Origin of the sequence: Streptomyces sp. NPDC046900 (assembly GCF_040644975.1) — a bacterium.
In the GTDB taxonomy this organism is placed as follows: domain Bacteria; phylum Actinomycetota; class Actinomycetes; order Streptomycetales; family Streptomycetaceae; genus Streptomyces.
In genome coordinates this window covers 1-56,921 of sequence record NZ_JBEYXD010000020.1, presented here as the reverse complement: position 1 = coordinate 56,921, position 56,921 = coordinate 1, and the positions used below count along the sequence as shown (strand labels likewise).

Genomic DNA, 56,921 nt, shown 5'->3' with positions numbered 1-56,921 from the left:
GGCCGCTTCAGCGCCGCCAACGCGCGGCGCGTGCTCCACGAGATAGCCCCGCTGCACCCGCTGTTCGTGGAGGAGCCGGTCCTGCCCGAGCAGGCGCACCTGCTCCCGGGACTGGTCGCCGCCTCGTCGGTGCCGCTCGCCACCGGTGAACGGCTTTACGGGCGGGCCGACTTCCTCCCCGCCCTGACCGCGGGCGTCGCCGTGGCGCAGCCGGACCTGTCGCACGCCGGCGGGATATCGGAGGTCACCCGGATCGCCTCCCTCGCCGAGACCTTCGGGGCCCACCTGGCTCCGCACTGCCCGCTCGGCCCCATCGCGCTGGCCGCCAGCCTCCAAGTCGCCTTCGCCACGCCCAACTTCCTGATCCAGGAGCAGAGCCGGGGCATCCACTACAACAAGGACGCCGACCTGCTGTCCTACCTGATCGACACTGAGCCCTTCCGCTTCGTCGACGGTCAGGCGCACCGCACAGGACTGCCTGGACTCGGCATCACCGTCGATGAGGACGCGGTGCGGGCCGCCGACCGGTCTGGCCACGCCTGGCGCAGTCCGGTCTGGCGGCACGCCGACGGCTCCTTCGCGGAATGGTGAGCGTCGTGCGGTTGCCCGTCCGCGTCGCCACCGACGCCGACCACGGCGGGCGCTGGACGTCGCTGACCGCGGGGGACCGCGAGTGGCTGTGGCACCGCGACGAACCCCGCCGCCGCGTGGTCCGGCCCGGTGACGCCTTCGCCGACGCCGGGGGGCTGGAGGAGTGCGTGCCCACCGTGCGCGGGCTGCCCGACCACGGGGACGCCTGGTCGCGGCCCTGGCGGAGGGCCGGGGAGGAGGACGTCGTGGAGTGCCCCGACTTCCGTCTGACCCGGCGCATCCGCGAGCGGGAGGACGCGGTCGTCGCCGACTACACGCTCGCCGCCGAACCCGGCTACCGCTTCGTGTGGGCCGCACACGCCCTGCTGGACCTCTCCGAGGCCGCCCGGATCGACATCGGCGGACCAGCGGCGACCCGGCTCTACCCGGACGAGGGCGACCGCTGGGCCGGCGGCGTCTGGCCCACCGTCGACGGCATACCGCTGGACCGGCTCGGCCCGGACGACGGCAGCGCTGTGGGAGCGGTCGTCCTCGCCTCCCAGGTGTCCGTACACGACGGCACCGACACCCTGCACCTGTCCGTCGAAGCCGACGGCCAGCCGGTCGCGGTCGCCCTCTGGCGCAACCTCGGCGGCTTCCCCCAAGAGGCGCCGTACCGTTCGATCGGCGTCGAGCCGATGCTCGGCCGCGTCTTCGACCGCGCCGCGGCGGACGACGGGGACACCGCCGTCGTACCGCCGACCGGCGAGGTCGCCTGGCGGCTCACCGTCACCGCGACCCGCCACCCCTCAACCCCCGTCACCAGAAGGGATGCCGGATGAACCTGCTCGCCGCGCTGCGCGACCACCGGCTGCTCGCCATCGTCCGCGGCATTGATCCGGACGCCGCGCTGACCACCGTGCTCACCCTCGCAGAAGAGGGCGTCACCCTGATCGAGGTCTCTCTGTCCGGGCGCGACGCGCTCGATGTGATCGCGCGGGCCCGCGCCGAGCTCGGCCCCGGCGCGACGCTCGGCGCCGGAACCGTGCTCAGTTCCGACGACGCCCGTGCCGCCCAGAAAGCCGGCGCCGCGTTCCTTGTCACGCCGGCGGTCAGCGACGGCATCGCCACCGGGCGGGAGCTCGGACTCCCCGTACTCGCGGGCGTGATGACCCCCACCGACATCCTCCAGGCACGGCGGCTCGGCGCCGACGCCCTCAAGCTCTTCCCGGCAGGCAGCGCCGGGGGCCCCGGCTATCTGAAGGACCTGCGCGCCCCCTTCCCGGACCTGCCCTTCGTACCGGTCGGGGGAGTGGACGCAGCCGCGGCCGCGGACTACCTGCGCGAGGGAGCCACGGCCGTCGGCGTCGGATCGCCCCTGGTCGGCGACGCAGCCGCGGGTGGCGACCTCACCGCCCTGCGCGAGCGCGCCCGCGCCTTCCTGGACGTCGTCCGCACGCAGGGCCGCCCGTGACCACTCCCGCGGTCCTCGGGACCGACCGCCTGGAACTGGGCGAGGGCATCCGCTGGACGGACGGCCGCGCCGTGCTGACCGACATCCTCACCGGGCGGCTGCTCGCCCTGCCCGAGGGGCCCGACGCGCCGCTCACCCCGATCATTCAACTGCCCTGCCCCTTGGGCGCCGTGGCACCGGTGGAGGGGCATTCCGGCCACTGGATCGCCGCGGCGGGCACCGGCATCTGCCGCATCGACCCCGAGGGTCGCGTCGACTGGATCGCCCGCCCCGAGGACGACGCACCCGTGGCGATGCGCATGAACGACGGCGTCGCCGACCCGCAGGGCCGCTTCTGGGTCGGCAGCATGGCGTACGAGACCACCGAGGACGCGGGCTCCCTCTACCGCCTGGACCGCGACGGCCGCGTCACCCGTGTCCTACGGGACATCACGATCCCCAACGGCCCGGCCTTCAGCACCGACGGCACCGTCATGTACCTCGCCGACAGCGCCCGGGGCGTCATCCGCCGCTACCCGGTCGACCCGGTGAGCGGCGACCCGGGCACCCCCGAGCCCTTCGTCACCGTCGAGTCCGGCAGCCCCGACGGCATGACCACCGACGTCGAGGGCGGCCTGTGGACCGCCGTCTGGGGCACCGGGCAGGTCCACCGCTACCACCCCGACGGCAGCCTCGACCGGATCGTCGACCTGCCCGCCGGGCAGCCCGCGGGACTCTGCCTCGGCGGCCCCGACGGCCGTACGCTCCTCGTCACCAGCGCGCACATCGGCCTTTCCGCCCCGGAACCCCTCGACGGTGCCGTTTTCGCGGTCCGGGTGGACGTCCCCGGCGTCCCGGCCGCCCCGTACCGCCCGGCGGCCTTCTCCGGCCCTGCCCCGGCGGACCGCGCCGACACACCCTAGGAATCACACCATGAGCACCCATCGGCCACTGCGTCACGGCCCCGTGGTCTGCGTCGGCGAGACCATGGTCGCCCTCGCCCCCGACCCCCTGGGGCCGCTGGACGGCGCCGACCTGCTGCACGTCGACATCGCGGGCGCCGAGTCGAACGTCGCCCTCTACCTCGCCGACCACGGCATCCCCGCCCGCTGGGTCTCCGCGGTCGGCGACGACCCCTTCGGCCGTCGCGTACGCGCCCGGATCGCCGCGGGCGGCGTCGATGTGAGCGGTGTCCGCATGGACCCGGAACGCCCCACCGGACTGCTGCTCAAGGACCTGGGCGCGCACGGCACCCGTGTCCACTACCACCGCACCGGATCCGCCGCCTCGGCCCTCACCCCCGACGTGCTCGACGACCCGGCGCTGGCGGGCGCCGCGCTCGTCCACCTCAGCGGTATCACCCCTGCCCTGTCGCCCGGTTGCCGCTCCCTCGTCGAACGCGCGCTGCGTCCCGACCGTCCCTGGCCCGTCAGCTTCGACGTCAACCACCGCCCCGCCCTGTGGGCCGGCCGGTCCGCCGCCGACGTGCTGCGTCCGCTCGCGGACCTGGCCGACATCGTCCTCGTCGGACTCGACGAGGCCCAGTCTCTGTGGGGGGACGGCATCACCGACGCCGAAGGAGTGCGTGACCTGCTGTCCGGTCCGCCCATCCTCGTCGTGAAGGACGGGGACCGCGCCGCCACCGCCTTCGTCGGGGACGCTGTCCACAGTGTGCCCGCGCTGAAGGTGCGTGTCGCCGAACCCGTCGGCGCGGGCGACGCCTTCGCCGCAGGATTTCTCAGCGGTCTGCTGAGGCAACTCCCCGTGGACCGCGCCCTGCGCCTCGGCCACCTGACCGCGGCATCGGCCCTGAGGGTCGTCGCCGACCACGGACCGCTGCCGGACCCCGCGCTTGTGGCGGCGCTCCTGGACGCCGACGAGGGCACCTGGCGGGCCGCGGTGATCGACTGATCCCTCCGGAGGGACCGTTCCGCGGCGCGCGCACTCCCGAGGCCAGGAAACCGTGTCTGATCGTCGGCCACTACATCCGACAGCCGCGCTCACGGACTTTTCGTTCGCCAGGGATTTCCGTGTACCGGGGAGCCCTCGGCCTCCGTGTACCGGGAACCCTCTCGTAGCACGACGAGCCAGTCCTCGGCCGGGGTATGCCTTCACCCCCGTCCGGCACTCGTTCAGTTCGCCCGTGCCGGGCGTTGTATCGGCCGCATGCTCATGCTGCTGGGCGGTCGCATGGCCGGCGACCTGTCGTCGGAGTGTGCTCTGGACCTGCGGAGGGGGCGGTGAGACTCTTCACCGCCATGGCGTGTCACACCACCTTGCGCCGCTCTGTCTATGTGGTGTCGAACAACGAACAGAGGACAGCATGCGTGAGATTCTGATCGTCGGTGGTGGCTACGCGGGCTTCTACACTGCATGGCGCCTTGAGAAGAAGCTGCGTGCGGGTGAGGCGAGGGTCACGGTCGTCGATCCGCGTCCCTACATGACCTACCAGCCCTTCCTGCCTGAGGTGACGGCCGGTTCGGTCGAGGCACGTCATGCCGCCGTGTCGCTGCGCCGGCACCTGCGCAGAACCCGGCTGATCGCTGGGAGTGTGACCGAGATCCGCAACGCGGACCGGACGGTCACGGTCCGGCCCGTGAACGGCCCCGACCATCAACTGAGTTACGACACCATCGTGGTGACCGCCGGCGCCGTGACCCGCACTTTCCCCATCGCCGGAATTGTGGAGCAGGCGATAGGCCTGAAGCACGTGGAGGAGGCGGTGGCCATCCGGGACCGGTTGATGACCGCGTTCGACCAGGCCGCTTCACTGCCACCCGGTGCCGAACGACAGAGACTGCTCACCGTCACGTTCGTGGGCGGCGGGTTCTCCGGCGTAGAAGGCTTCGGTGAACTGCTGGCGCTGGCGACCGCGATGCTCAAGTCCTATCCGGAGCTGAGCATGGCCGACCTCTCCTTCCATCTGGTGGAGGCCCGGGGCCGCATCCTGCCCGAGGTGGGCGACAAGCCCGGGGCCTGGGTGGTGCGTCACTTGGAAGGCCGTGGCGGCCACGTCCACCTGAACACACAGCTGGTCTCCGCCGTGGACGGGCATGTGGTGCTCTCCGACGGAACGGAGTTCGACTCGGCGCTCATCGTCTGGGCCGCCGGCAACGCCTCGAACCCCGTCGTTCACAACCACACGGATCTGCCGGTCGACGAGCGTGGCCTGATCGTGGTCCGGGCAGATCTTCGGGTGGGCACCGACAGCGATCCTGTGCCGAACGTGTGGGCGGCGGGAGACGATGCGGCCGTTCCCGACCTGGCTTCCCCTGTGCCGGGGGCGCACACGGTGCCGAACGCGCAGCACGCCGTGCGGCAGGGCAAGCGCCTGGCCAAGAACATCGTGGCAGACCTGCGCGGGGGAAGGGTCCGTGACTACCGCCACAACAGCCTGGGAGTGGTGGCGACCTTGGGCCTGGGGCGAGGCATCTTCCAGTACAAGGGCCTTGTCATCAAGGGATTTCCCGCCTGGCTGATGCACCGGGGCTACCACGTCCTGGCCGTGCCTTCCTGGGAGCGCAAGGTGCGCGTTCTCGCCGTCTGGCTCACCGCCGCCGCGTTCGGCCGGGATCTCGTCTCCCTCGCCTCTGTACAGCACCCGCGCGACGCGTTCGTCGCCAGGGGCAATCCGCCCCGCTCCGGCCAGGACCGCGAGGGTGACCACACCACCGCCTGAGCACGCGAGGGGGCTGTCGCTTCGGCTGACGGGCGGTTCAGGCACGCGTGCCGTCACGCCATGAGCGTGAGCCGCCCGGCCCGATGGCGACCAGCAGCTCGGAGAACACCCTTGCCTCTGTCCGGCGGGGCCGGTGACGTCGCCGGCCCCGCCGGACAGACGCCACACGGCCCGGACCGCCGACGCCCGCCATCTGTTCTTCCACCTGACCGAATCCGGCATCGCCGGGACCGGAGTTTCCGTACCCCCTGGAGCACACCATGGACGCGAGTGAGGAGGCCGCACGCGGCCTGAGCGACATCGAGAACTTCCTGTACAGAGAGGCCCATCTGGAGGCAGCACATCGGCGTGTGGCAGCTTTCACCGCACGGATGCCCGAGCTGACCGAGGAGCAGACGTCGGACATCGAACGCTGGTACGTCGGAGAGCAGGTGTACATGGCCGAGATGGTGACCCAGCACATCGCCAACAGCGTCACTGCGACGGAGACGCGGTACCGCACTCGTCTGACGCGATGGCGTCGGGGAACACTGGCCGCGATGAGCCTGCTCAGCGCGGCCATGATGAGCCTGTGCATCGCTCTCGTCCTGGGCAGGAGCGTTTGACCCGCGAGGTCGCGGGCGGCGCGCCCTCCGAGCACAAGGGCGTGTTCTGACGATTACTGATGGTTACCCGATTGCCCTTCAGGTACGTGTCGGAGGAGCGCCGATGCCGCCGCCGGCAAAGGACTCCCGCACGGCGCTTGTGCGCTAGGAACGCTTGGCGCGGTAGAGGCCTCGGCCGGTCCGCTGGATACGGGATGTACCGACAAGGCGATCGAGGGTGCTGCGGACCGCGTTGATGGTTCCGCTGTCGGAATCACGACCCAGCGCTGCGGCGACATCACGAGCCCGCACGTCAGCGTCGCCGGCTGCGACGAAGTAGTCCATGATCTGCTCGGTGAGCTTGCCGTATTTCTTCTGACCGTCCGTGTCGGTGCCGACGGGAACAGTTCTCTCCTCGTCCTTGCCGCTCTTCGGCTGTACCTGGAGCGCGGACTTCCCGGTGGCGTCCGGCGACCCGAGGGAGGCCACCATTTTCTCCGGGGCGGCGGGCATCGCAGCCTGGCTCCCCTCGGTAAGCCCAGCACCGGTCGTGCCCGTCGAGGTCACTGCGGCAGCCGGGTTGCCCATCACGGCCTGAAGGGCGTGGAGGGCCCGTTGCACCGAGCTGAGATGCGCCACGACCGCGGCCAGTTCCCTCTCCAGCGCCTGCTTCTGGATCTGCAGGCGGGCCAGGTCCTCTTGAAGGCTCTCGGCGGTGATCTCGATGTCGTGTGCCGCGCGGGTTATGGAGACCATGTGTTCCTCTCGTCCTCTACCCGTCCTGCCGCGCCCCGGCTCGCCTGTTGCGCCAGCCGGCCTGGACGCGAGAGTAGCTCCACTCGACATCATATGCAGTGGGCCACGGAGGACGGAGACGCGTCAGAACGGCCCAACGGTCTCACAAGATGTTCACCCTGCCGCGCTGAGGATGGTTCGGTACGCCCTGAGAGATGTCGCACCCACGATTGCCACTGTTCGCGGTTGATGTATCGGGGATGAAAACACATGGTTGTCAGTCGACTGAGGGTTTTGCCTGTCCTGCCGCCGGATGGTCCGCAGGGTCCTCGCTGTCCGCTGCTCCGGCTGGGGTGGCGGAGATGGTGTGCAGCCGCCCCAGCGCGTCGCCGACTGCCTCGATACGCGCGTCGACGGTGTCGATCGCCTCTTGAATCATGCGCAGGCGGGCCTCGAGGAGAGCGGCCTCGGCTGCCAGAGACGCACTGGCCGCGGCAGGGTCGGGGTGCTTGTCAGGTTCTGGTGCCATCATGTGTCTTTCTGCGGCTTCAGCCGGTTTTCGTACAAACCAGTGGGTGTGCGGGGCAGCAGAGCATCGGCAGGCCCGCCCGTACGGTGTCGCAGGCGCCTGCGGCCGGTGCCGCGAACAGGCTCGCGCCACCGCATCAGCACCATCTGCATCGGGGGTGCCCGGACGGGCGCCGGACGGGACACGCAGGTTGTGGTGTACGGACAGTGCGCGGCGACCGCCGGCGCCTGAAAGGACGGATGCCCTGGTGCCGGCCCCGCCGGCCGGGGAAAGCGGGGCCCTCCGTCGCGTGGATGCATAGGTGGTCCCTGGCTTCCGAGGCCATACGTGCTCCCTTCCTCGCTGCGAGGGCTTGCGCGAGTGGCCGCACAAGTCACATCCGCATTGACCGGGTGACTGAGAGAGCTGTGACAGAGGCGCGCTACGGACGTTGCCCGCCTTGCGTGCCGGCCCGTCGCCCCTGAGATCGCCGGCAGCCAGAGCGCCGGGGATCTGCGCCAGGTGGCCGGCCGCTCGTCCCCGGCGGTGGCCCGCCCGGGCTGCTGCGGTCAGCCGCCGCTCGGCACGGGGCCGAGAGCGGCTGTGAAGCGGGAACGCGAATCGCGGAACGCAGCGATCTTGCTCGGGTTGAATACCCACATGACCTTGTGGACGCCCTCCTCCGAGGCGGCCATCGTCAGGATGGTGCTGGGCGCACCATGGTGGTGGAGCATCACGCCGGCGCGGCCGTTGACCTCGACGTATCTGAGATCCGGGGTATCTCAGAATCATGGAGCGGCGGTCGACAGTCCGGCACGGCCCAGAACCGGTTTGCATGCGGCTCCCCGGATTCCGTCGCCGTCGGACAAAGTGACGGCATCCGGGGCAAGAAGGGCTTCCAGTGCGGCCACATTCCCGGTTTGAGCCGCTGAGACGAAGGCATACAGCAGGCGGCGGTGCTCCGTCGTGTCCACGCTCTCCCGCTGCTCGCCCGTCAGATGCTTGCGAGCGCGGCTCACTATCTTGCGCACGTTGACGATGCTGAGATTCAGGATCTCGGCGATCTCGGGGTAGGTGTAATCGAATGCCTCGCGGAGTATGTAGGCGGCGCGCTCAGGGGGGTTCAGCCTCTCCAGCACCAGCAGTAGGGCCAGTTCCAGAGCCTCTGCGCGCTGCGCCTCCACCTCGGGGTCCGAGCTCGTATCGATGGGTTCGGGCAACCATGGCCCGATGTACGTCTCCCGACGCAGACGCGCGGATTGCGCGACGTTGATGGCCAATCGGGTCGTGGCGCTCGAGAGGAAGGCCACCGCGCTCACCACGGCGGAGCGGTCGGTCTTCTGCCATCGAAGCCATACTTCCTGAACGACGTCCTCGGCCTCGACCACGCTGCCGAGTACGCGGTAGGCGATTCCGAAGAGACGCGGCCGGTGCTGCACGAAGACGGAAGCGGCGTCTGCGAGGGTACTTGCCGTGGGGGACGGCTCGAGATGCATGATCCTGCGACCTTCGTCCCCGCGGTCGCGGCCGTCTGAAAGCCGGGTCATGCTGGTACAGCGTTCAAGGGGGTGGCATCGACGAGCGGTCCTCGGACCCGCTCCTCGAGTCCGACGCCCTGCAGGCCAGGAGGGCCTTCAGGGCCAGTTCCGGCATTGCAGGAACTGCGGTCACTACGAGTCACGCCTGCTCCAATTGCATGTGTTCCAGGGGCCGAGATCGGCCCCGTTCATGTGTCAGGACCGGAGCAGAGGGACGTCACTGGCTGCTGTATGGCGGAGGCAGCTTCAATAGCAGTCACACCGTGTTTTCACGGGCTCACGGCTTGACCGTCCGGTCAAGCAAACTTCTGAGCAAAGGTGCCGCATACAGGTAACGACGTCGACATAGCCCCCAGGTCAGGGCCATGTAACCGTTCCCAACAGTGTCATTAGAACACTGGCACACTGTTGACCATCAGGTGGGTCGGCCTACGGCGCCGATGAGACCTGAGGACGCCCCGTAGCGGCCCTGTCATGGCGGCGAGGTGCTGGCCGGCACCGCGTCGGCACGGCTATGCGGAGGTGGGGCCCGGGAGTGAGGGCTGGTTCCAGGAGTGCAGCTTGTCGGGGTTGAGGACGACCCAGACCTGCGTGACTCGATGGTCGGCGATGCCGAGGGTGATGACGGCGGCAACCTGGTGGTTGTAGCGGGCGACGAGGCCGGTTCGGCCGTTGACGGAATGCGTGGACAAGGTGGTGCGCAGGGGGAGCGCCAGCAGCGTCAACATGCTGTCGGCGACCTGCCGGCTGCCCCGTACCGCCCTGCTCACTGCCCTGACCTTGCCGCCGCCGTCGAACCAGGCCGTGACGTCCGGTGACAGCAACCGCACGAGTATTCCGGGGTCCCCGCTCACGCAGGCCTGGCGGAAGGCGCGGGTGAGGATGTCGTGCTCCTTCGGTGTCGTGGGTCGTGAACGCTGTATCCGAAGGTAGTGGCGTGCCCGATCGAGGAGTTCGGCGTACTCCGGTTCTGTGTGTCCCACGATGTCGGCAACCGTGTCGGGACTCATGCCGAAGACGTCATTGAGCACGAACGCCGCCCGTTCGGCCGGCGGCAGGACGTCCAGCGCGTCCAGAACGACCGGGCCGACCTCCTCCTCCTCCGTGGCAGGAGGAAGCTCGGTCCCCTGGGGATCAGGGACCGTTGCCGGCAAGCCATCAGCCCAATCAGGCAGGACAAGCCGGTCCAGACAGAGTTCGCCCGCGGTCTTCGCAAGCCAGGACCTGGGATCTGTGATCCGCTTGCGCACCCCGTTCGGCAACCGATACCAGCGGCGGTAGGTCTCATCGACGACACATTCCGCCTCGCTGGGGCTGCCCAGCATCCAGTAGGCGACATCGATCAGATACCGACGCTCCTCGAGCATCTCCGCGATCGGCGCCACGTCCGTGTGGTCCATACCGCACATTCCCCCTCGCACGACATCACTCGACGGAGCCCCGGGTATCGGCCCGGTCGACGTCCAGGAAGGCTTCAGCGACACCGGCAACCCGGCGGTGTGCCACCCACGAACGCCCGGGTGCCCAGGACGGGGGCCGCAGTAGCCGGCGGCTGAATCCTTGAGCACGACACACCTCATCCATTTTGTCGGCTCAATTCTTTAGACCGAGTACGCACGGAACCTGTGACATGGGGCTCCGCACGCGATCACAAGGACGCGGGCAGCATCCTTACGCCCGGCCCACCGCGCTGCGCAGGTGCGAAGGACTCCGACACTCGACGATGCCCGCAGGGGCCCGCACACGCCCCCTGAGTGTCACACATGTGCCGGTTGTCCGGTCTCACGTGACGGCCCTGTCACCTCTTCGCAGTGATGAGAAAGCCCGTGATCAAGTTCGGCGTCTCCTGCCGACTTTCGAACCCAGAAAGGTCCCCTCGCATGGCGATTGCAGAAGGTGACTACGCGACGTATTGGCGCGAACGGGCGGCTTGCCTGCGCATGGATCCTGACCTTTTCTTCCCCGTGGGAAACAGCGGTCTGATGCTCCAGCAAATCGAGGAAGCAAAAGCCGTCTGCGGCCGCTGCGCTGTCGTAGAGCAGTGCCTCGCCTGCGCCATGGAGTTGGGACAGGTGGACGGCATCTGGGGCGGCACCACGGCGAGCGAACGCCGGGCGATGTATCGGCGAGCTGGCCGCCGAGAAAAGAACACGGTCACCTCAGCGGCGTAACAGACCCCCTTCACCGTCCGGCCGTCCTGAGCACGACACCGCTGCACCGGGCCTGCGCCCGCACACTCAAGGAGGAACCGTGACCGAGAGCGTCCTGGAACACACCCCCGGCAGCGCGAACTCCGCAGCCAGACTCGATGAATCGGGCTGCGCCGCAGTCGTGGACGCAAGGGGACGGATCCACGATCACCGCGCGCACATCCTGCCCATGGCCAGCCCTGACTGTGTATTCGCCAACTCTTCGGGCGCGGTCGTCATACCTGCCCGGAGCCTGCACCGAGTGCTGGAGGTCGCTCTTGAACTCGAAAGTCAAGACTCCCTTTTCATGAAGGAGATCCGGACCGAGGAAGTGCCCCTCTGAGGATCTGCGGAGTCGAACGCATTCCTTGAGGTTGATCTACGAATGGTGGTTGCGGCATGAGCGGCGGGAATCGGGAAAAGGAAGCGCGCCGAGGCGGAAAGGGGGAAATGATCGCCGAATGGGTCGACGGGCGCCTGGGTGGGTACAGTTCAGTCAGAGAAAAGGCACGAAAAGCCTTCCCTGACCACTGGTCGTTCATGCTGGGGGAGATCTGCCTCTACAGCTTCATCGTCATCGTCGTCACGGGCGTGTATCTGTCACTGTACTTCCATCCGTCGATGAATGGAGTGGAGTACAACGGCCGTTATGTGCCACTGCAGGGCCAGGTGGTTTCGGATGCATTCAATTCGACCATGCACATCTCCTTCGATGTGCGTGGCGGGCTGCTGATCCGTCAGGCCCACCACTGGGCAGCGCTGGTCTTCGTCGCAGCGTTGTTCGCCCACATGATGCGTATATTCTTCACCGGAGCCTTCCGTAAGCCCCGTGAGCTCAACTGGGTGTTCGGATTCCTGCTGCTCGTCCTCGGACTGTTCGCAGGACTGACGGGATACGACCTTCCGGATGACCTTCTTTCCGGGACCGGACTGGCGGTCGTGAACGGGACAATCCTCTCCATCCCGATTGTCGGAACCTACTTCTCGATGTTCCTCTTCGGTGGCGAGTTCCCGGGGGGTGATCTGGTGGCACGTTTCAACACGATCCATGTTCTGCTCATCCCTGCCCTCATGGTGGGACTGCTCGCCGCCCATCTGTTCCTGGTCTTCTATCACAAACACACGCAGTATCCAGGCCCGGGACGGACCAACGAGAATATTGTGGGTCTGCCGCTCAAGGTGCACGCCGTGAAATCCGCAGGATTTTTCTTCCTGGTCGCCGGCGGCATCTTCGTCATCGCAGCGATTGCACAGATCAACCCCGTCTGGCTGTACGGCCCCTATCGTGCCGACCAGGTCTCGGCCGGATCGCAGCCCGACTGGTACATGGGCGTAGCGGACGGGCTGCTGCGGGTCATGCCCGGCTGGGAAGTCGACTTCTGGGGCCACACCCTGGCTCTGGACAACCTGATCCCGCTGGTGGTCGGCGTCGGCCTCTTCTTTGTCATGGGCGCATACCCGTTCATCGAGTCCTGGGTGACCGATGACGACCGTGATCAGCACATCCTCGATCGACCACGCAACCGCCCAGTGCGAACGGGGCTTGGTGTCGCTTGGCTCAGTTTCTTTCTCGTGGCCCTGATCGGTGCCGCGAACGACATCATTGCCACTCGCTTCGGTGTCGCGGTCGAATCAGTGTCGTGGGCGGTTCGCATCGGGCTCTTCGTCGTTCCTCCCACTGCTTTTGCCGTGGCCAAGCGCTTTGCTCTCGGTCTCCAGCGCCGAGACCGCGACAAGGTGCTGCACGGCCGCGAAACGGGCATCATCAAGCGGTTGCCGAACGGCGAGTTCATCGAGGTGCACGAACCGCTGAGCCGAGAAAAGCTCCACGTCCTTACCCAGTACGAGCAATACAAACCGATCACATCCGGACCTTCAGATGACGCGAGCGGCCCGGATACGGGATCTGGTCTTGCTCGGCGCCTGCGCGCCAGGCTGAGCCGAGGCTTCTACGGAGAAAACACTCAGATCGCCAAACCGACTGCGGTGGAGTACAAGGAGATCACCAGCAAGCATTGACGCACACCCGTGGTCGCCGCGGTGGCTCCGTGCAGTCTCGGCACGAGCACCGTTGTCCATGCGTACGCACCTTGCGCTCTTCCCGACGGTCCTTCCTGACCTCGCCGAAGCTCGCCTGCGGCGCGCTCCGCGAGCGGGAAATGGTGGCGTCTGCTTTTTCTTGGCATGTGTCACATCTTCAGTCAATACCCTGTCATACAGGTCAAAGCAGGAATCACCTGCCGATCCAAGGAGTGCAGTGATGACCAAGCCCGTGCTCGAACCTGCAGCGCAGGCGTTCGCGGACGCGACGGCCAACCCGCCTTTTCTGTACGAGGTCGGTCCGGAGGGTGCCCGGAAGGTCCTGGACGACCTGCAGGCGGCACCGGTGGAGAAGGCGGAAGTGGAGGAGAAGTGGGTCACGGTGCCTGCCGAGGTGGGAGACGTGCGGATACGCATCGTCAAACCTGTCGGCATCGACGGCCCGCTGCCGGTCGTCCTGTATATGCACGGTGGCGGCTGGGTGATCGGTAACGCCGGCACCCATGACCGTCTCGTGCGGGAGCTGGCCGTCGGAGCGAATGCCGCCGTCGTGTTCGTCGAGTACGACCGTTCTCCGGAGGCCACATACCCGGTAGCCATCGAGCAGGGGTACGCGACTGCTCGGTGGATCACCACGAACGGCGCTGAGGAAGGTCTGGACACCTCCCGCCTGGCTGTTGCCGGCGACTCCGTCGGTGGCAACATGGCCGCTGCGCTGACACTCATGGCCAAGCGGCGCGGTGACGTCACCTTCGTCCACCAGTCGCTGTACTACCCCGTCACGGACGCGGCCCAGGACACCGAGAGCTACCGGGAATTCGCGGACGGGCCCTTCCTCACGGCCAAGGCCATGGCCTGGTTCTGGGACTGCTACACCACCGACCCCGCCCAGCGGGCGGAGATCACCGCCTCGCCGCTGCGGGCGAGCCTGGAGGAGTTGGAGGGGCTGCCGCCCGCGCTCGTCATCGTCGACGGTTACGACGTGCTGCGGGACGAGGGCGAGGCGTACGCCCGTAAGCTGACCCAAGCCGGTGTTCCCACCACGAGCATCCGTATCAACGGCACCCTGCACGACTTCATGATGCTCAACCCCCTCAGGTCCACGCAGGCCTCGACCGTAGCGGTCGAGCAGGCGGTTCACACCCTGCTCACCGTTCTCCGCGACAACTGAGAGTTCGACGCAGCCACCTGAGAAATCAGCCACCGAGGCTGCTCGCGGTCGCCGGCGACGGGGCCCGTGAAACTCATCGGCTCCCGGCAAGCCCTGAGCATCTTCCCGCTTGCCGACTCCGGCCCATCGCCTGGTACATGCGACAGCGTCCGCCGTGTCCGTGCGTCCGGACACGGCGGAGACGGCTGCCTCGAAAGGGCCCTTCATGAACCGTCGATTGCTCTACCGACGTGCCCGCGCTCCGCTCTCCTTGATGGTCACCGTCACGGTCGCCGCCGGTCTTTTCGCCGCCTCGATGCGTCCGGCCGGCGCCGGCAAGCACGCTGTCGCGCAGCAGCGCGAGCCGACCGTTGTACGCGTCCACGGCGCGTTCGCCGACTCCACCGGCTGCAACGGCGTCGTCAAGAAGCTGAAGCGTGACGGCTATCCGGTGCTGGCCGAGGCCGGTCCGCTGCGCGGGCTCAGGATCGACGCTGCTTACCTCAAGGATCTCCTCGCGAGCATCGACGGCCCGATCGTGCTCGCCGTGCATTTCTACGGCGGAGCGGTCATCAGCAACGCCGCCTACGGCGCCGGCAATGTCAAGACGGCCGTCTCCATCGACGCGCTCATCCCGGACAAGGAGGAGAGCGCGCCGATCCTCGCGGACAGGTTCCCGGGAAGCACCCTCGGCGATGCTCTGCGCCCTGTTCCGATCTCCCTGCCGGACGGTTCCAAGGGGACGAGCTTCTAGAGCGACCAGGACACGTTCCACCACCAGTTCGCCGAGGATGTCCCCTACGAGGTCGAGGGACGTCCGCTAGAGAACGGGTCAGGGTGCGACGGCCGATGACATCGCGAACAACCCCCTGAACCTCGATGCGGCCTGGGCCCGGCTCCACCTCGAGCCACTGGGATCCATGGATGCGCCTCGGCCTGCCGCTTCGGAGTCCGACCGAGGGCTGGGTTGCGCAACTGCCGACCGCTCAACCGCCGGTGGACCGGTGCAGCGCGGAGGAGACCATTCTCATCCGTTCGTTGAGGTTCTCGAGCTCTTGGCGAAGCTCATCGGCCCGGGCCTGAAGCGTGGTGGCTTCGGCGGTCAGCGACTCGACTGTGGCCGCGATGTCGAAGTGCCTGTCAGCGGTTTGGGTCATGGTGTGTCCTTCAACGGCAACGATCGTGAGGAACGGGGCTGTGCCCGGTGAGAAGCACTCCCGGTGCACGCGAGAGGTTCATGGCGTCCGCCGGTTCAGGCGGCTTCCGCCTGCCGCACCTGCACCGCGGAGATGTCGAGGGTCAGCTTCACCTTGTCGCTGATCAGGGATCCGCTTGGCGCCAGGGCCGGGTTCCCGTCAAGTCCCCAGTGGGAGCGTTGCAGAGTGGCCCTGGCCTTGAAGCCGACCCGATGGCGACCGCGGGCGTCCTGGTGAGCTCCGCCGAACTCGAGGTCGATGTGAACAGGCAGCTCGAGGCCCTTGATCCGGAGGTGTCCCACCACGCGGACGTGGTCGTCCCCTGCATCGAGGAGTCCGGTGGAGCGGAAGGTCATGAGGGGGAACGTCGCCGCATCGAGGAAGTCCGGTCCGGTGACATGCGCTTCCCCCTCGGGAGACCCTGTGTGGAAGCTGCCGGTCTGGACACTGAGGTGGACCGCGGATCGGGTGGGACGTGATCCGTCGAGCCTGAGGATCCCCTCGAAGGTGGTGAACTTTCCGCGAAGACAGGTGTGTTGGGCGGAGAGACCGACCGTGCTGTGGACCGGGTCGACGAGGTAGACACCGGCCAGGTCGTCATAGGGGCGTGTGCGGAAAAGAGTGGATTTCCCGGGGTTGAACATGATGAGCGGTTCCTCCGTCCGTGGATTTGAGCCAGGCGCGCATTCCGGCACACAGCGGCCGTCAGCCGGATTCAGGAATGCCGGTCGAGCGAAGTGGTGCCGGCCGCACATTCCGAAGCCCGGCCCCGAAGCAGGCGCGCCTGGGTGGCCCCGTCCGTCGGTAGGGGTCACCCAGGCGCACCGCCACTGCGCGGCCCAGTGGGCGAACCGTCTCTCGGCGCTGCGGGGGACGAGCTACTCACTGGTTGTGAACACGTCGGCTGCACCAGAAATGACAGGGCGGCGGCAGTGCTTGTGACAGAGGTTCGCAGGAGTCGGAAAAGCGCGCGAGGTTATTCGGCGAGTTTTCCGTCCGTGGAGACCTCTTCCATGAGAGTGGAAATCTCCTCCGGGATGGGGGCAATACTTTCGTGGGTGATGCCGGTCGCCGGGGACCACACGAGGTTGACGTGCAGTGCGGGGTCCAGGGCGGGGTAGTCGCTGCGGTTGTGGCAGCCGCGGGTCTCGCGGCGCTCCAGTGCTGCTTCGAGGGTGGCGCGCGCTGCCAGGGCGGCGGATTTGAGATCGAAGGCGTGGGCGAGGTCCTGGTAGCCGGCGATGTCGGGGTGGACGCCGACGTCCTGCATCCTCTTCTCGATCGCGGTGAGCTCGGCCAGTCCGGTGCGCAGGCCCTCTTCGTCGCGTACGACTCCGGCGTGCTCGGTCATGGTGTTGCGGATGGCGCGCTGCAGGGCGCGGACGTTTTCCGGTCCGTCGGCGGCGAGAAGGTCGTTGATCTCGGCACGGGCCTGTGCCACCGCCGTGGCCGAGCGCGGCTGGGCGGTCAGCGACTGTGAGTAGGCGGCGGCTGCCTGGCCGGTGATGCGGCCGAAGACGAGCAGTTCGATGAGGCTGTTGCCGCCGAGGCGGTTGGCGCCGTGCAGGCCGCTGGAGGCCTCGCCGATGGCGTACAGGCCGCGCACGTCGGTGCTGTGGTCCTCAGGTCGTACCCACACCCCGCCCATGGAGTAGTGCGCGGTGGGTGCGACCTCGATCGGCTCGCGGGTGATGTCCAGCATCTGCAGGTCCAGCAGGGTCTGGTAGACCCGGGGAAGCCGGTTCATGATCGTCTGCCGGGGAAGGTGGGAGACATCGAGCCACACGCCCCCCTTGGGGGTGCCGCGGCCTTCCTTGATCTCGGTGTAGGAGGCCAGGGCCACGCGGTCGCGGGTGGACAGTTCCATCCGCTCGGGGTCGTAGCGGGTCATGAAGCGTTCCCCGAGCTCGTTGCGCAGGATGCCTCCCTCGCCGCGTGCTGCCTCGCTGACCAGGGTGCCGGCCGCGTTCTCCGGCTCGATGATCCCGGAGGGGTGGAACTGGACCAGCTCGGGGTCGCGCAGGCGCGCTCCGGCCTCCACGGCCAGGCGGAAGGAGTCTCCGGTGTTCTCGTCGCGCCGCGAGGAGGTACGCCGCCAGATCCGGGTGTGGCCGCCGGCGGCGAGAATGACCGCGTCCGCGTGGATCAGGTAGGGGGTGCCGTGGGCGAGGTCGAAGCCGTACGCGCCGAACACGGCGCCGTCGTGCACCAGGAGCCGGGTGATGTAGACACCGTCGAGGACCGGGATGTCCAGCTGCTGCGCGCGCCGGATGAGGGTGCGCTGGATCTCCAGACCGGTGTAGTCACCGGCGAAGGCGGTGCGCCGGTACTTGTGCGCGCCGAAGAAACGCTGGGAGATCCGCCCGTCGGCTTCCCTGGCGAAGTTCATGCCGTAGCGTTCCAGGTCGTCTATGCCCCGGGCAGCGCCCTGGGTGACGATCTGCACGGTGCGGGGATCAGCCAGGAGATAGCTCTCCTTGAGGGTGTCGGCCGCGTGCTGCTGCCAGCTGTCCTCGGGATCCATGGTGGCCAGGGCCGCGTTGATGCCTCCCGCGGCCAGTGCCGTGTGGGCGTCGTCCTTGGGGCGCTTGCCGACTGCGAGGACGTCGACACCGGACTCGGCCAACTCGATCGCGGCACGCAAACCGGCACCCCCGGTGCCGATCACCAGCACCATGGTGGAAAGACGTCGTTCAGTGATTGCCACGGTCCACTCCGATCGTTGTGATTGTCACTGATTAGGACAAAGCTGTCCCGGTATCTGTGACACCTTTCGCCGTCGGCAGGGCCTGTGACGTGGAGCATCAGCCCTCGACGCGGGCGAGAGACGGTATGCATCCACAACGCTCCCGCCCGGGCCGCGGCGTCACGGCAGGAGGCTCTCCAAGGGGACGTCCGGGTCGGACAGGCGTGCGTCGTCGACGTCCTTCCCAGAGGTGATGAGGGAGCGGATCGGTTCGACGACGTCCCACACGTTGACGTTCATGCCTGCCAGGACGCGGTTCCCCGCCATCCAGAAGGCGATGAAGCGCCGTTCGGAGGGGTCACCGCGGAAGACGACACGGTCGTAGCCACCGGGTTCCGCGTAGCCGACGTACTCCATTCCGAGGTCGTACTGATCCGTGTAGAAGTACGGCAGCCTGTTGTACACGGCTTCCTTGCCGAGCATGCCGAGTGCCGCCACCTCCGGCTGGTTCAGGGCGTTGGCCCAGTGCTCGACCCTGAGGTGACGGCCGAGCAGCGGGTGGTAGGCGTTGGCGACGTCGCCCGCGGCGTAGATGTCGGCCACCGAGGTCTGCAGGCGCTCGTCGGTGACGATGCCGTTGAGCACGTCCAGGCCGGCTTCCTCGGCGAGTTGGACGTTAGGGGTGATGCCGATGCCCACGACCACGGCGTCCGCCGTCAGGTGCCTGCCGTCGGCGAGCCGTACCCCGTCCACGCGGCCGTCCGTTCCGGTGAGGGACTCCGTCTGCACCCCGGTGAGCAGGTCCACGCCGTGGTCGGCGTGCAGCGCCGCGAACACCTCGGCCGCCTCACGCCCGAGCACCTTCAGCAGGGGAAGTTCCCCATGCTCGAGCACGGTCACCTCGGCGCCGGCCGTCCGGGCGGCTGCGGCGGTCTCGAGGCCGATCCATCCGCCACCGATCACGACGATCTTCGCCCCCGCCTTGAAGGCGGACTTCAGGCGTTCACTGTCTCCCACACGCCGCAGATACAGCACGTTGTCAAGGTCGGCCCCCGGGAGGGACAGCCGGCGCGGGGACGAACCGGTGGCGAGAAGCAGCTTGTCGTACGGCACCTGACGGCCGTCGTCCAGTTCCACCGTCCGCACTCCCGGGTCGACCGCGCGCGCCCGCGTGCCCAGCAGCAGGTCGACATCGTGCTCCCGGTACCAGTCGTCGGTATGCACGTAGATCGAGTCGCGTTCCTCGTTGCCCAGCAGATAGCCCTTGGAGAGCGGCGGCCGCTCGTACGGCTTCTCATTCTCGTCGCCGATGATGACGAGTGGGCCGCTGTGGCCGTGCTTGCGCAGTGCCTCCGCCGCCTTGCCCCCGGCCAGACCGCCACCGACGATCACGAAAGTATTCATGTGGTTCCTCATCTCGGACGACGCACGTCGCGAGTCATGTTGGGTCGGTCACCCATCAGACCGCTCAGCTCATGATCGTGTGACACCCCCCGGCGAGGGCCGAGGCGGAGGGCTTCGTCCACCGCGGCGCGCACATCGAGTGACGGCCGACGCTCGGACTTGCCGCTGACAGAAGACCCTTCGGACTGGCGGGACGAGGTCCGCCTGCCACCTCGCGTGCGGGCGAGGCAACAGATCCGAGCTGCGGCCGGCCGGAACCACGGTTGCCCCAGCGGTACGGACGGCAGGGAGGAGCCACGGCCGTCACAACATCATGTGCTTCCCGGTCATACCTCAAGCCGATGGCCGCCCGATGAGGCCGGCCGGTCACCTGGATCATCGAACGGAGAGGGACATGACGTACGTCATCGCACAGCCTTGTGTCGACGTCCAGGACAGGGCCTGTCTCATCGAATGCCCGGTGGACTGCATCTACGAAGGCAATCGGACGCTCTACATCAACCCCTCCGAGTGCGTGGACTGCCGGGCGTGCGAGCCCGTCTGCCCGGTCGAGGCCATCTATTCCGAAGAGGACCTCCCGCGGTACTGGGCGCAGTACACCACCATCAACGCCGAGTACTTCCGTACGACTTCGGCACAGCAGGGCGAGCCGTTCGTCGTCGACGGCGATCATCGCCTGATCGCCGAGTTGCCGCAGCAGACTTCGCACAAGAAGGAGATCGCCGCTTTCAGCATCCGCAAGGAGGAGGCCGCAGACGCCGATCTGTGGTTCCCGTTCTGACATACACGCGTCCCAGCGGGCGGCGCAGGCAAGGTCATTGCGGTAGCGGCCGGCCGCCCGCGGCCTGGGTCTTCGCCGCAATCGTGGGCACGGTGACGACCGGGACCTCCCGGGTCAGCAGACGTTGCACAGGACAGCGAGCGGCCACAGCCAGCAACTGCTTGATCTGCAGGGCGTCCAGATCGCCGGTCAAGCGGATGTTCTTGATGATCTGCTCGTGCGGATCGAACCGCAGCGCCACATCGACCTGGTCGAGCGGCCAACCGTGCCGCTCCGCAGCTGCGCGGACGGCCATGGAGGTGCATGCCCCCAGCGCGGCCAGGAGCAGTTCTTCGGGCCTGGGATCGGTGTCCGTGCCGGCCGGCTCGTGCGCGTCCGCGGCCAGGGTATGAGAACCGACCTGAATCGAGCGGGCGAGACGCCGGCCTTCACTCACCGACACGAGGCGTGCGTTCATCGATCTTCCTCTCAGGCGAGCCACACCGCCGTGTGACCTGTGACCACAAGGGGTGGCGAGCGGTGACGGGATGACGTTGCCCGTCCCTTTACCGCTACGACCGCAAGGATCTTCCGTATGTGACATGGAAGCTGTCACACAGCGATGGGCTGCCCGGTCCTATTGACGGATCGCCCCCTCACGCCACCGCTGAAAATGCCAGACCGAATGCGCAGGACGTGCCGTGCGCACGGCTGCGGAACAGAGAGCCATGAGCGACGAATCCCGGATCATCGGCATCGGACCCGAGGAACCTCGAACGCGCCGCGGCCACGCATCGCAGGTGCTCCGTGCACACGCTGTGAAGCCGATACCACAGGGCGATGCCCTTCGAGGAGAAGATCTCCGCCATCCGGCGCCACGCCGCAGTGTCAGATCCACCGCGTGTCCGAGCATTGAGTCACCACGGTGTGGGTCGAGGCGAACCGCACCGCGACCGCCGTGTCGCTGCCGCATCAGAGAGAACGGCATCGGATGCGCAAAGTGCCGGACCCCGGCTCGACCCCGCACACAGCCGTGGAGTGCCGCCGTCCCGCACATTCCGCATCAAGCATCCGTCCCCGGTCAGGGGGCAAGTGTGATGGTGGCCGGTGCGTCCTTCCCGGGCATCTTCGCGTACGGGGACAGAGAACCGGCCTTCTCCAGCAGCGGCGTGGCGACGGCGGGATCGATGCCCGGCCATGTGACCACGAGGCCGACGGACGAGGCGTAGCCGCCGTCTCCCGGGTCCCGGCCGAACGCCACAGTCGCCTCCACAGAGATCGCGGAGTTGTCCAGCCCGGCCTGTCGGGCCAGCAGGCTCAGCGCGCCGTGGAAGCAGGCCGCACAGCCGGCGGCGTACAGCTGTTCGGGATTCGTCCCCCGGCCGTCTCCTCCCAGTTCGGCGGGCATGCGCAGGTCGAGGTCCAGGACCCCGTCCGTCGAGCGCGCTCTTCCCGAGGCCCGACCGTGATGCGCTGTGCCCCCGCTCACCGTCACCGTCGTGGTGTAGATGGGGGTGAAGGATTCTCCGTCGAAGTCTTTGTCAGTGGACAGATGGGGCAACCGGATCTCCTCGGTCACCGCACGCCTGCCTGAACGCGGGAGTACAGGGCTGTGCGCGGAGCCGGCATCGACGCGGGAGGACTGGCATCCGTCGGCATCTGCGGGCCATGCCGCGATACGGTGCGCGACGCCGGGCCATGGGCACAGAACACCGGACCGTCCATGCTGAATGCCATATTTATGCACCTTCGCGTCCTTGAGGGGGGATCATGTTTTCAGATAGCTGGTTGACCAAGAAGTCACCCCGGTTGTGACAGACGTCGGTACATAGGTGCACGGACCAGCCGCCCGATCTGAACTACTACCGGGCGAAGGTGCCCCGGGAAGACATCCCCGCGGCCGGACTGATGCCGTACAGGAAGAGAGCCAGGACGCCTTCAGGTGGTCCAGGTGCGTCATGGGCAAGGCGCTGGGGCCCTGCGACACGGACCCGCTCCCCGCCGAGCACGTCCACATCGGCGGAGGCCGAGGTAGTCCCACTCCGTAGCATCGATCGCTCGCTCAGCCCACCCGCCGGCACATGTGGAGCGCATTCGACGACGTCCCAGTGGACTACACCCGTGGGGCCGGGGAACCGCCTGGCGAGGCGGTCGCGTTCGTCGCCGGTGTCGGCGATGACTTCACGCTCAGCGCCACACGCGACCGGTGCTCCAGCACGTCACACCGTCTCAAGGGCACACCTGGTCGGTCAGGCGAATCGAATCACTCGATTATGCGATGTGGTCCGGTCCCTCCGGTCCCACTCTGGCCAAGTAGCCAAGAAGAACATCCGGTTCAAGGAAATCACACGCGCTCTTTGCAGCGGGTTTTGGACCGACGGTCGGGCCATGAGCCACGAGGTGTCCGCCTGGATCCGGGTGTTCCGACAGTAGCCAGCGATATCCCTCCCAGGGGGAGGATGATGCATTCCGAGCCGACCCTTATGACAAGTGACCTTGAAGAGGCTGTTTCCGTCTTTGTGCAGCAGCGGCCGCGCCTCTTCGGAATTGCCCGCCGTGTGCTCGGCAGCGCGGTCGAGGCTGAGGACGTGGTGCAGGAGGTGTGGCTGCGTTGGCAGAAGACCGACCGTTCTGCGGTGGTCAGCCCGGCGGCCTTCCTTTCGTGCACGGCGACCCGCTTGGCCATCAACGTCAGGCAGTCGGCGCGCGTGCGTCGGGAGACCTGCATCGGCCCGTGGCTGCCCGAGCCCGTTGACACGAGCTCGGATCCTGAGGCGGATGCGCAGCGCGCGGAGGCTCTGCAGCTGGCTTTGCAGCTGGTGCTGGAGAAACTGAACCCCACTGAGCGCGCCGTGTACGTCCTGCGCGAGGCATTCGACTACGCCTACTCCGAGATTGCAGAGATTCTGCAGCTCAGTCTCGTCAATGTGCGGAAGATCGTGAGCCGTGCTCGTAAGCGTCTGTCGGAGGACAACCGAGAGAGCGTGGACACGACTGAGCATCGTCGTCTTCTGAAGGCTTTTGTCTCAGCGGCTCGAACGGGGGACGTGGCCGTGCTGGAAGCCTTTCTGGCACCGGATGTCGCCAGTCTGTCCGAAGGCAACGCCATTCGGGGAACCACTTGTATACCGACGCTGGGCCGTGCGCGCGTGGCCGATCCGGCGACCGACTGCCCACGACCGCCTGCCCACGGTTCTGGCGGGAGGCGGCCCCTGGACTGGTCGCTGCCGTCGGCCGTACGGGCGTCGTGATCCACCGGGATGCATGCCCAGCGCACTGTTGATGACAGCGGCCTCGGAGGCAGGCGTCCACAAAGTCCATGCACAAGCCCGACTGTCCGGGACGGTAGGGCGATGACGTGGCCGTGGAGACCTGCATCACACAGCCTTCGGTGTCACACCTTGCCCGGCTGTCCGGTCAGTTGTGTGTATCCGCATCCGGGCTAGGAGGTCCCATGGAATCGCGTCTCAACTACTTCGGTAATCCCCTCGCGGGCAAGGTGCTGAAGCACATCGCCTCGGCCAGCAAGGTGCTGGCGGACTCGTCGCTGCCGACCACCATTGCGCATCTGGTGGAGATCCGCGCCAGCCAGATCAACGGCTGCGGCTTCTGCACCGACATGCACACCAAGGAGGCTGCCCACGCCGGGGAGACCTCGGTGCGACTCAACCTGATCGCGGCCTGGCGGGAGGCGACGGTGTTCACCGACGCCGAGCGCGCCGTGCTGGAGCTGACCGAACAGGGCACCCGGGTCGCGGATGCAGCCGTTGGGGTCACGGACGAGGTCTGGACGAACGCCGCCAAGCACTTCGACGAGGACCAGCTTGTCGCGCTGATCTCCCTCATCGCCATCATCAACAGCTACAACCGCATCAACCTCATCAACCAGCAGCCGGCCGGCAGCTACCAGGTCGGCCAGTTCGGCTGAGCCAGGGGGTTCGGCATGGCCGGAGGGTCCGTCTCCGCGTCGCCCCGACCTTCGGCGGGGAGACGGACTTCCGGCGTCAGCCGACTTCACTGATCGATGCGGCCCGCTGCGTTTGATTCTCAGCGGCGCCGTACTGCGCCTCCTCCGTCGAGTCGCAGTCCTGAAAGTCAGAGACGGGGCGCGGGTCGCCCGGGTACCTCTCCGGATGAGTGACCCGGACGAGTCCGAAACAGGGCGCCCGGCGACGGCCTCAGCACGGGCGCTGTTGCCGGCAGACCCTGGCATTGTCCCGGAATCGGCCCCGGCCCCGGTCGTGGGAGTCGCCGTGGAGGCGCGTTCAGCGCAGCGATTGCCGCGGTGCGATGCGTTCTCGATACCGCGGGATCCGGAATGTGCATGCCGCCGACCGGGAGCAGAGTGGTCTTGGGTCCCTCTGCGTGAGGCATAAGACGCACGGCGTGTCACAGATACGGGCCGTGTTTTGTCGTCACTTTTAAGCAAGTTGGGAGAGTCCGGAGTCGACGAACCCGGGCGCCGCCGAACGGGAGGCCGGTACACCGGCCCCGAAGGCGGTGGCCGACGCGGGATCGTTCGTTCCGGGCAGGCTGATGGAGGTGTAGCGCAGTGCACGAGATGGATTCAGTGGACGGTACGGGACCCAAGATGCTGGCGGACGTCAAACCGCCGTTCATTCCCGAGGGCGCTTCGGGGATGACCGTCTTCGTCGAGTGGCCTCCCGGTCATCCCGGGACTCCACCGCACCGCCACTCGGGGCCGTGCTTCGGCTACGTCACCGAAGGGGAGGTCAGGTGGGAGCTCGAGGGTGAGCCGGAGCGCGTACTCAAGGCCGGTGACACCTTCTGGGAGCCGGGCGGTGACGTGATCCACTACCAGAACGGCAACGCCCGGTCGGATGCGCCGGCCAAGTACATCGTGTTCATGCTGTGCGCGCCGGGCCAGCCGATGCTCACGCTGGTCGAGGAGGAGGAGCTGGAGAAGCGGGCCCACCTGCGCGCCGCGCGTCCCGCCGCAGACTGACCCGCCGCCTGCTCGTACAGGCCGGTTCCGAACGGAGCTTGTCCGCTCCGTGAAAGGGCGCGATGAGGCATGAGTGCCACTGATGCTGTGCGTGGCATGCTGACAGCGCTGTTCGCGGCGGCGGCCGTCCGCGCGCTGCGGCACGGCGTCCTGTCACGAGGTTCCGGGTGGCGCAGCCGAGTCGACCAATTCCTGCACACCGCCATGGCGTTGGCCATGGCGGTGATGCCGTGGCGCTGGGGCGGCATGCTGTCGGAGGTTTCCCTGACGGCCTTCTTCGCAGCCGCCGCCTTGTGGTTTCCGCTGACTGCTGTCAGCTCCCGCCGGCAACCGAGACTGACCGCAACTGCGCGGAGGTTGCCGTACGCGGCGGGCATGGCCGCGATGGCATGGATGACGCACTCCATGGCGGCCCTGTCCCACGAGACCCTGGCCGGCGGTCTCTCGGCGGCGAACCACGCCGCGCATCTCGGTCACATCGCAGGGGAATCGAAGGCCGGCAACGCGGTCACGGGGGTGCTGGCGCTCTACCTCCTTGTGTGCGCTCTTCGGTCGCTCATGCGCGGCATGCCCACGCTGCGCTGGGCGTCGGACACCGTGGCCGCCTCAACCAGCATCAGGGAGTCCTGCGGGCACTTCTGGGACGGATCGATGCCTCTGGGAACGGTCATCATGCTGCTCATGCACCACTGAGCGCCGTATCAGGCTGGTTGGAAGCCTGCAGGGCGCCTGCTCGCCGAGGGTCGATCGCGGGACGCAGGCCCCACTGCCGTGCGATCCGTCGTGCATTCGACTCCACGCCGCCCGCGTCGACGATGGAGGCATAGCCGACGGCGATGGCACAGGCCGCCTGAACAACGGCCTCCAGACCGGTAGCGCACGGCTGGTTGACCGTCGTACCCGGTGCGGAGGTGGGCAGGTCGACCAGCAGTGCCACATGCCGCCGACATTGCTCCTCGCCCGCGCCGTTGCCGAAGTACACATCAGCAATGCGCGCGGGGTCCAACCCGGCTCTGCGGGTGAGGAGTTCGCGGATGGTGTGTGGGGCCATCGTCGGGGCGTACCGAGGCCAGGGCTCCGTTGTGACGCCTGATCGGCGTGCGCACGGCATAGATGATGCACTTCCACGCCCCCGGGCAGATGCTTGGGAATCAGCGTCGGCAACCCGATGCCGAGATTGACGTACTGACCGTCCCTCGGTTCGCGCCCCCGTGCGGCCATCTCCTACCCGAAGCCGCCCACCGCCGGCGACGCACCGTCCTGCGCGTCCGCCACCGCTTCCCAGGGTCGAGGCGACCAATTTATCCATCTTTTCGCCCCGCCTCTCGGAAATGCCGACCCCGCCGGACGCTCTTTCCGGAAGGCAATGTCACCTACCGGGCCCGGTCTCCATGCATTTGTGCAGGGCCGGTGGAAATCGTGGAGGTCGTTTCCGCCGCGGCATGTCCGTAGGATTCGCATCCCGCCCGACTCGGGCATGCTTCCACGGTCCACACCTTGACGTCCCTCCGCATCCCGCAGATGAGCGATGTCGGCCGGGCCTCCGGGGCCACGGTGGTGGTGCCCGTCGCTTGAACAGGGTATTTCCACGCCGGTTCACCTCATCGCCTGCAGATTCCGTTGACGTGCGCCATTCGACTGCCGAAGCTTTTTTCATAAACAGACGAGCGGCGGACTGAGGAAATTCTCATGAAGACATTCGTGCATCGGGGGCAGATCACCAAGGTGGTCTTCGGCAGCGGGACGCGCAGCCGTCTCCCCGAAGAGGCCGATGCTCTCGGATGCCGCCGGGTGCTCATCCTGTGCACACCTGGTCAAGTGGACCAGGCAGCGAAGGTGCGCGACCTGCTGGGTGCCGCAGCCGTGGGGACTTTCGCCGAAGCGGCTCCGCATACCCCGGTCGAGGTCACGGAGAAGGCCCTCGCGTACGCCGGAACCGTGGGAGCGGACTCCGTGCTCGCCATCGGCGGCGGATCGACCGTCGGCCTGGGCAAGGCCATCGCCGCGCGGACCGGACTTCCACAGCTGGCGCTGCCCACCACCTATGCCGGCTCGGAGATGACGCCGATCCTCGGCGAGACCGAAGGCCGCAGGAAGACGACCCGGCGGCTGCCGGAAGTGCTGCTCAAGACAGTGGTGTACGACGTCGACCTGACGCTCACGCTTCCCGCGGCGATATCGGTGGTCAGCGGCATCAACGCGATGGCCCACGCCGTGGAGGCCCTCTACGCCCAGGACCGGGACCCGGTCGCCTTCCTGATGGCCGGTGAAGCACTCGACTCCCTCACCCGATCCCTTCCGGTCATCGTTCAGCGTCCGGACGACGGCGAGGCGCGCGCCGATGCGTTGTACGGGGCGTGGCTGGCGGGCACGTGCCTCGGCACGGTGGGCATGGCACTGCATCACAAGGTCTGCCACGTCCTGGGCGGCACATTCGGGCTTCCGCACGCCAAAACCCATGCAGTGGTCCTGCCACACGTGGTCGCCTACAACGGTCCGGCGGCCCCCGAGGCCATGACACGCATCGCGCAGGCGCTTCCGGGGGACGACGCCGCGAGCGCTCTCTTCGACTTCGCCGGGCGACTCGGCGCCCCCAGGGCGCTGCGTGATCTCGGTATGCCGGAATCGGGGATCGAGCAGGCGGCCGAACTCATCGTGCGGGACGCCTACTGGAATCCGCGACCAGTGGACCGGACGGCCGTTCGCGGCTTCCTGACCCGCGCTTGGGCCGGGGAGACGCCGTGGACGTCACCCGGCGACGAACCTCCCCAGTCCGACTCCGTCAACGAACACTCAACCACCACGGGAGCGCGACATGCGTGATCTGACCAGCGACACCATCACCGAGGCTGTGATCGCGACCATGCGGGACACCAAGGACTCCCGCGTCGCGGAGATCCTGGAATCACTGGTGCGGCATCTCCACTCCTTCGTCCGCGAGGTCGGACTGACGGAGGAGGAGTGGGCCCAGGGAGTGGACTTCCTGACCCGTACCGGGCAGAAATGCACCCCGACGCGCCAGGAGTTCATCCTGCTGTCCGACGTCCTGGGCGTCACCATGCTGGTCGACGCCCTGAGCAATCGACGCCCCGCCGAGGCCACGCAGAACAGCGTCCTGGGCCCCTTCTTCAGGGAGGACAGGCCGCGGTCCGCCGACGCCGCCGACATCTCCGGAGGTCTGCCCGGCACCCCGTTGTTCTTCGAGGGACGGGTCGTGGACCGTGGGGGAGCGCCGGTGGCCGGCGCCGCGGTGGATGTATGGCACAGCGACGCGGAGGGCCATTACGACGTGGATGTGCCCGGCCAGGTCGACCCGGCGATGCGCGCGCTTTTCCGGACCGACGAGACGGGACACTTCAGTTTCCGTTCCATTCGCCCGTCCAGCTACCCGATACCAGGTGACGGCCCGGTCGGCGAACTCATGAGCGCGACCAGCCGGTCTCTCATGCGTCCCGCCCATGTGCACCTGCTGATGGAGGCCGCGGGATTCCAGCGCCTGACCACCATGCTGTTTCCTTCGGACGACCCGTACCTGGACATGGATCCGGTCTTCGGTGTCAAGGAGTCGCTGGTCGAGTCCTTTGACACGTACGGGGCCGGGGCCGGGCCCTACGGCGAGCAGACCGACGTGTCGTACACCCTGCTGCGCCGCACCTTTGTCCTCGAACCCCTCCCCGCGGACTGAGCATCACTGCCGCCGCGCACGCAGCCGAGAGGCGGTCATCGATGAGAAGCAGCGATCCCGGTGAAACGGTAGGTGTCCTGCCTCGGCTGCCCAGTCATGTCATACCCCGGCCGAGACTGGTCCGCAGAATCCATGAGGTGCTGGACCAGCACTCGGTACTCGTCATGGCGGCTTCGGCGGGGTCGGGGAAGACGACCGCCGCGGTCCAGGCGGCGCAAGAGCTGTCCAGCCCTGTCGCCTGGGTGTCGCTCACCGGGATGCCCGGCAACGTCGGTACCGGTGCGGGTGATTCCGGCGCCGACGGGCTGACGCTGACGCGCCTTCTCGAAGCAGCCGTCGTGCCCCATGTGCCGGCCGCGGCGACCGCGCTGACCGGCGCACTGGCGCGAGGGCTGGCGGCGGCGGAGGTGGGTGCCCTGCTCGCCAGGATGCTGGCGGGCACCGATCTGGTGCTGGTGCTGGACCGGGTGGAGACGATCGGTGGGGGCGCCGGTGCGGCAGGGCTGCTCGCCGCACTGGCCGGGAGTCTGCCGGAAGGGCCGCGGCTGGTACTGATCTCCCGAGTGAATCTGCCCCAAGGACTCGGAGGTCTAGGCGATGTCCATCGCGTCGCCTTCGTCGAGGACGGGGACCTGGCCTTCGACGTGCCTGAGGCCGCCGAAGCCCTGCACGCCATCGGCCGAAGCGACGACGCCTGCCAACTGGTCGATGCGATGGGCGGCTGGGTCACCGGCGTCCTGTACGACTGGTGGGGTGTCGATCCCGCAGCCTCCGCCGTGCAGCACGATCGCCTCGCGGCCGAACTGCTCACCCAGCTCATGCCCGCGGAGGTGTCGCTGCTCGTCCGGACGAGCCTGCTCGACGACGGCGTGACGGCCGAGCAGGCGAACGCCCTCGGACTGGCATCGCCGGACCGGACGCTGGCCGCCCTCCGCAGCCGACGGCTGCCGCTCACCTGGTCCTCCGACGGCAACCGTATGGTCGCTCTGCCGCGGTTCCGCCACTGTCTCCAACGCGAGATCGGACGACTGGACGACACCAGCTTGCGTGCGCTGCGACGGGGGTACGCCACGCTGCTCCAGGGCAGGGGGCGCCACGAGGATGCCGTGGACGAGTTGCTCATGAGCGGCGACACCGACTCCGCCCGACGAGCCGCAGAACGCGCGCTGCCGGATGTGCTCGGCCGACTCGACCTGGCGACCGCCGAGAGCTGGCTCGACCGCATGCGCCCGGCGCCCACGCCGAGCTTGGCCTCAGCCGTGCTCCGTGTCGCGTTCGGGCTCGAACAGTGCTGGCGGGGCGTGCAGTTGGCGGACCACCACGGTCGTGCGTGGTGGAGCGGACTCGCTCAAGAGCCGGGTGGGGCCGAGGACTTGGTCCTGCTGGTGTGGTGCTTCTGGCACGTGGGGCGGATCCACGAGGCGCGCGAGATCCTGCACGTCATGCCTCCGGGGCCCCCTCGCGACATCGCGGCGGCCGTGCTGGCTCTGGCGGACAACAGCACAGCCCAGCTTGCCCCGGACCTTGTCGACCGTGTCGCGGGGCCCCTTGAGGCCATGGTGATGCGCGTCGCCTACATGGCCGGGCAACTGCGTGAACTGCAGGACGGCTCGTCCGGCGCTTGGCGGAGAGTAGGCGGGACGCCATGGGCGGTCGCCGCCCTTCGCGCCGAGGGACGTATCTCCCAGGCCAAAGCGGCATACATGGCGGTCGGGGACGGACCGCGCCCCGTCTGGCTGGGCGCGATCGAGGCCGCGGAGCTGATGGCGGATCTCGGGTGCCGGGACGAGGCCTGGACCGCACTGCTGGTCGGGCGGGAACAGATCGCCTCGACCGGGTCCCGCGTGTACGAGATCCTCAGCCTGCTCCTTGAGGCAAAACTGGCCCTGCGCCTGGATCACGACCTGCCGCGAGCGGCGCGAGCGCTCGCCGAGGCGGAGCGCAGGGGGTGCGCGCGCTACGCGCTCACCGCGGAACTGGCGGGTATCTGGCAAGGTTTGGAGCTGCTGCTGGCCGGCCGCAACGACGACGCTGTACCCCACCTCACCACCGCGGTCTCCGCAATGCGCACGAGTGGCAGGCGCCTGGAACTTCCGACGGCTGCCGTCTACTTGAGCGAGGCGCTGTGGCGTACCGGCGATGAGGACGGTTCGGATGCCGCTGCCGACCTGGCTCTGGAGGTCGCGACGGCCCAGGGCCCCCGCAATCTGCTGTTGCAGGCTCTGGAGGACGTGCCCTCCGTCGCCGCGCGTCGGGCCGACGCGGAACCCACGCACTCCTCACGCTGGCATGAGCTCGTGTCCGCGCTCTCCACCGCCAGACCGGTGACCGGATACGCCGCACCGCGACTGGCACTTGAGGATTACGGCCCGGTGCGGTTGGTCGCCGACGGGCGGGAGGTCCACCCGCGTCTCGCCAAGAGCGGCGAGTTGCTCGCCTACCTGCTGTCCCGGCCTGCGGCGAGCGCCCGACGTCAGGCTCTCTTGGAGGCGCTGTTCCCTGGGCGGAGCGACGCCACGGGGCGCAGCTACCTTCGTCAGGCCGTCTACCGGCTGCGCGAGGTGCTGCCCGACGGCCTTTCGCTCCTTCAGGACGGCGACGTGTACGAGCTGACACCGGCGTCCGCGGTAGTGAGCGCCTCAGGGAACTTCCAGCGACTGCTGGCGGAAGCCGCACGGCAGGACGGCGCGCACCGGTGGGACACGCTTCAGTGCGCCCTGGCCATCGCCGAGCGCGGCTCCTACTTCGACTCCCTTTCGACGCACTGGCTCGACACGAGGCGCGCCGAACTCGACGCAGCGCTCCTGCAGGCCCGCGTGGACGCGGGGACCGTGGCGCTGCACCTCGGCCGAGTGCGGGACGCCCGTCGGCTCGCGCATGCCGTGCTGGACAGCGACCCCTACCGGGAGCAGGCCTGGCGGCTCGCCCTGTACGCCGCGGAGGCGGCCGGCTCCGACGATGAACTGCTCGACCTGTACCGAGGCTACCTGCGCGTCATGAAGGACATCGGAGTGCCGCCCTCCGCTGACCTGAGACGGCTGGTCGACCGACTGCGCAGATGAGCCGACGGGCCGTGTGAATGCTCGGTGTCGTCCGAGTAGGACGCGATTTCCCCGGCATTAACAGCCGCCGTTGCACGCTTCATCACACGCAGCAGGGCCCAGCCCTACTATCACGGAGGTCCTCCGATGATTGAAACCCGCGACATGACAGTCGATTTCCGAGCCACGATGAGCCGGCTCGCCACTGGTGTCAGCGTGATCACCACGTGCTCCGGCAGCACGCCGATCGGCATGACGGCCAGCGCCGTGTCCGCCTTGTCCCTCGAGCCGCTCCAGTTGCTCGTGTGCATCGCCAACCACCTGTACACGCGGACCGCGATAGCGGAGCACGGCCGCTTCGCCGTCAACATCCTCGGCGAGGACAGCGAGTCCCTGGCGCGGAACTTCGCCGCTTCCAAGCCGGACAAGTTCGCGGGCGTCGAGACTGTCGACGACCACGGTGTGCCGGTGTTGAAGGACGCCATCGCGGCTGTTGTGTGCGACGTGGCCGCGGCGCTCCCCGGCGGCGATCACACCATCTTCGTGGGTGACGTCCGCTATTGCGGACACAGGGGCGATGGCCGGCCTCTGCTCCACTTTGCGGGAGGTTTCGGCGCGATCAGGGCTCCGCACTAGTCCTGCCGGCAGCGGTCCGAAGGGCGCCGCTGCGGGGTCCGTGACCGGCCCACTACGGCCCCCGATGTCCGGCTCTTCCGAGGTGAGCCATGGACGTCGGGGGCTCCGCCCGTTCCGACGAGTCCACGGAAGGTGCCATGACCAGCTCCGTGCCGACCTTCAAGCTGCATCCTCCGGCCCAGCCCCCGCATCTCCTGACACGCCCGCGTCTGCTGCGCCGGCTTGACGCGGCGACCGAGCCCGTGGTCGTGGTCTCCGCGCCGGCTGGTGCCGGGAAAACGGTGCTCCTGACCGAGTGGTCGCGAGGCCTGGCGGCTCACGGAGAGTGCGCCTGGCTCACCCTCGACGCGTACGACAACGTCCCCGGCCGGCTCTGGGCCGGCATTCTGCGGGCCTTGCACGAGGCACGACCGACACTGCCCACCCGCCCCGACAGCGATGAATGGACGCTCGACGCATGGCTCGAGGAGCTCCTGCCGAGCCTTGTGGCCGGCCCGGGCGGAGCAGGCCCGCTCACGCTGATCCTCGACGGACTGGAATCCATCACGGACGCCGACGCGGTCCGCGGACTGGGAGACTTCCTGACGAGGCTGCCCCAGGGCTTCCGCATCGTTCTGTCGACCCGGCACCTTCCCGGAAGGCCCCTTCCGGCGCTGCGCGCCCGGGGCCTGACCGCCGAACTGGACCAGCACGACCTGGCCTTCACCCTCGAGGAAGCACAGGCAGTGCTCACCGATCTGCTCGGCTCCGCTCCGAGCCCGGACACGGCGAGCGCGCTGCACGAGGCCACCGAAGGGTGGGCGGCAGGGCTGAGCATCATGGGGCGCACACTGTCCCGCTCGGCGAACAAGGCCGACATGGAAGGGAACTTGGCCCGCGGCAGGCATGCGGTCACCGAGTATCTGGCGACCGAGGTGCTCTACCGGCTCACCACCGAACAGCGCCGGTTCCTGCTGCGTACCAGTGTGCTCGACGAGCTGAGCGCCGGGCCGTGCCAGGCGCTCGCTGGTGACCGGGCGGGCGTTCTGTTGCACGAGCTCGCACGGACCGTACAACTGCTCGTGCCCGTCGCCGCTGTTCCGTCGGCGTACCGGCATCACCGGGCATTGTCCGCGCTCCTGTCCGACGTCCTGACGTCCAAAGGGCCGGATACCGTCGGGTCCCTGCACCGGTCGGCGGGTCAGTGGTACTCCCGGCAGGGCGAGACGACCGCGGCCGTACGGCACTGGGTGCTGGGCGGCGACGAGTCCGCGGCCGTCGCGTCGATCCTCGACGCCTGGGAGAAGGCGATCTCGGCAGGCCGTCGTGCCGAGGTCTCGCATTGGCTGGACCTCTTGCCGCCCCGCACGGTGGCCGCCGACGCAAGATTGTGCGTTGTGGCGGCGATGGCGTCGCTCTCGGGGGGCGCCCCGGGAAAGGCGCGGCGCTGGCTCGAGGTGGCCCGGCTCAGGCAGACGGGGCCTGAGACGGTCGGCGACGGCAGCACGGTGTCCGATGCGGCGGCCGTCGCTCAGGCCGTCGCCTGCTGTCTGGAGGGGGAGATCCTGACCGCCGAGCATCTCGGCGAATCCGCCGTGGGCGGCACCATGCCGTTGACTTCCTGGCGGGCTCTGGCCAGTACGGCCCGCGGTGCTGCGATGCTGTGGACCTCCCGGTACGAGGAAGCGGAGGCGTTGCTCGGCGAGGCGACCCGTGATGCGCATGCGGCCGGGCACAGCTTGGCGCTCGTCCGCGCGCTGGGCTTGCGGGCGATGTCCGCGCTGCTGGCCGGCCGCCACGAGCCCGCGCGCGTGCTGAGCGACGAGGCCCTCGAGGCGGCCGCGACGGCCGGCCTGAGCAGGCACTTCGTCGCTGTGTCCGCCTACATCGGCCGGGCCGGCGTACTCATGGAGGAAGGACAGGTCGAGGAGGCAGAGCGCGTTCTGACCGATGCCGAAGCGGCGCTGGCGGGCTCGCCCCGCGCCGGAGGCGAACCCCACGTACGCGCCTTGTGCCACTTCACGCGGGCACGACTTGAGAGTGCGCGGCACAATGCCGACGCGGCGCGGGTCGCCCGCGAGGCGGCCGAGCGGGCAGCGGACCGGTGCGAGTCACCAGGGGTACTGACGGATCTGCTCGGGCGGCTCGGCAAGCAATCGATGGTGGCGCCCGCCGTGCCCGGCCCCCAGGACCTGTCGCTGGGGGAGCGCCGAGTGCTCCGCGCCCTGTGCGGTCCGTTGACGCTGCGTGAGATCGCCTCGGAACTCTATGTGTCCCACAACACCGTCAAGACACAGGTACGGGCGATCTTCCGCAAACTCGGCGCGCACGACAGGAGCGGAGCGGTCGCAAGGGCCCGGGAGTGCGGCGTGCTCTGATCCGGGCCCTTGCATCCCGCTACGAAGCGTCCTGGCGGCGGGCGTAGTCCGCCTGAGACGTGTACGCGGTCTCCTTCTGTTCGGCGCTCGCGCTCTCGATGCCGCAGACCTTGCGCGCGAGGTCAGCCATACTGCCGTTGGGGGACATCTCGGCACGCTTCATGGTGAGCGTGCGGATGGCCAGCAGGGGAGTGCCGTTGAAGTTCTCGAAGGTGCTGATGCGGTCGCCCCAGTCGGACAGGAACAGATCGCGGATCACGCGGCTGATCTTCAGCCGGTCGTGCGGCCTCCCGACCGGTCCGGTCTGCAACGCCTCCAGCCACGGCCGGAGTTCGGACTGCTGCCACTGCCCCTCGGTCGGGAAGATGAGCGAGGCACGTCCGGCCAGGTCGACGACCTCGTGGACCATGCCGGCGATGTTCTCGAGGTAATACGCCCGCCCGAAGTCGAACATCAGGACGTTCGGCTTGTAGAGGCCACCCGGCGTGGTGAACCCCTCGTCCTCCGAAGCGATCACATGTGCCTTGAGCGTCTGGTGGAAGCTGGCGAACCGGGCGATCCGGGTCTGGACCGGGGGCAGTTGATAGGTACCGATGTGCTCGGTGATCAGCAGGACCAGACCGAGCATCAGCTCGGCGCGCACCATCTGGCGCACCAGGGCCTGGTAGTGCAGCCAGTCGAAGACGCGCTGCGGGTACAGCGACGCGTGCTTGGGATTACCGATGTGGAACACCCGATTCCAGGGGATGAGCACATCCTCGAACACGATGACCGCGTCCAACTCGTCGCCCTGCGAGGCGAGCGGGTGCTCGACCTCCTCGCCGTCCCTGACGTTGCTCTCCCGGCAGATGATGGTGACCCCCGGGGTGTTGGGCTTGACCGCCCCGAAGATGATCTGTTCCGGCAGAATGCCGGGGCGGTAGAAGACGCCGATGTGGATCCAGTCACCGAAGGCAGCTCCGGTGCTGATCGCCTTCACGCCCCGCACGGTGATGCCCTCGTCCGAGGTGCCGACCACCTGCAGGGCAGGGGACTCGGCCTGCGCGGAATCGCGCGAGCGGTCCGTCTGCGGGTCGACGAACGCCGGCGTCGTGTTGAGGTCGCTCTCTCGCACCTCGTTCCAGAAGTCGATGATCCCCTTGGCCAGATCCCGCCCATCGGTGCCGACGGACTGGCTGCTCCAGGGCTCCGGGTCGTCGACGTAGGTGATCAGTACGTAGTTGTTGACGTCCGGAGTGCGCGGGGTCGCCCCGCCGCCGAGCTCCCGCAGCACCGTCTCCATGTAGCGCCGCTTGCGCTTCAGGTCCTCCTTGGTGCGGTGCTGGAACCACGTCATGGACCGCCTGACGCCGTCCTCGTCCACGAACGTCATGACGTCCTGGAGGTCCGGACGGTGGTGCAGGTCGTAGAAGTCCGCGAGCCTGCGGGCATACGCCCGGGTCTTGGGGTGCGTGGCCACGTTCTCGACGAGCTCGTCGCCCACCCACACCTTGCGGCCGTCGTTCAGTGCCGCCAGGTATTCCTTGCCTGTACGCACGTCGTGCTCCTCTCCAGGGGCAAGAGATCTGGACGGCACGGAGCATGCGTCGCGGCGGGGTGAGAGGACGGCGCGGAACCGGGAATCACCCGGGTGAAATCGCCGAGCCCAGGGGAAGCGACGTTGAGGGCACATGTGCCGTGCGGCATGCTTGATCCATGCGCAGCACAGACCCCGCGGGCGACCGGGCCCGTGGGCCCGGCAACCGGGCCATGCCCGGGCTGCGCCTCAGGGGACGGGACCGCGAGATCGTGGCTGTCCGTGAGGCCTTGGAAGCGGTACGTGGTGGACAGGGTGCCTGCGTCGTCGTGGAAGGCGCACCTGGCGTCGGCAAGAGCCGGCTGCTCGTGGAGCTGGACGAGCTGGCGCGGCAGTTCGGGTTCGATGTGGTGTCAGTACAGGCCGACGAGCTCGACCAGTACGCGGCAGGAGCCGCCCTGCAGTCCGCCTTGCAGTCCTCCGCCGATCGTGACCGAGCCGCCGCGGCCACCGACGACCAGCGGCTGTGGCTGCTGGACGGCATCACGGACGCTCTGGAGGAGCGAGCTCAGCGCGCCCCGGTGGCCGTGCTTGTGGACGACGCCCAGTGGGCGGATCCGGCAACCCTCTTCGTGCTCCGCACCCTGCCCGGACGACTGGCCGCCTCGCGGATCCTGTGGGTTCTGGCGGTCCGGTCGGAGACCGAGCGGCCGACCGTGGCCAAGGTGCGAGAGGACCTCGAACGTCTCGGAGCCCGGTGGTTGACCCTCGGCCCCCTGCCGCAGCAGGAGCTGCAGCACATCGCGGCCGATGTCCTCGGGGCGAAGCCGTCACCCGGTCTGGCCAAGCTCCTGCGAGGCGTCGCGGGCAATCCGTTCCTGGCGATCGAACTGGTGCGCGCTCTTACCGACACGGATGCCGTCAAAATCGAGGGGGGCGTGGCGAACCTCCTGCACGACTCGATCCCCGGCGGTTTCCGGCGGAGTGCCGCCGCGCGTCTGGACCGGCTCCCGGAGGATGCCGTGCGCCTCCTCCAGATCGGGTCCGTCCTCGGCCGCGAATTCGACCTGGGCACGGCCGCCCGAATGCTCGGCAGGCAGGTCGGCAGCCTGCTGCCGGGTGTCGAGGCCGCCCTGAACGCCGGGCTGCTCTCGGCCGACGGCCCACGACTGGCCTTCCGCCACGACCTCATACGGCAGGCTGTCCACGAGAACCTGCCGGTGGCCGTACGGACCGCTCTGCATCGGGAGGCTGCCGACACTCTGCGTGGCGTCGGAGCACGATCGGCGGAGCTGGCCTGGCACGTCGTCATGTCGGGCGGCCCGGTCGACGACGCCGCCGTGACCACGCTGACCACTGCCGTACGGGAACTGTCATTGACGGCCCCCGACGCGGCTGCGGACTTCGCTCTCCGGATCGCCGGCCTGCTGCCCCCACACGATCGGCGTCGAATCACCCTGCTGACCGACGCCGCCGATTACCTCGGCCGTACCCGCCGGGTTCACGAGGCCCTCGACCTGATCGACGCCGCCCTGTCGGACGGTCTTGAGCCGTCGCAGGAGGCATGCCTGCGCCTGGTGGCTGCCGAGATCTATCAGGCGGCGGGCGAGGACGCCGCCGCGATGACCCACCTCGAGCGGGCCCTGGACCTTCCCGGGCTTTCGCCTGACGTGCGCATCCGCCTGCTGAAGACCAAGGCGACGGGCCACGTGTACCTCGGAGACGTCGCCGCTGCGGAACAGATCGACACCGGACTGGTCGAGGCCGCCTACCGCAGCCACGATCCGGCTCTCGTCGTCAGCGCGATGGTGTTCCAGTCACAGACGTGCTTCTACCGCGGGCGCCTTGCCCGGGCCCTCGAGCTTGCCGAGGAGGCCACACGGCGCGCCGGCACGGAGTCCGCCGCGCTCCACCTGCGGCCCCCGCGGATTCCGGCGCTGTGGCTGGCCACGGTACTGACCAGCAGCGACCGGCTCGCAGACGCCGAGGGGATTCTGCGGGAGGGGCAGCGCGAAGCGGAGGCCCTGGGTCTCGGCTGGTCGCTTCCCCTCTGGCATGCCGCTCGTGCCTGCGCACTCCTCGAACAGGGAGCACTGGACGACGCGGCAGTGGAGGCCGAAGCGAGTCTGACCGTGGCGGACGAACTCGAGATCATGCAACCGAATCCGCGGGCCCGCTCCGTGCTCGCATTGGTGGAGACCAGACGCGGTGACCTCGCCAAGGCCAGGGACCATCTCGGCGCCGCCGAAGCCGGTTCCGGCACAGCCACGCAGCGGTACGGCCTATGGGTGTCGCTCGCGCGCGCCTGCCTGGCGCACGCGGAGGGCCGGGATGCCGCGGCGGCAGCGAGATTCAAGGACAGCTTCGGACAGCTCGAGCCGACGCGGCTGCTTGCGATACCTCCGTCCCACTGGCCCGCGATGGTGCGCATCGCGCTCCGAGCCGAGGACCCGTCGCTCGCGCAGACCGTGTCCGACTCATTGCGCAGCCTGACCGCACAGGACGACAGCCGGCTGATCCTCGGCGCGGTCCGCTCCCATGTGGACGGCTTGCTCCACAGCGACCCCCGCGCCCTGGAGTCCGCCATCTCCGGTTACCGGAGCACCGGCAGGCCGCTGGCACTGGCTGCGGCCTGTGAGGACCTCGGCGAGCTCATGGCCGCATCGCCCGATCCAACGCCGGCGATCCCGTATTTCGAGGAAGCGGCTGAGCTGGCGTCGGCTTCGGGAGCCCTGCGCGATCAGGAACGGATCAGGCGGCGCCTTCGGCAACTCGGCGTGCGCACCGGCGCTCCACGGCACCACACGATCGGCTCCCCGGAGTGGGGGGACCTGACCGAATCCGAGCGGAAGCTGATTCCGCTGGTCGTGGACGGCCTCACCAACCGGGCCATCGCCGACCGGCTCTATGTGTCCGTGCACACCGTCAACACCCACATGAAGCACATCTTCACCAAGCTGGGTATCAACACGCGAGTCGAACTGACGCGTCTGGCGGTCGAACGGGGTGGTCTCGCCGACGGGGCGGACTGAGCGGTGGGGGACTGAGCGGCGGGGCGTGAGCCCTGGGGGACTGAGCGGCCCCGAGGGGCAGGGCGCGAGCGCCAGGATCCCTTGAATGGGCGATGCCTGCTGCGGCGGTACTGCTGATGCTGGTGGCGACGGCGTGCAATGCGCACGGCGCCGCCTTTCATCAGGAAGTGACCGCCTCATGAACACGATGCGCGAAGTAGGCGCACACCGGCGCGGAGGCCCCGACCGGCTGATCCACAAGACCGCACCGCGTGCCGAGCCAAGGCCCGGCGATGTGGTCCGGGCGGGCCGGGACCATGGCCCACACGGATTGTGCTTCGTCGTCGAGCCGGCCGCAGACGGGCTCGACTCCATCAGCAAGTGGATCAGGAGCAGACGGCTGAGCCCGGACACCGACCGGGCGGTTCCCGTCTCGCGGACCCGCGTCGCATACGAGGCGCTCGAGAAGGAGTACCGACCCGGCAAGGTTTTCACCCATGTCGCGCGCGGATAGCGAGCCGCACCGCAGGGCGGTCGGTCGCAGTGCCGAGGCAGGCCGGGAACGCGGATACCGCGGCCGACTCCGCGCTGTCGTGGCCGCGAGCGCGGCCCCGCACGGATACACCCTGGCGCTGTGGACCGCCACCGCGGTGACGTCGTCCGATCGGGGCGCCCCCGGGGCGGCCGAGGTCCTGGCGGGCCTCACTGGTGCGACGTTCGCCTTCGTCGCGTTGGGTGCTGTCGCGTACGGCGGTGCCCTCATGACGCCGGACAGGTCCGTCCCGGCCGGCACGTGGATATGGGCCGCCTTCCATTTGCCCATGGCCGCTTTCGCCGCGCTGGTCAGCCTGTTGCTCGCGCGGTGTTGTTCAGGGCCCCTCCTGTGGGGGCTCGTCGGGGCGACCACGACCGCCGTGTACCTGCTGGGTGTCAGCGCCCAGTACCTCTGCTCTGCAGTTCGCCGAATCACCTAGAAATCAAAGTCGCTCACCCGTAAGAGGTTCACCATGCCCCTCGCTCTCGACCCTGCTGCCCAGGACCTTCTGTTCCGGGAGGCACGGACCGCCAACACCTTCACCGACGAGCCGGTGACGGACGAACAGATCGAGGCCATCTACGACTTGGTCAAGTACGGGCCCACCTCCATGAACCAGCAGCCGCTGCGTATCGTGCTGGTCCGTTCCGCCGAGGCGCGCGAGCGTCTCGCCAAGCACATGTCCGAGGGCAACCGCAAAAAGACCGCGGCTGCCCCGCTCGTCGCCATCCTTGCCGCGGACAATGAGTTCCACGAGGAACTGCCCAGTCAGTTCCCGCACTTCCCGCAAGCCAAGGATCTCTTCGCCGAGCGTGAAGTGCGTGAGCGATCAGCGAAGCTCAACGCGCTCCTCCAGATCGGCTATTTCATCGTCGGCATTCGTGCCGCCGGTCTGGCTGCAGGACCGATGACCGGCTTCGACGCCGAGGGCATCGACAAGGAGTTCTTCGGCGATGGCGAGCACTCGGTTCTCGTCGTCGTCAACATCGGCAAGCCGGGCGAGAACGCGTGGTTCACACGCTCCCCGCGTCTGACGTACGGCCAAGTGGTCTCCACCGTCTGATCGAGGGGCAACGGTCACCTGGCAGCGTGCTTGCGCGAGCGCCGAAGCGTGATCCCGCCAGCGCTGCCCGGTGATCCACCTCGTCACCAGGTGCCCAGACCGAAGGCCGTCGACGCTGACAGCGCCGGGGGCATCCGTGGCTCGGCTGCTGCCGATCGCCATGATTGACACCGCGTGGCCTTTCCAAGGGAGGCGTGGCGGGCTGCGGCTTGCCGACCGCACAGCGGCAGGCAGCGATGTTGGCGCGGCGCGCCGTTGTGCCGGTGGGACGCCGGGCACTCGTCAGGGGTTCGTGAGATGCCGCTGCACGACCGGTGCCACCTGTGCCACCAGCTGTTCCAAGTCCGCGGAGGCCAGCGGCTCCACTTTGATCACGTATCGCAGTACCGCCACCCAGACCAGCTGGGCGGTTGCCGGCTCGGCGCGCAGTTCGGGCTCCTGGATGTCCAGCTGGCCCGCGGCGCGTCGCAGCAGCTGCATGGCGACCATGCGGCGGAAGACGGCGGCAGCGGACTCGTTGGTCAGGGCGGACCGGAGAATCGCCGGCAGTGGCGTACGGTCGTGGGGGTTCTCCCAGACGCTGAGGACGAACGGGGTCAGGCGCTCGCCGACGCCCTCGTGGGGTCCCTGGGTGATCGCGTCCGGCAGTCTCATGACGGGGGTGCTGCGACGGACGGGACCCGCTTCGGTCGCCCTGGTCATGGGCACAGCACTCACTCACCTGCGGGACACCTTCACGGCCGACGCGAGGTGCAGGTACGTGAACGCGAGGGCTGCGGCGAGGACGGTCCGGTCGGGGGCGTACGCGAGTAGTCACTGCTGACGCCCTCTTCCGTATTCGCCGGGAAGTAGGGCCTGACCACGTCGACGGCGGAGCCACCGGGCACATGGAGGAGGCGGTGCCGGAGACTGGGCGCGGTGGTGCGCTCGCGCGTGTACCGCCTGGCGTTGTCCGGGCCCAGCGCTGCCCGGCCCCGTCGACTACTCGGCGAGCAGAAGGTCGTCCTCCTCGAACAACGCGGGGTTGTCCGAGCGGAGGAAGACGGCAAGGCCGAGCACGACGCCGCGTGCGCGCATCGGTGCGACCATGGGCGAGTGCATCCCGGGCTCGCGGATCTTCTTGGCCCGTGCCGGGTCCAGCTCTACCCATGCCGGGCTCGCACGAGAGGGTGGCCTGTCAGCGAGCGTCGGAGCTTTCGTTCGCGGAGTGCTGGGGACCGGGGTAGGGGTCGTATCCGAACGTCATGAGCTGTTCCCAGATCCAGGGGTAGAAGCGGTCGTACCGGCTGTACCCGACGCTGCCGTCTCCGTTTCCGCTGTCGTTCTCTCCGGTGGTCCCCGCGTCCGCAACCACACCTGCCCGGGCGGGGACGGGCGCGTCGGCCGGAAGTGGAGCCGCGGTTGCGGAAGTACTGACAGCGAGGAGCGCACCTCCGGCCACTGCGAGAGAAGCAGTCGCGGTGGCAATACGCCGCATGAACTTGTTCATGGTCATTCCTCCTTGCATTACTCAACTACTGATGCCCCCGGTGCAGCCACACAGCTCCACGACCGCCGTCGCGGTCCACCCGGGCACCGTCGGAGCATGGGGCTCATCGAGCAAATGCAGTCCGTCCGCAATTCCCGGGGAGCAATAACTACCGACGCGACCAGTGTCGATTGGAAAAGCCGACAGCGCATCGCTCGACCTAGTGATTGGGCCGCACGCAAATAGGTCCGTCCTTTCGGCGCCCGGCGATCACGGTTTACTCGCGGGGTCCTGCCCGGCCCACTCGGTGGCGGCCACCACCTCGCGCGCGATGTCCACGACAGCCCGCCCATCCGTCATCACGCGCACGGTCTCCGCAGGGGCCCGCTGGTCCAGCAGCCGCGCCTTGCGGGCACTGCCCTCCAGCTCCTGCTCCAGTTCCGAGCCGAGTTCCCGGCGCACCAGCCGCTCGCGGGCGGTGGCATCGGAGGCGGTGAGCAGGACCCGTACGATCCGCCCCCCGTCCCCATGGCACGCTCGAACATCCCAGTCGCCTCAGGTAGCACACTCAGAGTGTTCGTATAGATCAGCCGGCGGTAGCCGCGCCGGGCGAAGTTCGCCCACACAGCAGTCAGATTGCTCTCCGTGATGTCCGAACGATGAGGATCGCCCTCCGGGGCCGGATGTACCTGACCCATGAAGTCTCCATCGATGACCGCATGCGAGACCGCCGCAGCCCGCAGCAACGCCGAAACCTCCCACCCCACCGTCGTCTTGCCGACTCCGGCCCGCCCTCCGATGAGCAGTACTTCTGCGTGATCCATAGAGGCAGCGTGCCAGCTCGCATCCTTCTCACGCGATCCGATATCGATCGGCCCCCGGCTACAGGCGTCGTACCGCTTCCGGACGGAATGACGCCGAAAGCCTCACACCGACCTGGAGTTGGCGTCCGGCGACCTGTTCGAGTTCGGGGGCCCTTCCCGCTACGCCTACGGGCGGTCAAGTGCTGTCGGGGACGAGTGAGCCGGCCACCGGACTGACCGGCGGCCGGCTCACCCTCAGGGTGCGCGAGACCGGACCAGGGCGACTGGGCCGTTGCCGGACCGGAGGCGGCACGCCGGCCGCATCCGGTCCAGGGCGCCGGTCAGTCCTTGAGCAGCGTGAAGTTCTGTGTCGTGGTCGCTCCCTTCGAGATCCTCACCGTGGCGACGGCCGGCTGGAAGCCGTCCTTGGCAGCGACCACCTGGAGCGGGTTGCTGTGGACGTTCAGCCACAGCTGGTAGGTGCCGTCCTTGCCGGTCTTGAGCGTGTAGTGCGCCGCCGAGGTGTTGATCTGCACGGTCGCCGCGACGATCGGCGCCCCGCCGGGGGCGGTCACCGCGCCGGCGACCTTGCCCCACGTGGCAGGGGGCTTGACCGTCATGGAGACGCTGCTCGGGGCGAGATCTCACCGGCCCGACCGGCGTTCGGGGCGGGGTAGTCGGTGCCGCCGCGCTGGCTGACCTTGGAGAAGCAGCCGTTGGCGGTGGTGCACGCCGGTAGCCCGAACTGCTGCCGGTACACGGCCAGGTCGGCCTCGGCGTTCGGGTCGTCGTACGCGTCGACGATGGCGACGGTCTGGCCGGCGCCGCCGCCCGCGGGTATGGAGTACGCGCTCTGCAGGTCGCCGGGTCCGTAGCCGCTGGGGGTGGCGGCCAACGGCTGGACTCCGTGTCGGGCGGGGACATCGGTGCGCCGCAGCGCGAAGCAGGAGAACGTGCCCGGCTTGGGATCGGCGCACTGCCGTACCACGTCGGACTGCGCTGCCTGGGTCTTCGCCGCGGCGTGTGCCGCGACGGCCATGGGCAGTTGAAGGGCCATCACAGCGAGGGCGGCCGCGGTTGCGGCACGCCGTCTGAAGATGGGTATGCGCGAGGTGGGTCTCTCCTTGGGCGACGGTGCGCGGTTCGGTCGAACCGCTGGCGTATACCTGCGCACCGCATACACCATCGGAATCTCCGATGCTCTGGCGAGATTCTGCCGCATGTCGTCATTCCGCCACCTGCGGTGTCGGCGGGCTCGTTGACCACATCGAGAGGCTGCCCTGCCACTACCAACGCCGGCCGCACACGATCAAGGGGCAGTCCCTTGAAGATCGCCCCGGCCGAGACGCTCGCCCATTTGACGCGCACCTCATACCGTTTGAGCAGGGCCGACTCGCTGAGTGACGACCGAGACCAGCGTCCCCCTGGCAGGATGCGGGCCCGTCGACGAAGCGGGGGCCCAGCTGCCTGGCCCGCCGGGTCAGAGGGACGCCAGCCAGGCCGCCATGTCACTGGGGTGCACGAAGCGGAGGGTGTCGAGAGGGGCGAAGCGAGGATCGCGGACAAGGCGCTCGACTTCGCGGCGGCGGGCGCCGTGTTGGGACCAGGCCCACCAGGCCGGGTGTTCCCGGCTCAGCCACTCCGTCCAGGTCTCCCTGTTGCCGCCGAAGAGGACTTCGCGTGTGACGGTGCGTCGGATGGACCGGCGCAGTACGCGGGGCATGATGACCCGTTTGGGATAGTCCAGCCAAATCACGGTGTCGGCCCGGTCCCACAGCAGGTCACGGACTTCCGGATAGCCGAGAGAGTCAATGGCCCAGCGAGGCTCGGCGGTGAGCCGTGCTACGTCTTCGACCAACTTGTTGTTGGTGGCCCAGTTGGGGCCGTTGAAGTACAGCGCGTCCATCTCGTGGTAGGGCACGCCCAGACGACTGCTCAAAGTCTGGGCAAGCGTGGATTTGCCCGCACCGGTGACACCCACCACCAAGATCCGCTCCACGGGTGCACACTATCCCGGCGTCCTGCGAGGAACGCTCCTGCGCTCCTCGCCTGCCACGACCGACCCACCCAATGCAACGACGTTTTACGGGAGTTCGAGTGGGTCTATCCGTCCCGACGGCCTCATCCGGGCATCGGGATCGCCTGACCGCTGCGCTCCTCGCCTGGGAAGATCACCGAATTGGAGCAGATCGCCCGCCTCGACATATCTGGCCGTGAACGTTTGGCGACACCCACCACGAGTACGAATATGTGGCGTGACCCCGGCGGACGTGGTTTCCGGCAAGGGCACCCTCAGCCACAGCAGTCGACCGAGGAGAACGAATGAGAACCAGCGTCTGGCCATGGTTCTGCGGCTGGCTCGCCGTCGGCGCAGTGGGGTCGCTCAGCCTTCTGACCCTGCTCACCATCGGCCTCTACCTGTTGCTCGTCACCATCGTGGCGGCCGGCCTGCTGGCGTCCCGGCGGGGCTCCTCGGCAGGACTTCCGGGTGTGATCTCCGGGCTCGGAGCACCGCTCTTGTACGTGGCGTTCCTCAATCGGGGAGGCCCAGGAACCGTGTGTACCACCACAGCCACCGGTCAGTCGTGCGTGGACGAGTACAACCCTTGGTTCTGGCTGGCTGCGGGGGTGGCCCTCCTGATCGCGGGGATCGTGGTCGGCGCTGTCCGGCAGCACGGGGCGACGGCTCGCTGAGGACGTGCTCGGCCGGATGACCCGTGCACCGCGCGGGCAGCAGGACCGGTACACCGCTCACGCACAGCAGCCGCACACAGCGCGGCTCGCCGCCGAAACGACACCCCGGCTCAGCTGCTCGGCTGAGCCGGGGAGGGCAGACCAGCGCGCGAACGCCCCGCGCCGGTTGCTGTGTCCCATGAGCGCGGGACGCCGCGGCGACGCGCGCCCCGGGACATCAGGCCGCGGACTCGGCCGAACCGATCGGCTCGGGCAGCAGTCGAGCGCTGAGACGGCTGGGGCTCGGCCAGCGAACGTCGTGGACCCAGCCCAGCTTCTCGAATATCCAGATGAGGCGTGCCGAGGGGTCGAGCTGGCCCGGCAGCACGCCGTGGCGCGCGCCCGTGGGGTCGGCGTGATGTGAGTTGTGCCAGCTCTCCCCGAAGGACAGCAGTGCGAGCGGCCAGAAGTTGGTGGCCTTGTCCCGACTGGCGAACGGGCGCTTGCCCGCGACGTGGCAGACCGAGTTCACCGACCACGTGACGTGGTGCAGCAGCGCCATCCGGATCACGCCGGCCCAGAAGAACCCGGTCAGAGCTCCGGTCCAGGTGCCGGTGACGAGCCCGCCGACCAGCGCCGGGAGCAGGAGCGAGACGGCGGTCAGCGGCCCGAAGAGCCGGCCGATGAGCCGCATATCGGGATCGGCGGCGATGTCGGGCGCGAACCTGGCCCGGTTGCTCAGCTCACGCTTCAGCATCCATCCGATGTGCGCGTGCAGAAGGCCCTTGAGCAGCGCGCGGGTGTCGGTCCCGTAGCGCCAGGGCGAGTGCGGGTCGCCCTCTCGGTCGGCGAAGGCGTGGTGACGGCGGTGGTTTGCCACCCACTGGACCGGCGAGCCCTCGACCCCCAGCGAACCCGCGACGGCGAGGGCGATCCGCAGGCCCCGCCGTGCCTTGAACGAGCGGTGCGTGAAGAGGCGGTGATAACCGACAGTGAGGCCGAAGCCGGACACGAGGTAGGCGACCACCGCCATGCCGACGTCCAGCGCGGACAGGCCCCATCCCCACACGAACGGCACCACGGCGATCAGGCTGATCGGCGGGCCGACGACGAAGATCCACATAGCCACCCCCGCCGCGGCGGTCTGCGGGGCGTCGAGCAGCGGAATGGCCCCCGCCACAGGTTCGGCGTCGTGTTCGGCGACGGCCAGTTCAGAACGGTCAGCGTCGCTCGGGTTCATCGGTTCCTCGCCGTCGCTCAAGCTTGTGCGGACATGGTGCTGGACCGGCCGGGATCACGCGCGGTCTCGGGCGCGCCCGGCGGCCGCAGGGCACACGATCCCACCGGACGGCATCCGCGCAGGTCGTCGCCGATGTCCAGGGTGTGAACGGCGCGGGACCAAAGCTCTTTCGCCTCCCGGCGGGAGGTTCAGTCCTCGACGGGCCGTTCCTGGCCGAAGACCGTTGGTCATTCCAGCCGGGGTTGCACGCCTGACAACGGCAAGGTCATTACGAGCCCACCTGGGCGAACTGACGGCATACCAGGGCAAGTGGCGCCACGATCCGGCTCGCTCGTTCAACCCCGAAGCCCCGGAGGCAGCGTTCCACCGCTCCGCCGTCCCCACCACCGCCGGCCCGCGGGGGACACCCGTCCAGGCGGATACCCCGTATGGGTGAGAAACGCCTCGATCACCTTCTGTGCGGGCCGGTGCGGTGGCACCGCCATCAGCACCGCGTCGTCTCCGTTCGGCAGCGGCGGTGCCACCAGGGCGACTTCGTCCCCGGACCGCAGACGCAGCACCAGTGCCCGCAGTCGGTGCTGGTCCTCGGGCACGGTGCGCAGGCGCGCGTGCATCTGGTCCTGCGCTGGGGAGTAGAGCTGCACGTGGGCCAGCGGCGTCCCGTGCTTGAACTCCTGCCAGCGGCCGAGCCCAAGGCTGCGGAACGGCGGCTCCTGCCATGGCCGCAGCGCGTCCAGACGTTCCAGTAGAAGCCGCAGGAAGTTGCGGACTGAGGGTTCGTCATGCGGCTGCCACGACAGGTCCTTCTCCCAGGCGTCCACCGCGACTGCCGCCTCGATCCCTGCGTACTGCTCTTCCGTGGTGAGGTCGTAGAACGGCTGCTCCAGGATCATGCGACTGATGCGCTCGACTTCCTCATCGCCCAACTCGCGGCTGAACTGCAGGCAGTAAAGGATCGCTTCAAGCATCCCCGAATTCATGCACACAGTATGACCAGCCAGCACTCGGCCCAGGGCTGGTCCGAAGCGGCGGGCAGGGGTGGTGGCGGTCTCGGGGCATCGCGACCACCCGACCGCTGCATCCCTTGCCTGGGGCGAGTGCGGGGCACTCTCCGAGGATCGTCCACGCCATCGCCGACCCCGCGCCCTGGCACCGCGACGCGACAACGCGTCGGTCACGGCTCTGCCCTGTCCGCCGGTTGCGGCCCGGACCAGGAGGGGCTCATCTACCATCGAACAGCGCCCCCGTTTTGACCCGATGGCAATGGACCGTCAACGGTGACATCTACCCGTCAGAGGGGTCGCTTCCCTCGGCTTGGTCGAAGAATGGACGCCCCTGCGAAGCCCGCTTCGAGAGGTCGGTGAGTTCGACCTCAGGCAGCCGCCGATCGGGGGCCTGAGGCGTGGGGGAGGTCTTGTTCGGCCCAGACGACCTTGCCTCCCGTTATCGAGCGGGACCCCCACCTGCGGGACAGGTTGGTGACAAGGAAGAGGCCGCGCCCGTTCTCGTCCGTGGCGCGTGCGCGGCGCGGACGCGGAGGGCAGGGGCCGGCGTCGGACACTTCGCAGGTCAGGACCTGGTGCCGGATGAGCCGCAGCTCGATCTGTCCGGTGCCGTGGCCGATGGCGTTGGTGACGAGTTCGCTGACGATCAGTTTCGTGTCGTCCTCGAGACCTTCCAGGCCCCATTCCGTCAGCTGACGTGTGGCCAGGTTGCGGGCGCGGCAGACGGCGGACCGGTCACCGGGCAGCTCCCAGGTGACCACACGGCTCGGGCTGAGAGAACGGGTCCGGACAAGGAGGAGTGTGACGTCGTCGCACGGAGCCTGGTCGGGGACGGTCTTCGTTGCGATGTCGCAGAGGTCTTCCAGAGATCGGCCCGGTTGTGCGAGGGCGTTGCCCAGCCGGTGCATGCCCTTTTCGATGTCGTGGTCGCGGGTGTCGATCAGGCCGTCGGTGTACAGGGCGAGGACGCTTCCCTCGGCCAATTCCAGTTCCACGGATTCGAAGGGGTCCCCCAGGCCGACGCCCAGGGGGGCTCCGGTGGGGAGGTCCGGGTAGGAGACCCGCCCCTGCGGGTCGGTGATCGCGGGCGGGGGGTGGCCGGCCGATGCCATGGTGCACCGGCGGGTGGCGGGGTCGTAGACGGCGTACAGGCAGGTGGCGCCCGCCACCACATGGGCCTGGTCCGGGGTGTCGGCGTCTTCCTCGCCCAGCCGCTGGACCGTGTCGTCGAGTTGGGCCAGCAGTTCGTCGGGGGGCAGGTCCATGTCGGCGAGGGTGTGGACGGCTGTGCGGAGCCTGCCCATGGTCGCGGCGGCGTGGAGGCCGTGTCCGACCACGTCTCCGACGACGAGCGCCACCCGCGCGCCGGACAGCGGGATCACGTCGAACCAGTCGCCGCCGACACCGTGGTCCACGTCCGCGGGCAGGTACCGAGACGCAACCTCGACCGCCGTGCCGCCCCGCAACTGGCGGGGGAGCAGATGGCGTTGCAGTGTGAGGGCGGCGGTGTGTTTGCGCGCGTACTGACGGGCGTTGTCCAACGCGCGCGCGGCGCGGCCGACGAGTTCTTCGGCCAGGAGCAGATCGGCCTCATGGAAGGGCTCGGGATCCGTTGTGCGGACGAACAGTGCCACGCCCAGCAGGGCGCGCCGTGCACGGATGGGTACGACCATGATCGAGTGCATGCCGTATTCGCGGACCCTGTGCGCCAGTTCCGGTACCTCGTCGACCCATGTGCCCGGAGCGGTGTCGAGGACCGGCTGCAGGCGGGACTTCCCGTCGCGCAGCACGGAGGCGAAGGGTGAGGCGGGAGGCACGTTGACCGGCTCGCCGCGCATCCATGGGGATTCCGGCACGCCTTGGTGAATCGAGGCCAGACCCGCCCGCCGGAAAGTGGGGAGGCGATTGCCCGTCGTCGCACTGATGCCGACCGGGGGCCCCTCCCCGATCGAGATCGATTGCTCCAGGTCCACGGCGACGTAGTCGGCGAGCAGAGGCACGGCAAGGTCGGCCAGTTCCTGGCTGGCCTGCATCACATCCAGGGTGCTGCCAAGACGCGTACCGGCCTGGCTGAGGACGGCGAGGCGCTCACGCGCCTGCCAACTCGCGGTGATGTCGGCGCTGATGACGCACACCCCCAGCGATTCGCCGTCGGCACCCTGGAGGCACTGGAACGAGACCGCGAACTGATGCTCAGGGCCCTGGTTCGTCGGCAGCCACGTCCGGTACTCGAGGATCTTGGTCGCACCGTTTTGGGCGACCTGCCGCATGACCGCCTCAATGGTTTCGGCATTGGCACCGGGCAGTGCCTCGGTGAATCGACGTCCGAGGCGTCGGTCACGAGGAATGCCGTCGTGGCTCTCAGCAACGTCGTTTACGTAGGTGGACCGCAGCCGCCGGTCACGAATGCCCACACCGATCCCCGCGCGGGCGAGAAGCGGCCCCCGCACCGATCGGTCTATAGGGTCCCCGGACTGCGGGACGGTGTCGGTCACGGACGCGAGCCATCGCGCGGTCCCGTCCTGACCGCGCAGCATCGTGATGCGCACGCTGACGTCGAGCACACGGCCATCCCGATGGCGCACCGCTGTCGCCCCTGACCAGCCGTTTTCGGTATGACACTGCTCGACGAACGCTGACGTCGGCGTCGCTTCCTTGAAGGAGGGCAGCACGAGTGCGGCGGACCGGCCCACAGCGTCCCTGGCGGAGTATCCGACGAGCCGTTCGGCGGTGTGCGTCCATGCGACGACCGTCCCCTGCTCGTCGAGCAGCGCGATTGCCGTGTCGGAGATGTCAGACGCGTTCAACTGCTTACCGAGTGTCACTGCGTCGAGGCTGGTCGTGGTCATCAAGTGCTGTCCTAGGGAAGTCTGGGAAAGCCGGCGGTATGGGACTCGAATGATGTGCCCCTTTTTCATGGAATGACCGGATAGCAGGCGGTTCTGTGACAGTGCTGCGGCCGTGACTGGTAACGGCTCCCGTCAGGTCAGGTCAGGTGAGGCCGTGGTCGGGCTGCCAGCCGGGTGAAGCTCCACGTTGCAGACTGATCCGCCCGGCCTCTGGGTGACCTTCTCGCCCACCTCGAGCTGCGGCTCGTCGCAAGTAGGGGACGCTCTGCATCCCGCGCTTAACGCCTTGTGGTTCAGAACAGACCGGAAGTCGCCTCCGACCCCCTACCTGTCGAGTCGGCGGCTTTGCCGACGGGCTGAGGCACCTGTGGGTGTTGCAGCCGTCTGTGACCGCGCAGCCGGCCAGTCGGACAGGTGGGACAGCGGAGGTATGCAAAAGGGCCCGCACATTCAGATGCGGACGCTCTCATAGGTCCAAGTCGATTACTGCGGGGTGAATGCGTTGATCACTCTGGATGGGGATGAATCCGTGCAGGGGGCATGGCGAAACCCTCCCTTCCGGTCCGGTACGTCGACCGTAGGAGGGGAGGGCTTTCCAGTGTTATTCGGCTTGGCGCTTGCGGGACCGGATCAGCAGCTCGCTCCCTTGCCATCAGGTGGGGCGAGCGGTCACAGTGCCAGGCGTCAGAAGGTGCGGCCTTGGATGCCGAATCAGGAGTGGGCGAGCGCCCAGTCCAGGGCGTAGTCGGCGATCTCCTGCCAGCCGTCCTGGACGGCCATCAGGTGGGAGCGGCCGGGAAACACCTTGACCTCGGTGGTGGTGCCCTCCGCCTTGTAGTGCCTGGCGTTGGACATCTGGACCTTGGGCGGCATGACATGGTCGTCTTCGCCGGAGAGGAACAGCAGGGGCGCCCGGTCGGCGTTGTGGAAGTTCACGTACGTGTCGGTGTGGCCGGGGTGAAGGTTGGCCAGCGAGCCGCTCCACACCATGCTGCCTGGTGCGGGGATGTGGTAGCGCTCATACGTGGTGCGGACCTGGTCCTGGGGAAACGTGTTCGCAAAGGCGTAGCGCCATTGGTCGAAGTCCAGTCCGATGGCGCGGTGCCGGTTGGCCGGGTTCTTCAGGACGGGGAAGAGGGACCGGATCTGGGACAGGGGTACGACCGGCACGCCCTCAGCGGGCGCGGAGTTGATCACCACTCCGGCGGTGCCGAGGCCGCGGTCCAGGAGGATCTGCGTGAAAAGGCCGCCGGCGGAGTGACCCATCACTATGGGTGGCCGGTCCAGCCCCGTGATCAGCTTTTCCAAGCTGGAGATGATCGCTGGAACAGTCACAGTCTCGATCGGGGCCGGGTCGGCGTTGAGGGCCTCGACCTCCACCTCGAATCCAGGATACGGCGGCGCGATGACACGGAAGCCCTTGTTCTCGTAGTGGGCGATCCAGTTCTCCCAAGCCCGGGGCGTCACCCAAAAGCCGTGGACGAGGACGATGGTGTCGGGTTGCATCAGTGTGCTCCTTGGTCGGTGGACCGCTGGCCGGTCGAACTTAGGACCGATGGGGTCCCGGCAATGTGACACCAGGGCAGAAAAATTGCCCTTGTGGCACAGAGGATGCTGATGCCTACCGCCTCCGCTTGTTGTTTTGAAGTCATCTCAATTGGCGAGGCGGCGGTGACAGATGAGAGTGCGGGCGATGCTGGGTGAACGCATTGAGGTTGTTGGCGTTGCGTCAATAGCGGCGGTGCAGGCGTCGGCAGCCGGCGAGCCAGCCCTCGCCTCTGCCGCCGGCCTGGTCCCCGTCGCCAAAGACTCCGGACGCCGCACCGGCAACCTCCACCGGCCTCAGCGCTACAGCCGCCGCCTGCGCAGAGTGTTCTACCTCTCCGCACAGACCAGCATCATCCGCGACGGCCCCAACGGCACCTACTACCTCAAAAAGCGAGCCCAGGGCCACAAACACATCCCCGCCGTCATCGCCCTCGCCCGCCGCCGCGTCGACGTCCTCTGGGCCCTCCTACGCGACAACCGCCCCTTCACCGCCGCGCCGCCAACACGGACAGCGACGATCACCGCGGCCTGACCAGGCACGAAGCCCAAGGCCCTCCCGATCACCTGCGATGCATACCGGGTTGGCTACCTTGGCGATCACCTGACTGAGGAGATGATGCATGCGGCCACGCGCTCATCCACCTACACCGTGTCCCCGCTGCGGAGCAGCAACTGACCGCGTCCTCACCGTGATCATCCCCACCGCCACCGACGAGGACGACCTCTTCCGAATCATCCACAGCACCTCAGAGTCACTGCCCACACACCTCACCTGCGCCGACCGCCGTCACGAGTGGGGATGGGAAGAAGGGACTGGCACTCCGAAGGGTTGACCCGGTCATTAAGACTCCGCCGACCCAAGGCTCCAGCGACATCACTACTCGCTGACAGCGGTCTCTTCGGCGATCTGGGCAGGGCTTTCCGGTGCCTCATCAAGCCGAGTTCTCGTAAGGCCATACTTTGCACACATCTGATCGACAGCCTCTTCAATTGCAGTCCATTTATACACGATACCCAAGTTGATCAGATCGTTGTACAGAACCTGAGGGCGATTCGCCGCCGTGATGATTTCACCGGTCGCTTGTCGCTGATAAACAGCCGCAACAATCCCGAGAAAGTAAGGAGTGTTTGCGCCCAGCTGAACGGAATTCCCCGAAAAATACGAGGTGCGAAGCGTGGTGAATACAGGACTGCCGCTACTCCCGGGAAAGACTGACGCATCGATCAAAAATTGCAGTGTTCCGTTCCAATTCAACTGAATCGGCGTAGCGGTAGTACCTTGGCGCAGGATTGGCGTGTTATGGGCAGCGTCGTACAGGTTATTTGGATAACCGACAAAAGTAACTGGTTCCGCCACGTCCAAATTCTCCAACGCCTCCTTCGGAGGGCACGCTGATGGCGGGATGGTACGAAAAAATGGCCTCCTGTCGTCGCTGGCGAGCTCAGCCAAGGCGGGGCCTAGAGGCATGACTGCGACGTCGATATCTTTATCCGAATGACCAACCCAGGGGCCGGGATTACAGGGGATATCGTAACCAATGGCGGGCGTGTCGAGATCAGGCTCCTCTCCGTCTCCCTGAATAAAGAAGATCGTGCAACGCTCAAATCCCTCAAGCACATGCTTGTTCGTAACGAGCACAAACGTAAACGCATTACCCTCTTGAGAGGCAGTGTAAATGAAACCTGTGCCGCTTCCCCTGCCGCGAACCCCTCTCGTTTCGATCCGCACCGTACAAAAGAGAAGCTGCCTATTGAAGCTGTTTACGGCAAAGGAGGTTCCCATTTTTGCCCCACTCGAATGCGCGTTGGACCTTTACGGTAGCAGCAACTGCCGTAAAGGATCCCGCGCATTGCGGGTACAAGCCATGGCCAGACCGACCGACGAAAACAGCAGTACGGGCCTCGGACGCACGAGCGCCCTCCCTGGGCGAGCGCTCTCACGCCGTCTCTGGGCCGCCCGAGGGCACCCAACGACGACAGACGACGACGGCTTTCCCCCTGGCCAGAGATGGCGCATTGGGCTCCACAGCAGTCGGGGCCCCCGCGCCCGTCGCTGCCGGGCCGGCTCCAGCCGCCCCGGCCCCCCGCCCAGGAAGAACTGATCTCGCAGCGGTACACGTCCAGTCGTAAGGTCGGCGCGTGACACACGAGGGTGCAGACACACGTTCCCCTGACTGGGCCTACAACTGGGCGGACGGTACAGGCCTGCTCGGGATGGACCAGCCAGAGGAAATCGACGCGGCCTTCGAACGCGGCGAGCCGCACGTCGGAGTGGCCGTGATCGGCCTTGCCCTCAATCACTCCGACCCCGTGGCCATCCTTCCCCGGATCGCCCGTCGCCAGGGCACGGTCGCGCTGGCGCACGTTGCACGTCTTCACCACACGGTCGATACCGAGTGCCTGGCCCTCTTGCGAACCCGCCCTAAGAGATATCCCGTAATGCGGTTCGGTGCGTGCCTCACCACCTCTGGGGCTTCAGTTAGCTGATGTCGATCTTGAGGTTGTGGAGCGCCGCGACGCCGGCGACGGCGTGGTTGATGGCGTCGCCGCGGCGGCGGCATTGCCGCAGGATTTGATGGTCTTTGAGGCGTGCGATGGTGTGTTCGGCTACTGCTCGCCGTTTCCGGAACCGTTTGTAGGTCCGATCTTTGATGATGCGGCCGTCTGGTCCGCGACGTGGTGTTCTGATTTGAGCGCAGTCGCGGTAGCCGCCGTCGCCGGCGAGCCGCGGGTGAGCTGGAAGGGTCCGGCCGAGAGTTTCCCGGAAGACGACGATGTCGTTGCGGTTCCCTGGCCATGCGTCACCGAGTGCGACGATGCGTCTGTCCCGGGCCCGGCAGACGACCTGCACGTTGACGCTGTGCCGGTAGTTCTTGCTTTTCGCGGTGTGGGTGTGGGTGTGGGTGTGGTCGTGGACGGGGATGAGGGTGCCGTCGACGACCCACAGCTCCCGCCGGTCACCCGGGGGCGGCCCCAGGAGTTCCCCGAGGAGCGGTGCGAGACGGGAAATCACGCGGTGCACGGTGGAGTCGGTTGTCCCGAACAGTGACGCCAACTGCTGCATGGTGAGGTTGGTCCGGTAGGCGAGGACGAGCAGCAGGACCCGGTCGGGGAACGGAAGCGCCCAGTTCCGGCCGTGGTCGGCGTCTGGTCTCCGCTCCCACAGCTGCTCGACGAGGTGCTGCATCTGTGGCCCGGTGAGCCCGGTGAAGGCGTGGAGTTCAACGCTCGTGCAGCGGGCCAGGGTCAGGCGCATAAGGGCACCTTAGAACGCCAAGCACGTCCGTCGCCCAGCCGTTGTCAGTGGGCGTCTGTAGCTTTGGCCTTGCTTGCCGGAGCTGCCAAGTTCCGGACAGGTCGTCGCCGTTGCCGTAGACAAAGGAGGTGGGATGCCGTGAGAGCAGGGCTGCTCGACGCTGCACCTGCCTGTGACGTGTCTGCCCGCCGGTTCCGTGGGAAGAACAAAGGCAAGCGGTGGACGCGTGGCGAGGGCACCGAGCTCGCGGTAATCCGGCTGCCGCTCGAGGTGAGCCGGCTCGACAGCCAGTTGCGAGTAGAGCAACTGTACTCGGCGATGTGGTCGGTCAAACGCGCGCTACAGCGCGATGCCCGGGCCGCGGTCGACGCGTACTGGGCCGGGGACGTGCGCCGCGATGTCGACGCGAAAGGGTGGCGTGTCGAGCTGGGCCTGTCCCGCGAGGGCATGGAACGCCGCGGGTACCGACACATGGAACGCTCCCGGCATCTGGGCCAGCACGTCACCAAAGCTCTGGTGATGCATCAGGCCGACGAGGTGTGGGAAGGCGTCAGTCGGCACCTTTTCCCCGATGAGTCCGGTCGCCGGTTCGGGCGGCCGAGGACCGGCACCTGGTGGGACTACACCCGCATCCCCGGCCGTGCCCGCTCGCACACCACGGCCCGGAAGTGGGAGACGTTCCGTCTGCACGGCACCCTTGCCGGGCATCTGGACGCCTACCGGCACCGGGACCTCGACCAGGCCATCACCACCCCGGAGCAGGCAGCCGGGCTGCCGC

At 67.9% G+C, this 56,921-nt stretch carries 47 protein-coding genes and 8 pseudogenes (1 of these 55 running past the window's edge); 29 read left to right on the top strand and 26 right to left on the bottom strand.

What is annotated here, in order from left to right; translation table 11 throughout:
- The 7 genes from dgoD to ABZ904_RS21270 all read left to right on the top strand — a co-directional run.
- A protein-coding gene (dgoD, locus tag ABZ904_RS21300; protein WP_361825036.1) for a galactonate dehydratase crosses the window boundary here: on the top strand, nt 1-591 show its 3' portion. It extends 555 nt beyond the left edge of the window; 591 of the gene's 1,146 nt are visible here — the last part of the coding sequence; the start codon falls outside the window, past its left edge; it ends in the stop codon at nt 589-591.
- A gap of 5 nt (nt 592-596) precedes the next feature.
- Nucleotides 597-1,412 (top strand): hypothetical protein, encoded by an 816-nt coding sequence (locus ABZ904_RS21295; RefSeq protein ID WP_361825034.1) that lies wholly within the window; start codon nt 597-599, stop codon nt 1,410-1,412.
- Nucleotides 1,409-2,044 (top strand): bifunctional 4-hydroxy-2-oxoglutarate aldolase/2-dehydro-3-deoxy-phosphogluconate aldolase, encoded by a 636-nt coding sequence (locus ABZ904_RS21290; RefSeq protein WP_361825032.1) that lies wholly within the window; start codon nt 1,409-1,411, stop codon nt 2,042-2,044. The genes ABZ904_RS21295 and ABZ904_RS21290 overlap by 4 nt, the downstream gene beginning before the upstream one ends.
- On the top strand, nt 2,041-2,946 hold the full coding sequence (locus tag ABZ904_RS21285; RefSeq protein WP_361825030.1) for an SMP-30/gluconolactonase/LRE family protein: 906 nt from the start codon (nt 2,041-2,043) through the stop codon (nt 2,944-2,946). The genes ABZ904_RS21290 and ABZ904_RS21285 overlap by 4 nt, the downstream gene beginning before the upstream one ends.
- 10 nt (nt 2,947-2,956) lie before the next feature.
- Nucleotides 2,957-3,934, top strand: a complete 978-nt coding sequence (locus tag ABZ904_RS21280) for a sugar kinase (RefSeq protein WP_361825028.1) — start codon at nt 2,957-2,959, stop codon at nt 3,932-3,934.
- A gap of 412 nt (nt 3,935-4,346) precedes the next feature.
- Nucleotides 4,347-5,702, top strand: a complete 1,356-nt coding sequence (locus tag ABZ904_RS21275; protein ID WP_359393541.1) for an FAD-dependent oxidoreductase — start codon at nt 4,347-4,349, stop codon at nt 5,700-5,702.
- A gap of 260 nt (nt 5,703-5,962) precedes the next feature.
- Nucleotides 5,963-6,307, top strand: a complete 345-nt coding sequence (locus ABZ904_RS21270) for a hypothetical protein (RefSeq protein ID WP_359393538.1) — start codon at nt 5,963-5,965, stop codon at nt 6,305-6,307.
- A 144-nt stretch (nt 6,308-6,451) separates the two neighbouring features.
- Here ABZ904_RS21270 and ABZ904_RS21265 read toward each other — a convergent pair whose 3' ends face one another.
- The 4 genes and pseudogenes from ABZ904_RS21265 to ABZ904_RS21250 form a co-directional block, all read right to left on the bottom strand.
- Nucleotides 6,452-7,042: a hypothetical protein gene (locus tag ABZ904_RS21265; RefSeq protein WP_361825025.1), complete on the bottom strand. Its 591-nt coding sequence runs from the start codon at nt 7,040-7,042 to the stop codon at nt 6,452-6,454.
- Nucleotides 7,043-7,298: 256 nt separating this feature from the next.
- Entirely contained in the window at nt 7,299-7,550 is a 252-nt protein-coding gene (locus ABZ904_RS21260; RefSeq protein ID WP_361825023.1) for a hypothetical protein, read from the bottom strand.
- 548 nt (nt 7,551-8,098) lie between these two features.
- Nucleotides 8,099-9,025 (bottom strand): annotated as a pseudogene (locus tag ABZ904_RS21255) (sigma-70 family RNA polymerase sigma factor).
- 554 nt (nt 9,026-9,579) lie between these two features.
- Nucleotides 9,580-10,467, bottom strand: a complete 888-nt coding sequence (locus ABZ904_RS21250) for a sigma factor (RefSeq protein WP_361825021.1) — start codon at nt 10,465-10,467, stop codon at nt 9,580-9,582.
- Between the two features lie 480 nt (nt 10,468-10,947).
- Here ABZ904_RS21250 and ABZ904_RS21245 point away from each other — a divergent pair, with 480 nt between their 5' ends.
- From ABZ904_RS21245 to ABZ904_RS21225, 5 genes are all read left to right on the top strand, one after another.
- Nucleotides 10,948-11,238, top strand: coding sequence for a WhiB family transcriptional regulator (locus ABZ904_RS21245; RefSeq protein ID WP_361825019.1), 291 nt, complete (start codon nt 10,948-10,950; stop codon nt 11,236-11,238).
- Nucleotides 11,239-11,317: 79 nt separating this feature from the next.
- Nucleotides 11,318-11,599 carry a hypothetical protein gene (locus tag ABZ904_RS21240; protein ID WP_359393528.1) on the top strand — a complete coding sequence of 94 codons (282 nt, stop codon included), beginning with the start codon at nt 11,318-11,320 and terminating at the stop codon, nt 11,597-11,599.
- Nucleotides 11,600-11,655: 56 nt separating this feature from the next.
- Nucleotides 11,656-13,275 carry a cytochrome bc complex cytochrome b subunit gene (locus ABZ904_RS21235; protein ID WP_361825017.1) on the top strand — a complete coding sequence of 540 codons (1,620 nt, stop codon included), beginning with the start codon at nt 11,656-11,658 and terminating at the stop codon, nt 13,273-13,275.
- Between the two features lie 241 nt (nt 13,276-13,516).
- Complete coding sequence (locus ABZ904_RS21230) at nt 13,517-14,467, top strand: alpha/beta hydrolase (protein ID WP_361825015.1); 951 nt, start codon at nt 13,517-13,519, stop codon at nt 14,465-14,467.
- Nucleotides 14,468-14,672: 205 nt separating this feature from the next.
- Entirely contained in the window at nt 14,673-15,200 is a 528-nt protein-coding gene (locus tag ABZ904_RS21225; protein ID WP_361825014.1) for a hypothetical protein, read from the top strand.
- A 232-nt stretch (nt 15,201-15,432) separates the two neighbouring features.
- Here ABZ904_RS21225 and ABZ904_RS21220 read toward each other — a convergent pair whose 3' ends face one another.
- The 4 genes from ABZ904_RS21220 to ABZ904_RS21205 all read right to left on the bottom strand — a co-directional run bounded on the left by ABZ904_RS21220 (nt 15,433) and on the right by ABZ904_RS21205 (nt 19,732).
- Nucleotides 15,433-15,603, bottom strand: a complete 171-nt coding sequence (locus tag ABZ904_RS21220) for a hypothetical protein (protein ID WP_361825012.1) — start codon at nt 15,601-15,603, stop codon at nt 15,433-15,435.
- 95 nt (nt 15,604-15,698) lie between these two features.
- Nucleotides 15,699-16,286, bottom strand: coding sequence for a YceI family protein (locus ABZ904_RS21215; protein WP_359393520.1), 588 nt, complete (start codon nt 16,284-16,286; stop codon nt 15,699-15,701).
- A gap of 332 nt (nt 16,287-16,618) precedes the next feature.
- Complete coding sequence (locus ABZ904_RS21210; RefSeq protein WP_359393676.1) at nt 16,619-18,319, bottom strand: FAD-dependent oxidoreductase; 1,701 nt, start codon at nt 18,317-18,319, stop codon at nt 16,619-16,621.
- Between the two features lie 189 nt (nt 18,320-18,508).
- Nucleotides 18,509-19,732 carry an FAD-dependent oxidoreductase gene (locus ABZ904_RS21205; RefSeq protein WP_360998478.1) on the bottom strand — a complete coding sequence of 408 codons (1,224 nt, stop codon included), beginning with the start codon at nt 19,730-19,732 and terminating at the stop codon, nt 18,509-18,511.
- A gap of 394 nt (nt 19,733-20,126) precedes the next feature.
- On the opposite strand from ABZ904_RS21205, the gene fdxA reads away from it, so the two are divergent.
- Nucleotides 20,127-20,513: a ferredoxin gene (gene fdxA, locus ABZ904_RS21200; RefSeq protein WP_359393516.1), complete on the top strand. Its 387-nt coding sequence runs from the start codon at nt 20,127-20,129 to the stop codon at nt 20,511-20,513.
- Nucleotides 20,514-20,547: 34 nt separating this feature from the next.
- Here the strand turns inward: fdxA and ABZ904_RS21195 are convergent, their stop codons facing one another.
- Nucleotides 20,548-20,970 carry an OsmC family protein gene (locus ABZ904_RS21195; RefSeq protein WP_359393514.1) on the bottom strand — a complete coding sequence of 141 codons (423 nt, stop codon included), beginning with the start codon at nt 20,968-20,970 and terminating at the stop codon, nt 20,548-20,550.
- Nucleotides 20,971-21,573: 603 nt separating this feature from the next.
- The gene (locus tag ABZ904_RS21190) at nt 21,574-22,071 is read right to left on the bottom strand and encodes an Ohr family peroxiredoxin (protein WP_360998480.1); all 498 of its coding nucleotides are present in this window, start codon (nt 22,069-22,071) and stop codon (nt 21,574-21,576) included.
- Between the two features lie 880 nt (nt 22,072-22,951).
- Between ABZ904_RS21190 and ABZ904_RS21185 the strand changes: the two genes are divergently transcribed.
- The 4 genes from ABZ904_RS21185 (at nt 22,952) to ABZ904_RS21170 (ending at nt 26,151) form a co-directional block, all read left to right on the top strand.
- Nucleotides 22,952-23,743 carry a sigma-70 family RNA polymerase sigma factor gene (locus ABZ904_RS21185; RefSeq protein ID WP_360998482.1) on the top strand — a complete coding sequence of 264 codons (792 nt, stop codon included), beginning with the start codon at nt 22,952-22,954 and terminating at the stop codon, nt 23,741-23,743.
- A 203-nt stretch (nt 23,744-23,946) separates the two neighbouring features.
- Nucleotides 23,947-24,420, top strand: a complete 474-nt coding sequence (locus ABZ904_RS21180; protein WP_359393507.1) for a carboxymuconolactone decarboxylase family protein — start codon at nt 23,947-23,949, stop codon at nt 24,418-24,420.
- A gap of 633 nt (nt 24,421-25,053) precedes the next feature.
- A complete protein-coding gene (locus ABZ904_RS21175; protein ID WP_359393504.1) occupies nt 25,054-25,458 on the top strand; it encodes a cupin domain-containing protein in 405 nt (134 codons plus the stop codon).
- A gap of 96 nt (nt 25,459-25,554) precedes the next feature.
- The gene (locus ABZ904_RS21170; RefSeq protein WP_359393502.1) at nt 25,555-26,151 is read left to right on the top strand and encodes a DUF5134 domain-containing protein; all 597 of its coding nucleotides are present in this window, start codon (nt 25,555-25,557) and stop codon (nt 26,149-26,151) included.
- Between the two features lie 97 nt (nt 26,152-26,248).
- Here ABZ904_RS21170 and ABZ904_RS21165 read toward each other — a convergent pair.
- Nucleotides 26,249-26,576 (bottom strand): annotated as a pseudogene (locus tag ABZ904_RS21165) (3-oxoadipyl-CoA thiolase); the annotation flags it as partial.
- 1 nt (nt 26,577) lies between these two features.
- Nucleotides 26,578-26,679 (bottom strand): annotated as a pseudogene (locus tag ABZ904_RS21160) (succinyl-CoA--3-ketoacid-CoA transferase); the annotation flags it as partial.
- Between the two features lie 468 nt (nt 26,680-27,147).
- Between ABZ904_RS21160 and ABZ904_RS21155 the strand changes: the two are divergent.
- From ABZ904_RS21155 to ABZ904_RS21135, 5 genes are all read left to right on the top strand, one after another.
- Nucleotides 27,148-28,281: a maleylacetate reductase gene (locus tag ABZ904_RS21155; protein ID WP_359393500.1), complete on the top strand. Its 1,134-nt coding sequence runs from the start codon at nt 27,148-27,150 to the stop codon at nt 28,279-28,281.
- Entirely contained in the window at nt 28,274-29,143 is an 870-nt protein-coding gene (locus ABZ904_RS21150; RefSeq protein ID WP_361825007.1) for a dioxygenase, read from the top strand. The genes ABZ904_RS21155 and ABZ904_RS21150 overlap by 8 nt, the downstream gene beginning before the upstream one ends.
- A gap of 137 nt (nt 29,144-29,280) precedes the next feature.
- Nucleotides 29,281-32,205: a BTAD domain-containing putative transcriptional regulator gene (locus ABZ904_RS21145; protein ID WP_361825005.1), complete on the top strand. Its 2,925-nt coding sequence runs from the start codon at nt 29,281-29,283 to the stop codon at nt 32,203-32,205.
- Between the two features lie 126 nt (nt 32,206-32,331).
- The gene (locus ABZ904_RS21140; RefSeq protein ID WP_359393494.1) at nt 32,332-32,820 is read left to right on the top strand and encodes a flavin reductase family protein; all 489 of its coding nucleotides are present in this window, start codon (nt 32,332-32,334) and stop codon (nt 32,818-32,820) included.
- A 137-nt stretch (nt 32,821-32,957) separates the two neighbouring features.
- Nucleotides 32,958-35,177 (top strand): LuxR C-terminal-related transcriptional regulator, encoded by a 2,220-nt coding sequence (locus ABZ904_RS21135; RefSeq protein ID WP_361825003.1) that lies wholly within the window; start codon nt 32,958-32,960, stop codon nt 35,175-35,177.
- 19 nt (nt 35,178-35,196) lie between these two features.
- On the opposite strand, the gene ABZ904_RS21130 is transcribed toward ABZ904_RS21135, so the two are convergent.
- Nucleotides 35,197-36,714: a 4-hydroxyphenylacetate 3-hydroxylase N-terminal domain-containing protein gene (locus tag ABZ904_RS21130; protein ID WP_361825001.1), complete on the bottom strand. Its 1,518-nt coding sequence runs from the start codon at nt 36,712-36,714 to the stop codon at nt 35,197-35,199.
- A 158-nt stretch (nt 36,715-36,872) separates the two neighbouring features.
- Between ABZ904_RS21130 and ABZ904_RS21125 the strand changes: the two genes are divergently transcribed.
- The 4 genes from ABZ904_RS21125 (at nt 36,873) to ABZ904_RS21110 (ending at nt 41,302) form a co-directional block, all read left to right on the top strand.
- Nucleotides 36,873-39,725 carry an AAA family ATPase gene (locus ABZ904_RS21125; protein ID WP_361824999.1) on the top strand — a complete coding sequence of 951 codons (2,853 nt, stop codon included), beginning with the start codon at nt 36,873-36,875 and terminating at the stop codon, nt 39,723-39,725.
- A gap of 178 nt (nt 39,726-39,903) precedes the next feature.
- On the top strand, nt 39,904-40,218 hold the full coding sequence (locus ABZ904_RS21120) for a hypothetical protein (RefSeq protein WP_360998495.1): 315 nt from the start codon (nt 39,904-39,906) through the stop codon (nt 40,216-40,218).
- Nucleotides 40,202-40,678 (top strand): hypothetical protein, encoded by a 477-nt coding sequence (locus ABZ904_RS21115; RefSeq protein WP_360998497.1) that lies wholly within the window; start codon nt 40,202-40,204, stop codon nt 40,676-40,678. The genes ABZ904_RS21120 and ABZ904_RS21115 overlap by 17 nt, the downstream gene beginning before the upstream one ends.
- Nucleotides 40,679-40,711: 33 nt before the next feature.
- Nucleotides 40,712-41,302, top strand: coding sequence for a malonic semialdehyde reductase (locus tag ABZ904_RS21110; RefSeq protein WP_359393482.1), 591 nt, complete (start codon nt 40,712-40,714; stop codon nt 41,300-41,302).
- A gap of 282 nt (nt 41,303-41,584) precedes the next feature.
- On the opposite strand, the pseudogene ABZ904_RS21105 reads toward ABZ904_RS21110, so the two are convergent.
- From ABZ904_RS21105 to ABZ904_RS21075, 7 genes and pseudogenes are all read right to left on the bottom strand, one after another.
- Nucleotides 41,585-41,947: pseudogene (locus ABZ904_RS21105) on the bottom strand (TetR family transcriptional regulator); the annotation flags it as partial.
- Nucleotides 41,948-42,283: 336 nt separating this feature from the next.
- A pseudogene (locus tag ABZ904_RS21100) lies at nt 42,284-42,454 on the bottom strand (hypothetical protein); the annotation flags it as partial.
- 25 nt (nt 42,455-42,479) lie between these two features.
- A complete protein-coding gene (locus ABZ904_RS21095; protein ID WP_361824996.1) occupies nt 42,480-42,791 on the bottom strand; it encodes a hypothetical protein in 312 nt (103 codons plus the stop codon).
- 249 nt (nt 42,792-43,040) lie between these two features.
- Nucleotides 43,041-43,594, bottom strand: a pseudogene (locus tag ABZ904_RS21090) (AAA family ATPase).
- A gap of 320 nt (nt 43,595-43,914) precedes the next feature.
- A complete protein-coding gene (locus ABZ904_RS21085; protein WP_359393475.1) occupies nt 43,915-44,193 on the bottom strand; it encodes a carboxypeptidase-like regulatory domain-containing protein in 279 nt (92 codons plus the stop codon).
- Nucleotides 44,190-44,630 (bottom strand): hypothetical protein, encoded by a 441-nt coding sequence (locus tag ABZ904_RS21080; RefSeq protein ID WP_361824994.1) that lies wholly within the window; start codon nt 44,628-44,630, stop codon nt 44,190-44,192. The genes ABZ904_RS21085 and ABZ904_RS21080 overlap by 4 nt, the downstream gene beginning before the upstream one ends.
- Nucleotides 44,631-45,053: 423 nt before the next feature.
- Nucleotides 45,054-45,572, bottom strand: coding sequence for an adenylate kinase (locus ABZ904_RS21075; RefSeq protein WP_359393471.1), 519 nt, complete (start codon nt 45,570-45,572; stop codon nt 45,054-45,056).
- A gap of 323 nt (nt 45,573-45,895) precedes the next feature.
- On the opposite strand from ABZ904_RS21075, the gene ABZ904_RS21070 reads away from it, so the two are divergent.
- On the top strand, nt 45,896-46,267 hold the full coding sequence (locus tag ABZ904_RS21070; protein ID WP_360998505.1) for a hypothetical protein: 372 nt from the start codon (nt 45,896-45,898) through the stop codon (nt 46,265-46,267).
- Nucleotides 46,268-46,484: 217 nt separating this feature from the next.
- On the opposite strand, the gene ABZ904_RS21065 is transcribed toward ABZ904_RS21070, so the two are convergent.
- The 4 genes from ABZ904_RS21065 to ABZ904_RS21050 all read right to left on the bottom strand — a co-directional run bounded on the left by ABZ904_RS21065 (nt 46,485) and on the right by ABZ904_RS21050 (nt 52,845).
- Nucleotides 46,485-47,486, bottom strand: coding sequence for a fatty acid desaturase (locus tag ABZ904_RS21065; RefSeq protein WP_361824991.1), 1,002 nt, complete (start codon nt 47,484-47,486; stop codon nt 46,485-46,487).
- Nucleotides 47,487-47,821: 335 nt separating this feature from the next.
- Nucleotides 47,822-48,466, bottom strand: a complete 645-nt coding sequence (locus ABZ904_RS21060) for a hypothetical protein (RefSeq protein WP_359393464.1) — start codon at nt 48,464-48,466, stop codon at nt 47,822-47,824.
- A 392-nt stretch (nt 48,467-48,858) separates the two neighbouring features.
- Complete coding sequence (locus ABZ904_RS21055; protein ID WP_361824989.1) at nt 48,859-51,339, bottom strand: SpoIIE family protein phosphatase; 2,481 nt, start codon at nt 51,337-51,339, stop codon at nt 48,859-48,861.
- A 711-nt stretch (nt 51,340-52,050) separates the two neighbouring features.
- Nucleotides 52,051-52,845: an alpha/beta hydrolase gene (locus ABZ904_RS21050; RefSeq protein WP_359393462.1), complete on the bottom strand. Its 795-nt coding sequence runs from the start codon at nt 52,843-52,845 to the stop codon at nt 52,051-52,053.
- Nucleotides 52,846-53,110: 265 nt separating this feature from the next.
- On the opposite strand from ABZ904_RS21050, the pseudogene ABZ904_RS21045 reads away from it, so the two are divergent.
- A pseudogene (locus ABZ904_RS21045) lies at nt 53,111-53,419 on the top strand (transposase); the annotation flags it as partial.
- 345 nt (nt 53,420-53,764) lie between these two features.
- Here the strand turns inward: ABZ904_RS21045 and ABZ904_RS21040 are convergent.
- Both ABZ904_RS21040 and ABZ904_RS21035 read right to left on the bottom strand, forming a co-directional pair.
- Entirely contained in the window at nt 53,765-54,670 is a 906-nt protein-coding gene (locus ABZ904_RS21040) for a serine protease (protein WP_360998510.1), read from the bottom strand.
- Nucleotides 54,671-55,366: 696 nt separating this feature from the next.
- Entirely contained in the window at nt 55,367-56,143 is a 777-nt protein-coding gene (locus ABZ904_RS21035; RefSeq protein ID WP_361824986.1) for a transposase, read from the bottom strand.
- A gap of 138 nt (nt 56,144-56,281) precedes the next feature.
- Here ABZ904_RS21035 and ABZ904_RS21030 point away from each other — a divergent pair.
- Nucleotides 56,282-56,921, top strand: a pseudogene (locus tag ABZ904_RS21030) (hypothetical protein); the annotation flags it as partial.

Bases quoted from the DNA above. Each gene is read 5' to 3' on its own strand.
- ABZ904_RS21275 (WP_359393541.1), top strand. From the start codon at position 4,347: ATGCGTGAGATTCTGATCGTCGGTGGTGGCTACGCGGGCTTCTACACT.
- ABZ904_RS21155 (WP_359393500.1), top strand. From the start codon at position 27,148: ATGAAGACATTCGTGCATCGGGGGCAGATCACCAAGGTGGTCTTCGGC.
- ABZ904_RS21185 (WP_360998482.1), top strand. From the start codon at position 22,952: ATGATGCATTCCGAGCCGACCCTTATGACAAGTGACCTTGAAGAGGCT.
- ABZ904_RS21270 (WP_359393538.1), top strand. From the start codon at position 5,963: ATGGACGCGAGTGAGGAGGCCGCACGCGGCCTGAGCGACATCGAGAAC.
- ABZ904_RS21115 (WP_360998497.1), top strand. From the start codon at position 40,202: ATGTCGCGCGCGGATAGCGAGCCGCACCGCAGGGCGGTCGGTCGCAGT.
- ABZ904_RS21040 (WP_360998510.1), bottom strand. From the start codon at position 54,670: ATGGGAACCTCCTTTGCCGTAAACAGCTTCAATAGGCAGCTTCTCTTT.
- ABZ904_RS21080 (WP_361824994.1), bottom strand. From the start codon at position 44,630: ATGGCCCTTCAACTGCCCATGGCCGTCGCGGCACACGCCGCGGCGAAG.
- ABZ904_RS21065 (WP_361824991.1), bottom strand. From the start codon at position 47,486: ATGAACCCGAGCGACGCTGACCGTTCTGAACTGGCCGTCGCCGAACAC.
- ABZ904_RS21245 (WP_361825019.1), top strand. From the start codon at position 10,948: ATGGCGATTGCAGAAGGTGACTACGCGACGTATTGGCGCGAACGGGCG.
- ABZ904_RS21055 (WP_361824989.1), bottom strand. From the start codon at position 51,339: ATGACCACGACCAGCCTCGACGCAGTGACACTCGGTAAGCAGTTGAAC.
- ABZ904_RS21250 (WP_361825021.1), bottom strand. From the start codon at position 10,467: ATGGACCACACGGACGTGGCGCCGATCGCGGAGATGCTCGAGGAGCGT.
- ABZ904_RS21035 (WP_361824986.1), bottom strand. From the start codon at position 56,143: ATGCGCCTGACCCTGGCCCGCTGCACGAGCGTTGAACTCCACGCCTTC.
- ABZ904_RS21085 (WP_359393475.1), bottom strand. From the start codon at position 44,193: ATGACGGTCAAGCCCCCTGCCACGTGGGGCAAGGTCGCCGGCGCGGTG.
- ABZ904_RS21170 (WP_359393502.1), top strand. From the start codon at position 25,555: ATGCTGACAGCGCTGTTCGCGGCGGCGGCCGTCCGCGCGCTGCGGCAC.
- ABZ904_RS21120 (WP_360998495.1), top strand. From the start codon at position 39,904: ATGAACACGATGCGCGAAGTAGGCGCACACCGGCGCGGAGGCCCCGAC.
- ABZ904_RS21125 (WP_361824999.1), top strand. From the start codon at position 36,873: ATGCGCAGCACAGACCCCGCGGGCGACCGGGCCCGTGGGCCCGGCAAC.
- ABZ904_RS21095 (WP_361824996.1), bottom strand. From the start codon at position 42,791: ATGAACAAGTTCATGCGGCGTATTGCCACCGCGACTGCTTCTCTCGCA.
- ABZ904_RS21150 (WP_361825007.1), top strand. From the start codon at position 28,274: ATGCGTGATCTGACCAGCGACACCATCACCGAGGCTGTGATCGCGACC.
- ABZ904_RS21180 (WP_359393507.1), top strand. From the start codon at position 23,947: ATGGAATCGCGTCTCAACTACTTCGGTAATCCCCTCGCGGGCAAGGTG.
- ABZ904_RS21175 (WP_359393504.1), top strand. From the start codon at position 25,054: ATGGATTCAGTGGACGGTACGGGACCCAAGATGCTGGCGGACGTCAAA.
- ABZ904_RS21050 (WP_359393462.1), bottom strand. From the start codon at position 52,845: ATGCAACCCGACACCATCGTCCTCGTCCACGGCTTTTGGGTGACGCCC.
- ABZ904_RS21070 (WP_360998505.1), top strand. From the start codon at position 45,896: ATGAGAACCAGCGTCTGGCCATGGTTCTGCGGCTGGCTCGCCGTCGGC.
- ABZ904_RS21280 (WP_361825028.1), top strand. From the start codon at position 2,957: ATGAGCACCCATCGGCCACTGCGTCACGGCCCCGTGGTCTGCGTCGGC.
- ABZ904_RS21060 (WP_359393464.1), bottom strand. From the start codon at position 48,466: ATGAATTCGGGGATGCTTGAAGCGATCCTTTACTGCCTGCAGTTCAGC.
- ABZ904_RS21205 (WP_360998478.1), bottom strand. From the start codon at position 19,732: ATGAATACTTTCGTGATCGTCGGTGGCGGTCTGGCCGGGGGCAAGGCG.
- ABZ904_RS21225 (WP_361825014.1), top strand. From the start codon at position 14,673: ATGAACCGTCGATTGCTCTACCGACGTGCCCGCGCTCCGCTCTCCTTG.
- ABZ904_RS21265 (WP_361825025.1), bottom strand. From the start codon at position 7,042: ATGGTCTCCATAACCCGCGCGGCACACGACATCGAGATCACCGCCGAG.
- fdxA (WP_359393516.1), top strand. From the start codon at position 20,127: ATGACGTACGTCATCGCACAGCCTTGTGTCGACGTCCAGGACAGGGCC.
- ABZ904_RS21210 (WP_359393676.1), bottom strand. From the start codon at position 18,319: ATGGTGCTGGTGATCGGCACCGGGGGTGCCGGTTTGCGTGCCGCGATC.
- ABZ904_RS21110 (WP_359393482.1), top strand. From the start codon at position 40,712: ATGCCCCTCGCTCTCGACCCTGCTGCCCAGGACCTTCTGTTCCGGGAG.
- ABZ904_RS21230 (WP_361825015.1), top strand. From the start codon at position 13,517: ATGACCAAGCCCGTGCTCGAACCTGCAGCGCAGGCGTTCGCGGACGCG.
- ABZ904_RS21235 (WP_361825017.1), top strand. From the start codon at position 11,656: ATGAGCGGCGGGAATCGGGAAAAGGAAGCGCGCCGAGGCGGAAAGGGG.
- ABZ904_RS21195 (WP_359393514.1), bottom strand. From the start codon at position 20,970: ATGAACGCACGCCTCGTGTCGGTGAGTGAAGGCCGGCGTCTCGCCCGC.
- ABZ904_RS21260 (WP_361825023.1), bottom strand. From the start codon at position 7,550: ATGGCACCAGAACCTGACAAGCACCCCGACCCTGCCGCGGCCAGTGCG.
- ABZ904_RS21220 (WP_361825012.1), bottom strand. From the start codon at position 15,603: ATGACCCAAACCGCTGACAGGCACTTCGACATCGCGGCCACAGTCGAG.
- ABZ904_RS21135 (WP_361825003.1), top strand. From the start codon at position 32,958: ATGACCAGCTCCGTGCCGACCTTCAAGCTGCATCCTCCGGCCCAGCCC.
- ABZ904_RS21290 (WP_361825032.1), top strand. From the start codon at position 1,409: ATGAACCTGCTCGCCGCGCTGCGCGACCACCGGCTGCTCGCCATCGTC.
- ABZ904_RS21140 (WP_359393494.1), top strand. From the start codon at position 32,332: ATGATTGAAACCCGCGACATGACAGTCGATTTCCGAGCCACGATGAGC.
- ABZ904_RS21215 (WP_359393520.1), bottom strand. From the start codon at position 16,286: ATGTTCAACCCCGGGAAATCCACTCTTTTCCGCACACGCCCCTATGAC.